Annotated in this window: 51 protein-coding genes, 1 tRNA gene and 1 riboswitch (2 of these 53 only partly in view); of the genes, 25 read left to right on the forward strand and 27 right to left on the reverse strand. The window is 42.3% G+C overall.

The annotated features are described in order from the left end of the window. The 3 genes in view from AC5YCD_RS04775 to AC5YCD_RS04785 are tightly spaced (at most 12 nt apart) and all read left to right on the forward strand, a layout consistent with a single transcriptional unit that may run on beyond the window. On the forward strand, positions 1 to 557 hold the 3' portion of the coding sequence (locus tag AC5YCD_RS04775; protein WP_496128929.1) for a Re/Si-specific NAD(P)(+) transhydrogenase subunit alpha. The gene continues 571 nt to the left of window position 1, outside the view; 557 of the gene's 1,128 nt are visible here — the last part of the coding sequence; its start codon lies beyond the left edge, outside the window; the stop codon is at positions 555 to 557. Between the two features lie 12 nt (positions 558 to 569). Then, positions 570 to 893: a proton-translocating transhydrogenase family protein gene (locus AC5YCD_RS04780; protein WP_496128930.1), complete on the forward strand. Its 324-nt coding sequence runs from the start codon at positions 570 to 572 to the stop codon at positions 891 to 893. Between the two features lie 3 nt (positions 894 to 896). Beyond that, complete coding sequence (locus tag AC5YCD_RS04785) at positions 897 to 2,342, forward strand: NAD(P)(+) transhydrogenase (Re/Si-specific) subunit beta (RefSeq protein ID WP_496128931.1); 1,446 nt, start codon at positions 897 to 899, stop codon at positions 2,340 to 2,342. Positions 2,343 to 2,410: 68 nt separating this feature from the next. Here the strand turns inward: AC5YCD_RS04785 and rsfS are convergent, their stop codons facing one another. The 5 genes from rsfS to AC5YCD_RS04810 form a co-directional block, all read right to left on the reverse strand. Beyond that, positions 2,411 to 2,812 (reverse strand): ribosome silencing factor, encoded by a 402-nt coding sequence (gene rsfS, locus AC5YCD_RS04790; RefSeq protein WP_496128932.1) that lies wholly within the window; start codon positions 2,810 to 2,812, stop codon positions 2,411 to 2,413. Positions 2,813 to 2,896: 84 nt separating this feature from the next. Further along, entirely contained in the window at positions 2,897 to 3,679 is a 783-nt protein-coding gene (locus AC5YCD_RS04795; protein ID WP_496128933.1) for a hydroxypyruvate isomerase family protein, read from the reverse strand. Between the two features lie 3 nt (positions 3,680 to 3,682). Then, positions 3,683 to 4,555: an NAD(P)-dependent oxidoreductase gene (locus AC5YCD_RS04800; protein ID WP_496128934.1), complete on the reverse strand. Its 873-nt coding sequence runs from the start codon at positions 4,553 to 4,555 to the stop codon at positions 3,683 to 3,685. Positions 4,556 to 4,566: 11 nt separating this feature from the next. Continuing rightward, on the reverse strand, positions 4,567 to 5,352 hold the full coding sequence (locus AC5YCD_RS04805) for a crotonase/enoyl-CoA hydratase family protein (RefSeq protein ID WP_496128935.1): 786 nt from the start codon (positions 5,350 to 5,352) through the stop codon (positions 4,567 to 4,569). Positions 5,353 to 5,408: 56 nt separating this feature from the next. Then, on the reverse strand, positions 5,409 to 8,219 hold the full coding sequence (locus AC5YCD_RS04810) for a GacS-like sensor histidine kinase (protein WP_496128936.1): 2,811 nt from the start codon (positions 8,217 to 8,219) through the stop codon (positions 5,409 to 5,411). Positions 8,220 to 8,372: 153 nt separating this feature from the next. On the opposite strand from AC5YCD_RS04810, the gene cysM reads away from it, so the two are divergent. The 5 genes from cysM to AC5YCD_RS04835 are packed head-to-tail and all read left to right on the forward strand — an operon-like array spanning position 8,373 to position 14,545. Continuing rightward, positions 8,373 to 9,287: a cysteine synthase CysM gene (gene cysM, locus AC5YCD_RS04815; protein ID WP_496128937.1), complete on the forward strand. Its 915-nt coding sequence runs from the start codon at positions 8,373 to 8,375 to the stop codon at positions 9,285 to 9,287. 28 nt (positions 9,288 to 9,315) lie between these two features. Then, positions 9,316 to 10,137, forward strand: coding sequence for a 3'-5' exonuclease (locus AC5YCD_RS04820; RefSeq protein ID WP_496128938.1), 822 nt, complete (start codon positions 9,316 to 9,318; stop codon positions 10,135 to 10,137). Positions 10,138 to 10,143: 6 nt separating this feature from the next. Further along, on the forward strand, positions 10,144 to 11,532 hold the full coding sequence (rlmD, locus tag AC5YCD_RS04825) for a 23S rRNA (uracil(1939)-C(5))-methyltransferase RlmD (protein WP_496128939.1): 1,389 nt from the start codon (positions 10,144 to 10,146) through the stop codon (positions 11,530 to 11,532). Between the two features lie 43 nt (positions 11,533 to 11,575). Then, the gene (locus AC5YCD_RS04830; RefSeq protein WP_496128940.1) at positions 11,576 to 13,882 is read left to right on the forward strand and encodes a RelA/SpoT family protein; all 2,307 of its coding nucleotides are present in this window, start codon (positions 11,576 to 11,578) and stop codon (positions 13,880 to 13,882) included. 54 nt (positions 13,883 to 13,936) lie between these two features. Continuing rightward, a complete protein-coding gene (locus AC5YCD_RS04835; protein ID WP_496128941.1) occupies positions 13,937 to 14,545 on the forward strand; it encodes a 4'-phosphopantetheinyl transferase family protein in 609 nt (202 codons plus the stop codon). Between the two features lie 41 nt (positions 14,546 to 14,586). On the opposite strand, the gene secF is transcribed toward AC5YCD_RS04835, so the two are convergent. From secF to queA, 8 genes are all read right to left on the reverse strand, one after another. Continuing rightward, complete coding sequence (gene secF / locus AC5YCD_RS04840) at positions 14,587 to 15,561, reverse strand: protein translocase subunit SecF (RefSeq protein WP_496128942.1); 975 nt, start codon at positions 15,559 to 15,561, stop codon at positions 14,587 to 14,589. A gap of 11 nt (positions 15,562 to 15,572) precedes the next feature. Continuing rightward, the gene (secD, locus tag AC5YCD_RS04845; RefSeq protein ID WP_496128943.1) at positions 15,573 to 17,474 is read right to left on the reverse strand and encodes a protein translocase subunit SecD; all 1,902 of its coding nucleotides are present in this window, start codon (positions 17,472 to 17,474) and stop codon (positions 15,573 to 15,575) included. 53 nt (positions 17,475 to 17,527) lie between these two features. Then, the gene (gene yajC, locus AC5YCD_RS04850; RefSeq protein ID WP_496128944.1) at positions 17,528 to 17,857 is read right to left on the reverse strand and encodes a preprotein translocase subunit YajC; all 330 of its coding nucleotides are present in this window, start codon (positions 17,855 to 17,857) and stop codon (positions 17,528 to 17,530) included. A gap of 83 nt (positions 17,858 to 17,940) precedes the next feature. Further along, positions 17,941 to 19,071 (reverse strand): tRNA guanosine(34) transglycosylase Tgt, encoded by a 1,131-nt coding sequence (tgt, locus tag AC5YCD_RS04855; RefSeq protein ID WP_496128945.1) that lies wholly within the window; start codon positions 19,069 to 19,071, stop codon positions 17,941 to 17,943. 120 nt (positions 19,072 to 19,191) lie between these two features. Continuing rightward, positions 19,192 to 20,016, reverse strand: coding sequence for a hypothetical protein (locus AC5YCD_RS04860; protein WP_496128946.1), 825 nt, complete (start codon positions 20,014 to 20,016; stop codon positions 19,192 to 19,194). Between the two features lie 46 nt (positions 20,017 to 20,062). Beyond that, positions 20,063 to 20,629 (reverse strand): LemA family protein, encoded by a 567-nt coding sequence (locus AC5YCD_RS04865; protein ID WP_496128947.1) that lies wholly within the window; start codon positions 20,627 to 20,629, stop codon positions 20,063 to 20,065. A 10-nt stretch (positions 20,630 to 20,639) separates the two neighbouring features. After that, a complete protein-coding gene (locus tag AC5YCD_RS04870; protein ID WP_496128948.1) occupies positions 20,640 to 21,677 on the reverse strand; it encodes a hypothetical protein in 1,038 nt (345 codons plus the stop codon). 9 nt (positions 21,678 to 21,686) lie between these two features. Further along, on the reverse strand, positions 21,687 to 22,724 hold the full coding sequence (gene queA, locus AC5YCD_RS04875) for a tRNA preQ1(34) S-adenosylmethionine ribosyltransferase-isomerase QueA (RefSeq protein WP_496128949.1): 1,038 nt from the start codon (positions 22,722 to 22,724) through the stop codon (positions 21,687 to 21,689). 174 nt (positions 22,725 to 22,898) lie between these two features. On the opposite strand from queA, the gene AC5YCD_RS04880 reads away from it, so the two are divergent. From AC5YCD_RS04880 to AC5YCD_RS04915, 8 genes are all read left to right on the forward strand, one after another. Then, a tRNA-Leu gene (locus AC5YCD_RS04880) sits at positions 22,899 to 22,985 on the forward strand. A 263-nt stretch (positions 22,986 to 23,248) separates the two neighbouring features. After that, positions 23,249 to 24,508, forward strand: a complete 1,260-nt coding sequence (locus AC5YCD_RS04885; RefSeq protein WP_496128950.1) for a sensor histidine kinase — start codon at positions 23,249 to 23,251, stop codon at positions 24,506 to 24,508. A 69-nt stretch (positions 24,509 to 24,577) separates the two neighbouring features. Beyond that, positions 24,578 to 27,340, forward strand: a complete 2,763-nt coding sequence (gene glnE, locus AC5YCD_RS04890; RefSeq protein ID WP_496128951.1) for a bifunctional [glutamate--ammonia ligase]-adenylyl-L-tyrosine phosphorylase/[glutamate--ammonia-ligase] adenylyltransferase — start codon at positions 24,578 to 24,580, stop codon at positions 27,338 to 27,340. An 18-nt stretch (positions 27,341 to 27,358) separates the two neighbouring features. Then, positions 27,359 to 28,285 carry a branched-chain amino acid transaminase gene (locus AC5YCD_RS04895; protein ID WP_496128952.1) on the forward strand — a complete coding sequence of 309 codons (927 nt, stop codon included), beginning with the start codon at positions 27,359 to 27,361 and terminating at the stop codon, positions 28,283 to 28,285. Between the two features lie 70 nt (positions 28,286 to 28,355). Next, a complete protein-coding gene (locus tag AC5YCD_RS04900; protein WP_496128953.1) occupies positions 28,356 to 29,240 on the forward strand; it encodes a mitochondrial fission ELM1 family protein in 885 nt (294 codons plus the stop codon). Positions 29,241 to 29,305: 65 nt separating this feature from the next. Next, positions 29,306 to 29,968, forward strand: coding sequence for a YrbL family protein (locus AC5YCD_RS04905; RefSeq protein WP_496128954.1), 663 nt, complete (start codon positions 29,306 to 29,308; stop codon positions 29,966 to 29,968). After that, positions 29,965 to 31,011 (forward strand): glycosyltransferase, encoded by a 1,047-nt coding sequence (locus tag AC5YCD_RS04910; RefSeq protein ID WP_496128955.1) that lies wholly within the window; start codon positions 29,965 to 29,967, stop codon positions 31,009 to 31,011. Before AC5YCD_RS04905 ends, AC5YCD_RS04910 begins: the two co-directional genes overlap by 4 nt. Positions 31,012 to 31,023: 12 nt before the next feature. Next, positions 31,024 to 31,698 carry an SGNH/GDSL hydrolase family protein gene (locus AC5YCD_RS04915; protein ID WP_496128956.1) on the forward strand — a complete coding sequence of 225 codons (675 nt, stop codon included), beginning with the start codon at positions 31,024 to 31,026 and terminating at the stop codon, positions 31,696 to 31,698. Positions 31,699 to 31,742: 44 nt separating this feature from the next. Here the strand turns inward: AC5YCD_RS04915 and AC5YCD_RS04920 are convergent, their stop codons facing one another. The 4 genes from AC5YCD_RS04920 to AC5YCD_RS04935 form a co-directional block, all read right to left on the reverse strand. Next, positions 31,743 to 32,609, reverse strand: a complete 867-nt coding sequence (locus AC5YCD_RS04920) for a lysophospholipid acyltransferase family protein (protein ID WP_496128957.1) — start codon at positions 32,607 to 32,609, stop codon at positions 31,743 to 31,745. Positions 32,610 to 32,676: 67 nt separating this feature from the next. Next, positions 32,677 to 32,901, reverse strand: a complete 225-nt coding sequence (locus tag AC5YCD_RS04925; RefSeq protein WP_122899532.1) for a hypothetical protein — start codon at positions 32,899 to 32,901, stop codon at positions 32,677 to 32,679. Between the two features lie 133 nt (positions 32,902 to 33,034). Beyond that, complete coding sequence (aspS, locus tag AC5YCD_RS04930) at positions 33,035 to 34,819, reverse strand: aspartate--tRNA ligase (RefSeq protein ID WP_496128958.1); 1,785 nt, start codon at positions 34,817 to 34,819, stop codon at positions 33,035 to 33,037. Positions 34,820 to 34,974: 155 nt separating this feature from the next. Next, a complete protein-coding gene (locus tag AC5YCD_RS04935; RefSeq protein ID WP_496128959.1) occupies positions 34,975 to 35,739 on the reverse strand; it encodes a DUF4184 family protein in 765 nt (254 codons plus the stop codon). A 132-nt stretch (positions 35,740 to 35,871) separates the two neighbouring features. Here AC5YCD_RS04935 and znuD point away from each other — a divergent pair, with 132 nt between their 5' ends. Together znuD and AC5YCD_RS04945 are read left to right on the forward strand one after the other, a co-directional pair. Further along, positions 35,872 to 37,989 carry a zinc piracy TonB-dependent receptor ZnuD gene (gene znuD, locus AC5YCD_RS04940; RefSeq protein ID WP_496128960.1) on the forward strand — a complete coding sequence of 706 codons (2,118 nt, stop codon included), beginning with the start codon at positions 35,872 to 35,874 and terminating at the stop codon, positions 37,987 to 37,989. A gap of 76 nt (positions 37,990 to 38,065) precedes the next feature. Next, on the forward strand, positions 38,066 to 39,532 hold the full coding sequence (locus tag AC5YCD_RS04945) for a phospholipase D-like domain-containing protein (RefSeq protein WP_496128961.1): 1,467 nt from the start codon (positions 38,066 to 38,068) through the stop codon (positions 39,530 to 39,532). Positions 39,533 to 39,610: 78 nt separating this feature from the next. On the opposite strand, the gene AC5YCD_RS04950 is transcribed toward AC5YCD_RS04945, so the two are convergent. Then, complete coding sequence (locus tag AC5YCD_RS04950; protein ID WP_496128962.1) at positions 39,611 to 40,066, reverse strand: hypothetical protein; 456 nt, start codon at positions 40,064 to 40,066, stop codon at positions 39,611 to 39,613. Positions 40,067 to 40,168: 102 nt separating this feature from the next. Here AC5YCD_RS04950 and AC5YCD_RS04955 point away from each other — a divergent pair, with 102 nt between their 5' ends. Beyond that, the gene (locus AC5YCD_RS04955; RefSeq protein WP_496128963.1) at positions 40,169 to 40,537 is read left to right on the forward strand and encodes an RcnB family protein; all 369 of its coding nucleotides are present in this window, start codon (positions 40,169 to 40,171) and stop codon (positions 40,535 to 40,537) included. On the opposite strand, the gene AC5YCD_RS04960 is transcribed toward AC5YCD_RS04955, so the two are convergent. The 4 genes from AC5YCD_RS04960 to AC5YCD_RS04975 form a co-directional block, all read right to left on the reverse strand. Further along, a complete protein-coding gene (locus AC5YCD_RS04960; protein ID WP_496128964.1) occupies positions 40,534 to 41,019 on the reverse strand; it encodes a phosphate-starvation-inducible protein PsiE in 486 nt (161 codons plus the stop codon). The two genes, AC5YCD_RS04955 and AC5YCD_RS04960, sit on opposite strands and share 4 nt — an antisense overlap. 110 nt (positions 41,020 to 41,129) lie before the next feature. Then, positions 41,130 to 42,911: an acyl-CoA dehydrogenase C-terminal domain-containing protein gene (locus tag AC5YCD_RS04965; protein WP_496128965.1), complete on the reverse strand. Its 1,782-nt coding sequence runs from the start codon at positions 42,909 to 42,911 to the stop codon at positions 41,130 to 41,132. Positions 42,912 to 43,014: 103 nt separating this feature from the next. Continuing rightward, positions 43,015 to 44,799, reverse strand: coding sequence for an acyl-CoA dehydrogenase C-terminal domain-containing protein (locus AC5YCD_RS04970; protein WP_496128966.1), 1,785 nt, complete (start codon positions 44,797 to 44,799; stop codon positions 43,015 to 43,017). A 271-nt stretch (positions 44,800 to 45,070) separates the two neighbouring features. Next, positions 45,071 to 45,610 (reverse strand): hypothetical protein, encoded by a 540-nt coding sequence (locus tag AC5YCD_RS04975; RefSeq protein ID WP_496128967.1) that lies wholly within the window; start codon positions 45,608 to 45,610, stop codon positions 45,071 to 45,073. 124 nt (positions 45,611 to 45,734) lie between these two features. Between AC5YCD_RS04975 and baeS the strand changes: the two genes are divergently transcribed. The 3 genes from baeS (at position 45,735) to AC5YCD_RS04990 (ending at position 49,676) form a co-directional block, all read left to right on the forward strand. Beyond that, the gene (gene baeS / locus AC5YCD_RS04980) at positions 45,735 to 47,369 is read left to right on the forward strand and encodes a sensor histidine kinase efflux regulator BaeS (RefSeq protein WP_496128968.1); all 1,635 of its coding nucleotides are present in this window, start codon (positions 45,735 to 45,737) and stop codon (positions 47,367 to 47,369) included. A gap of 6 nt (positions 47,370 to 47,375) precedes the next feature. Further along, entirely contained in the window at positions 47,376 to 48,062 is a 687-nt protein-coding gene (locus AC5YCD_RS04985; protein ID WP_496128969.1) for a response regulator, read from the forward strand. Positions 48,063 to 48,320: 258 nt separating this feature from the next. Then, positions 48,321 to 49,676 carry an amino acid permease gene (locus AC5YCD_RS04990; protein WP_496128970.1) on the forward strand — a complete coding sequence of 452 codons (1,356 nt, stop codon included), beginning with the start codon at positions 48,321 to 48,323 and terminating at the stop codon, positions 49,674 to 49,676. Positions 49,677 to 49,714: 38 nt separating this feature from the next. On the opposite strand, the gene AC5YCD_RS04995 is transcribed toward AC5YCD_RS04990, so the two are convergent. Together AC5YCD_RS04995 and AC5YCD_RS05000 are read right to left on the reverse strand one after the other, a co-directional pair. Beyond that, a complete protein-coding gene (locus AC5YCD_RS04995; protein ID WP_496128971.1) occupies positions 49,715 to 51,160 on the reverse strand; it encodes a protein adenylyltransferase SelO in 1,446 nt (481 codons plus the stop codon). Between the two features lie 68 nt (positions 51,161 to 51,228). Beyond that, on the reverse strand, positions 51,229 to 52,392 hold the full coding sequence (locus AC5YCD_RS05000; protein ID WP_496128997.1) for an acyl-CoA desaturase: 1,164 nt from the start codon (positions 52,390 to 52,392) through the stop codon (positions 51,229 to 51,231). A 248-nt stretch (positions 52,393 to 52,640) separates the two neighbouring features. On the opposite strand from AC5YCD_RS05000, the gene AC5YCD_RS05005 reads away from it, so the two are divergent. Then, a complete protein-coding gene (locus tag AC5YCD_RS05005) occupies positions 52,641 to 53,072 on the forward strand; it encodes an META domain-containing protein (protein WP_496128972.1) in 432 nt (143 codons plus the stop codon). A 36-nt stretch (positions 53,073 to 53,108) separates the two neighbouring features. Here the strand turns inward: AC5YCD_RS05005 and AC5YCD_RS05010 are convergent, their stop codons facing one another. The 3 genes from AC5YCD_RS05010 to AC5YCD_RS05020 form a co-directional block, all read right to left on the reverse strand. Beyond that, the gene (locus AC5YCD_RS05010) at positions 53,109 to 53,822 is read right to left on the reverse strand and encodes a glycerophosphodiester phosphodiesterase (RefSeq protein WP_496128973.1); all 714 of its coding nucleotides are present in this window, start codon (positions 53,820 to 53,822) and stop codon (positions 53,109 to 53,111) included. A gap of 133 nt (positions 53,823 to 53,955) precedes the next feature. Further along, the gene (locus AC5YCD_RS05015) at positions 53,956 to 54,540 is read right to left on the reverse strand and encodes a cob(I)yrinic acid a,c-diamide adenosyltransferase (RefSeq protein ID WP_496128974.1); all 585 of its coding nucleotides are present in this window, start codon (positions 54,538 to 54,540) and stop codon (positions 53,956 to 53,958) included. Between the two features lie 106 nt (positions 54,541 to 54,646). Then, entirely contained in the window at positions 54,647 to 56,500 is a 1,854-nt protein-coding gene (locus AC5YCD_RS05020) for a TonB-dependent receptor plug domain-containing protein (protein WP_496128975.1), read from the reverse strand. A 35-nt stretch (positions 56,501 to 56,535) separates the two neighbouring features. Further along, positions 56,536 to 56,739, reverse strand: a riboswitch (cobalamin riboswitch). A 128-nt stretch (positions 56,740 to 56,867) separates the two neighbouring features. Between AC5YCD_RS05020 and AC5YCD_RS05025 the strand changes: the two genes are divergently transcribed. Further along, positions 56,868 to 57,509 (forward strand): phosphoribosylanthranilate isomerase, encoded by a 642-nt coding sequence (locus AC5YCD_RS05025; RefSeq protein ID WP_496128998.1) that lies wholly within the window; start codon positions 56,868 to 56,870, stop codon positions 57,507 to 57,509. After that, on the forward strand, positions 57,493 to 57,671 hold the 5' end (the start) of the coding sequence (gene trpB / locus AC5YCD_RS05030) for a tryptophan synthase subunit beta (RefSeq protein ID WP_496128976.1). 1,051 nt of this gene lie beyond the right edge of the window; only the first 179 of its 1,230 coding nucleotides appear in the window; its start codon is at positions 57,493 to 57,495; its stop codon lies beyond the right edge, outside the window. Before AC5YCD_RS05025 ends, trpB begins: the two co-directional genes overlap by 17 nt.

Here is a 57,671-nt window from a genome sequence, read left to right on the forward strand (position 1 = left end):
AAGCCACGGATTTACGTCCGACAGCCAAAGACCAAGTCGAGTCTTTAGGTGGCAAGTGGTTGGATGTGCCCATGTCTGAAGAAGAACAACAGCGTGCTGCAGAAGCGGCCAGAAACGGTTATGGCTGGATGCCAGGCGAACAATACATTAAAGACCAAGCCGCAATTGTCGATAAAGCGGTTGCCAATGCGGATATTGTGATTACCACGGCATTGCTACCAGGTCGCGATGCACCGCGTTTAATCAAAGCAGAAACAGTTGCCAAGATGAAACCAGGTTCAGTCATTTTAGATATGGCTGTGGAAACTGGCGGTAATGTAGAAGGCTCTCAATGTGGTGAAACCGTTATCACTGCCAATGGCGTGAAAATTTTAGGCGTACCCAATATTCCGGCTACGGTTGCCACAGAAGCATCGGCCCTTTATGCCCGTAATGTGTATAACTTTGTTGAAACCTTATTTGATGCAGAAAAGAAACTATTTTTAAATCAAGAAGATGAAATTCAAAGAGCGTTAATGATCGCCCATGGTGGTCAAATCCTACTCAAACGTGGTTAAGGAGCAAACATCATGGTTGAAACAATTACAATTTTTGTCCTTGCCATTTTTGTAGGTTACTACGTGGTGTGGGGCGTAACGCCTGCTTTACATACGCCGCTGATGGCGGTGACCAATGCTTTATCTTCCATCATTATTGTGGGCGCGATGATCCAAACTGTAGGTCTACCTATGATTGGTGTAGAGGGCAGTGTGGATTTTCAAAGCATTAACGTAGTGAGTGTACTCGGTGCAATTGCTGTGTTTTTAGCCAGTATTAATATTTTTGGTGGCTTTGCCGTAACGGCACGTATGCTAGAAATGTTTAAACCAAAACAAAAGAAAAAAGAGGGCTAAGCGATGGAATTTATTCGAGACTATGCGGATTGGTTCTACCTGATTGGCGCGGTTCTTTTTATCTTAACGCTACGTGGTTTATCGGGGCCGAAGACTGCGATTACTGGTAACCGCTATGGTATGCTCGCCATGGCGATTGCGGTACTGACCACCTTCTTTGTGGCCGAAAATCCAGTGGTTTGGATGATTGTAGGCGCTATGGTGGCGGGTGCTATCGTTGGTATTGCGCGTGCGCGTACAGTGCCAATGACGCAAATGCCTGAAACGGTTGCCTTAATGCACTCACTGGTAGGTTTGGCTGCAGTCCTCATTGCCATTGCCGCGATTATTCACAACAATAAGCTGATTGCGGTTGGCCCTGATGTATTGGCAGCCAATGGTGTCAATTTTCATGCCATGAGCAGCGTGCATTTATTTGAACTGTTTGTCGGTTGTTTTGTCGGTGCAATTACCTTTACAGCCTCTGTATTTGCTTATGGCAAATTAGCAGCGAAAAAATGGGCTAAAACCATTAGCGGTGCATGGGTTAAACCTGTACAGGCGTTAATTTTCATTACGATGCTGATTTGTGGCTTTACTTTCTTTAGCACAGGCAGTATGCCAGCATTCTGGGCCATGACCGCTTTAGCTTTAGTATTTGGCTGGGTATGGATTGCACCAGTCGGTGGTGGTGATATGCCAGTGGTGGTCTCATTGCTAAACTCATTCTCGGGTTGGGCAGCAGCAGGGATTGGTTTCACGCTCGAAAACAATATGTTGATTGTGGCGGGTTCACTGGTGGGTTCATCGGGTGCAATTTTATCTTACATCATGTGTAAGGCCATGAACCGTTCTATCATTAACGTATTATTCGGTGGTGCCATGGGCGGTGCAGCTGTGGCCAGTGCCGATGCGGGCGAAAAAGTACAACGTAATTACCGTTCAGGTTCTGCCGATGATGCAGGCTTCTTAATGTCCAATGCCGATAGCGTGGTAATTGTACCGGGTTATGGTATGGCACAGGGGCGTGCGCAAAATGCGGTCAAAGAACTGGCAAATTTGCTCAAAGAACAAGGTGTGACGGTACGTTTTGCCATTCACCCTGTCGCGGGGCGTATGCCGGGGCATATGAACGTATTACTTGCTGAAGCAGATGTACCGTATGAAGATATTTTGGAAATGGATGAAATTAACTCAGACTTTCCAGCCACTGACGTGGTGCTAGTGATTGGTGCCAATGACGTGGTTAACCCTGCGGCAAAAGATGACCCAACCTCACCAATTTACGGTATGCCAATTTTAGAAGCGCATAAAGCACGTACCACGATGGTGATCAAACGCTCTATGGCAACTGGTTATGCCGGTTTAGACAATGACTTGTTCTATAACGACAAAACCATGATGGTATTTGGTGATGCCAAAAAAGTGGTAGAAGATATGACCAAGGCCATTAATGGTACAGGTCACTAAAAATAACCGCCTGAGGGCGGTTTTTTTGAGGCATTAAAAAAGCGACCATTAAGGTCGCTCTTTGCTTTTTAAGCCACAGTTTCTGGCTGAGTGCGCCATAAACTTTCAAGATCGTAAAATTTACGTGCTGTAGGTAGCATTGCATGCACTACCACAAAACCTAGATCAATTAAGATCCATTCAGCATCTTGTTCGCCTTCAATACCAAGAGGGCGGAAGCCTGCTTTACGTGCTTCTTCAGCGACGTTATTGGCAAGCGCCTTTAAATGACGGGTTGATGTGCCGCTAGCAATGACAATAGCATCTGCAACGTTACTGATCGTGCTGACATCTAATGTCACGATATCTTTAGCTTTTACATCTTCTAAAGCTTCGCGTACAACATCTAAGCATGCTTGTACGTCTTTAGTTTGAGAATTCATTGCGAGATCGTGAGAATTAGAAGCGCTGGGCGATGGTTCTAAATTCATAAAGGTTAATATTTCCAGACAATAACTCACCTTCTAATATAGCGAATTTAGCACTAAATTTCAAACCAGCATCCGACAAACTGTTTAACTACTTGGAAAATATTGTGCTTTCCATTCAAAGGAATGCTGTGACTGACTTTGCGGACGATATTCTGCGGCCACATAGCCTGCGTAAGCGCTGGATTGCAAATAGGCAAAAATCGCCTGATAGTCAATGTCACCTGTACAAGGTTGATGACGGCCAGGACAGTCGGCAAATTGAATATGTCCAATCTGTTCAATATTTTCTTGTAAGGTAGTCAGTACATCTTCGCCCATCATGGCCATATGGTAGCAATCATATTGCATCTTTAATTGAGGATGTTGCACTGCTTCTAACATCTCTTGGGCCTGAGCAATATTTTGTAGCAAAAAACGCGGCATATCTGTGCCATTGATCATTTCAAATACGGGCTGAATATTAAGCTGGCTTAGCATTTGACTGGCAACTTTTAAGTTACTGGCCAGAGTGCATAAACATGGCAACAGATCTACATCTAACGGTTGCTTGCCCGCTAAAATATTGACGCTTGGTACATCAAGCGCCGTGGCATATTCAATGGCCTGTTGCACAGCTTGGCGAAACTCAGGCTCCTTGCCTGGGATACCTGCTAATCCATTGCCGCCTTGCATCAAGTCGCCAGCAGGAACATTAATTAAACAGAGGCTTAAGTTATGCGCACGTAGTTGCTGTTGAATTTGGGCAATAGAAAGCTCATAAGGAAATTGAATTTCAACATGCTCAAAGCCATGTTGACGCGCAAGAGCAAAGCGCTCAATCAGCGGCACTTCAGTAAAAATCATCGACAGGTTAACAGCGAGTTTCATGTTTTATTCCTGATTGGCCTCGACTAAATGAATGACGGTAGCTAGGTCTGCTTGACTATAGCCTTGATGTTGATGGCGTTGCAGTTGCGATAAGGCCTGAGTAGCCACAGGAATAGCCAAATCAAAATCTTGTGCCAATTGCACCGCATTATTTAAATCTTTGGCTAGGGTTTGTACTTTCCATTGTACGGGTTCAAAGGTATGGGTCGCCATCCGCGGGCTTAAAATTTGAAAGGGTTTGGAGTCGGCAAAGCCACCTGCCAATGCGGGTGCCAGTAAAGTAGTATCTACGCCTGCTTGAGCTGCCAATGCCACAGCTTCGGCAATTAAGGTGCTGTTGGCAGCGACAATCAATTGATTGCAAATTTTAGTGGCTTGGCCTGTGCCGCTGTCGCCCATACGGGTCACACGTTGTGCCAGCACCTGATAAATCGGTGTTAAATCTGCAATAGTCGCGGCATCACCCCCAGCAAAGACCACCAAACTGCCTTGTTCAGCACCTGCTGTGCCACCGGATACAGGTGAGTCAATCCAAGTGATGTGTTTGGCTTTGGCGGCTTGGGAGAGGCGCTGTGTTGCCGCGACGGATAAACTGGAAAAATCGACAATAATCTGATTGGCTTGTAAGTGAGATTCAATTTGCGCATAGACGCTTTCAGCGGCTAGATCATCTGCCACACATAATAAAATCACTGGATAAGTGCCAATATTGGCTAAATCAAGCGCATGCGCCCCTTGTTCAAGTAGTGGTGTACAGGCACTTGCAGTTCGATTCCAGACCGCAATTTTAAATTTTGCCTCAATTAAGCGCTTTGCCATACGGCTGCCCATTAGGCCTATGCCTAAAAAAGCGATTTTTCCTTGTGCTAATTGCATACTTCCCTCTATTAAAATTGTCGTGGTAAAAATTCAATCTGTGGGTTTTTATCTTTTTGTCGTGCTAAACGACTGTTTTTGCCCAATAATAATTTTAGCTGCCAGATTTTCTCTAATCTTAAGGCCTTATGTGGGGCATGTTGCATGGCATCTAATACCCGTTTAGCAGCATAAATAGCATCTGGCGAGCGGCTGCAGATCTCCTGTGCTAGATGCTTTGCCTGTTGCAAAGGCTGCTCAGCTAAATGGGTCACTAAGCCAATCTCTTTTGCGTAATTGCCATCAAAAATACGTGCAGTTAGCGTCAATTCTTTGGCTAAATCTAAAGGAATTAAACCTGAGAGTGAGCGAGATAGCCCCATATCTGGCACCAAACCCCAACGACTTTCCATAATTGACATTTGTGTATTTGGATGTGCAATACGGATATCAGCGGCTAAAGCCAGTTGCATACCTGCACCAAAGCAATAACCTTCAATCGCGGCAATGACAGGTACAGGCAGCTGTTGCCAAATTAAAAAGGCTTTTTGAAATAAACTTTGTCCGGGTTTAATCAGCTCCCAGGTGGCAAAAGCACGATTTTTACTGTTATTTAAGTCGGCAAGGTCAATGCCGGCACTAAACACCTGTGCTTCGCCAGTTAAAATTACCGCGCGTAACTGCCGATTTTTTTGTAATTGTTCGGCAGTTTTAACCAAGTCTTTAAGTAAAGCAAAGCTCATGGCATTGCGTTTTTCAGGACGGTTTAAACGCACAATCGCAATGCCATCTTGGTATTCGAGTTCGATATGGGCCATATTATTCTCTTGTTATTGCTTTTGAGGTGAGCATAACATGCGCCAACCGCAAAAAATTAGTCTGCTTGGTTTTTTAGCATATGTTGTGCTGCCAGTCGGACTTCATCAATACGATGGGTTAATTCCTCAAAACGGGTTTGGGTTGCTGCAATAAAGGCTTCATCGGCAATGCGTTGTTCCTTACGCAAAATAGAGATGAATTGCTCAAATTCCCCCGTGATCTGTTGCAAACGCGGCGTACCTACATAACGCGTTGCACCATATAGACGATGTAATACATGTTCTAACTGTGGAAAATCTTCTACTTCAATCAGTTCCTGCATTTCACTGAGTTCTTTATCAAAGCTTTCTACTAGCATTTTGAGTAAATCTAAGGCTAAATCTTCTTTATTGGCCGCCAATTGTAAGCTTTGTTGCCAGTTTAAGATCTCAGGGTCAATCATAGGTGGCGTACTGACGCTATCGAGACTCAGATTTTTGGCATTAAAACTTTGTTTGGTCCACTGGGTGAGAATCTGAATAATTTGTTCAATTTGAATGGGCTTAGTGACATAGTCATCCATGCCATTTTGTAACAACTTTTGCTTTTCATCGGCTAAAGCATGTGCGGTTAAAGCAATAATTGGTAAGCGTTTATGGTGCTCAATGGTCGACTCCAGCGAGCGAATAGCGCGTGTGGTATCAATGCCTGACATCACGGGCATTTGAATATCCATAAAAACTAAATCAAATGCCGGCTGCGCGTGTTGCAATTGTTTTTCTAAAATACCCAAAGCTTCTTGACCACTTAAAGCACGCGTCATTTTGACATTGAGTTCGCCTAAAAGTGCTTCTAAAACAATTAAATTGGGTAAATGATCATCGACAGCCAAGACATGTAGGCCTTGGCCATTAAATTGCTCAAACGCTTCTTCAACAAAGATTTCTTGATTGCTGAGTAATTGAATCAAGGCGCTACGGCTTAAAGGTTGATACAGTGGACGCGCTTGATGTTCGTTTAAAAGCTGCGGTTCTAGTTGCATTTGGTAGCCATAAACCGCTAAGTTACCGCGATAACGATGACGAATTTCGCGTAATAACGCTTCACTATCACCACTATGATCAACAATCAACCATGTGTTTTCATTGGCATCAAAACGATTTAAATCACTAAATAATTCTAAAATCGAACCTGATTCGGTGTGTTGTACACCATAGTTTTCTAAATAATGGCGTAATACATTGGCTGTGGCCGGATGTGCCAGATACGACAACACATGGATATGGCTAAAGTCAGGATGTGGCGTGTAATCTTCTTCGTTGACACCAAACATGGCAGTAAACCAAAAAGTTGAGCCTTTTTCGGTAGGTGCACGTTCTTGGTTATCTTCAAAGCCAATATGTCCGTGCATTAAATGCACCAATTGCTTGGAAATGGCTAAACCTAAACCCGTACCACCAAATTGACGTGTCACAGAGGCATCACCTTGAGAAAAGGATTCAAACAGCTTTTTACGATCAGTTCCGCTTAAGCCAATACCACTATCTTGGACGCTAAAGTGCAATAAACATTGCCCAATGTCGTCATGTTCCATACGCACCCGCACAATGATGTCCCCATCTGGGGTAAATTTAATCGCATTTGAAATCAGGTTGGTCAGCACTTGTTTAAAACGTAGTGCATCGCCAATCACATCTTTTGGAATGTTATCGGCATAGTAAAAGGCCATGGCAATATGTTTTTGCGCGGCAAGTGGTGACAGCATATCCATGACGTCAAAAATGGCTTCTTCCAAATCAAAGGGCGCAGTTTCTAGTTCTAATTTGCCCGCATCAATTTTAGAAAAATCTAGTACATCATTAATCAGAGCCAATAAATGAGCTGAGGATTTACGAATGGTTTGTAAATAGAGGTTTTGCTCAGTAGATAAATTGCCTTGTCGCAGCAATAAATGGATAAAGCCATCAATACTATTTAAAGGAGTGCGTAATTCATGGCTAATGTTGGCTAAAAATACCGATTTCGATTGGTTGGCTTGAATTGCCTGATCGCGTGCTTGGCGATAGGTAATATTTTGTACCTCTAGGGTATCTAAGGTACGGCGTAAGTCGTCTTCAGTTTGTTCGGTGTGTTCTTTGAGCTCTAAAAAGCTGTAATGTAAGCGCTTGACGACATTGGCAATATCGCGCTGTAGTAAGCGTAACTCACCGGTACTGTTAATGACGATGTGCTGATCTAAAGTGTCTGCATTTAAGCGTTGTAATTGCATGCGTACTTCATACATCGGTGCAATCCAGCGCCGTGAATAGAAGTTTAAGCATAGAAGTAACAGCAGTAAGGTCAGTAAACCTGTAGCAATTAATACAATCAATACCCGATAACGGGCAATTTGCAGTGGCTGATTATCCAATTCAATCATCAACCACGCCACTTTATTCGGTGCTTGATGAATGGCCATTCCATAAATATGACTATCTTTATGTTCTATAGGGCCTAAAAAACTGGCATTGGCGGCAGCTTTAGGCCATGGATCGCCGGCTTGATCGCCCAAACTCAAACGATTTTGTCCACTGGCATCAATAATTGCCGTTCGGATGACATGTTTATTATTCATCATGGTTTGCATAAAAGTGCGACCATGATCGTAATGCAATGGATAATAATTGAGTAAAGTGATGGCTTGTTCAGCTTGGGTTTGAAAGCGGGTTAAAATCGCAATGGCCATTTGCCGTTGCTGTGCTTTGGCGGCATTGGACGTTTCAATTAAAACTAAAGCTGCGCCCACGCAGGCCAAAATCATAATGGGGACAAAAATGAGCGCAATCAGTTGCCCGTAGGCATGGTTTAAATGTAAGCGCTTAAATAACTTTTTATTGATATTGGGCATGATTAAAAAGGCAGCTTTTGTTTGCCGATGAGTTTAGCATGCTTTTTTTTAATCTGATTAGGCTTTGAGCGAGTTAAAGAAAAAGCCTGCTAAATGGGTGCAGAATCAAGCATTTTTTCATACAATAGGCACACCTCGATAAAGGTGCAAATAATGAGTACGACAACCCCTGATTTTCAAGAAGACGAATTTTTACTGGATCATTATGTGGGCAAAACCCCACTGGTGCGTTTACAGCGTCTGGCAAATCACACTCAAGCAACAGTATTGGCCAAATTGGAAGGCAATAACCCAGCAGGTTCAGTCAAAGATCGTCCTGCCTATAACATGATTATGCAAGCAGAAAAGCGTGGTCAGATCCAACCGGGTGATACGTTAATTGAAGCGACGAGCGGAAATACAGGCATTGCCTTAGCAATGGTTGCAGCGATGCGCGGCTATAACATGAAACTCATCATGCCAGCTAACTCGAGTCAAGAACGTAAAGATGCCATGGCAGCTTATGGTGCTGAGCTCATCGAAGCAGACAACATGGAACAGGCGCGTGATATGGCGCTACAAATGCAAGCTGATGGCGTTGGTTTGGTACTGAACCAATTTGGCAATCCAGATAATGTAGAAGCACATTACCTGACCACGGGGCCAGAAATTTGGCAGCAAACGGGCGGTAAAATTACCCATTTTGTCAGTTCAATGGGCACTACGGGCACCATTATGGGGATCTCAAAATACTTAAAAGAACAAAACCCAAATGTCCAAATTGTCGGTTTGCAACCTGCTGAAGGCTCCAATATTCCCGGGATTCGTCGCTGGCCAACTGAATATCTACCGACCATTTTTGATGCTTCACGCGTCGATCGTATTATGGATATTCCGCAAATTGAAGCGGAAAAAACTGCGCGTCAATTGGCACGTACAGAGGGCATTAGTGCGGGCGTTTCTTCAGGCGGTGCAGTTTGGGCATCGATTAAAATTGCTGAACAACATCCAGATGCAGTGATTGTATGCATTGTCTGCGATCGCGGTGATCGTTATTTATCTACTGGCTTATTCTCAGTCCAAGACTAAGATTGAGCAACGTCTATAGGGTCATATTATGCGTTTACCGGTATTAGTTTTTGATATTGAAACCTTAACCGACAAAAAATCAGGTGCGCATTTATATGACCTTGATTTGCCAGATGCGGATTTAGATGCTGCTTTGGCCAAGTTGCGGCGGCAAGAAGCAGGTACAGACTTTCAGCGTTTACCGCTACATGAAATAGTCTGTATTTCTGGGCTATGGATTAACGAACAAGGTCAGATGAAATTGTTTTCGTTTAGCCAAGAGCATTATACTGAACGCGAAATTTTACAAAAATTTTTATCGATCTTTGATAAGCGCTATCCAACCTTAGTTAGTTGGAATGGTTCACAATTTGATTTGCCAGTGATTTTGTACCGCGCCATGTATCATGGTTTATCTGCGCCAAGTCTTTTCGATCAGGGCGAAATTGATAACCAAAAACGCTATAATAACTATCAGAACCGTTACCATCAGCGTCATGTCGATTTAATGGACGTGCTGGCCATGTTTAACGGACGTAATTTCCAAAAGTTAGATGATATTGCCCATCTGTTAGGTTTTCCGGGTAAACGTGGTTTACCGGGTTATCATATCCCTAAGTACGTGGCCCAAGGGCAGTGGCTAGAATTAACCAGCTATTGCGAAGGCGATGTGCTCAATACTTGGTTGGTGTTTTTACGCTGGGCACTGTTAAAAGGCTTAATTACGGCACAAGACCATCAAACTTGGATTCAACACAGCATCGACTATTTACAGAGTCAGCCGCAACATACCGAATTTTTACAGGTATGGCGCCAAAACTCACAACACACTGCATTTACTGCGATTGATTTCTCCCCAGACAAAAATTAGGTATCCATGAAACACAGAGCTAAACCTCGTCCTATGCCACAACCCAAGTACATTTTTCAGGTTGAATCGCTATCACATGAAGGACGAGGGATAGCGCACTATGGCAATCATCCTGATCATCCGAGTGATAAACACGGTAAAAAAGTCTTTATTGAGGGTGCTTTACCGGGCGAAACGGTACTGGCTCAGATTACCAATGTCGTAAAGCGCCTAGAAGAAGCTGACTGTGTAGAACTGATCAGTGAACCTTCAGTAATACGTGTAGAGGCGGCATGTCCGCATTTTGAGCGTTGTGGTGGCTGCAATATGCAGCATATTGCTAAAGATGAACAAATTCGTCTTAAGCAAGAGGTATTAAAATCGCATCTGACCCATTTTGCAGGTCTAGAACCAGAAAATTGGTTGGCCCCGATTCGCTCACAACGTGAAGATTACCGTCGTAAAGCACGCATTGGGGTACGTTATGTGCCAAGTAAAGATAAGTTAGTGGTCGGCTTTCGTGAAAAGCAGAGCAATAAACTGACTTCAATTGATCGTTGCCTCATTTTGGATCAACAATTTGGCTCAATTACCCGTTTAAAACAACTATTACAAAGTTTGGCTGGCAAAGCAGCTATTGGTCATATCGAACTGGCCATGGGTGACCAAGAGGTGGCCCTCGTGATCCGACATTTACAGCCTTTAATTGCAAATGATGTCAACCAATTGCGCCAATTTGCGTTAGACAAGGGTTGGCAATTGTATTTACAAGGCAATGAAGACCCAGCATTAGTGCGTGTTGATCAGCCTGAAGCAGCGAAACGTTTACACTATAGTTTGCCTGATTTTGCGCTCAACTTTGCTTTCCATCCGCATGATTTTACTCAAGTAAATTCAACAGTTAACCCACAAATGGTGCAGTTGGCATGCCAATTGCTAGAGTTGCAGCCCGGTGAGCGTGTTTTAGACCTGTTTTGTGGTTTAGGTAACTTCTCTTTACCACTGGCACGTTGTGTAGGGGAGACTGGGCAGGTGGTTGCGGTAGAAGGGAGTCAAGAAATGGTCGAGCGTGGCACAGAAAATGCCCAACTTAACCAAATTCAGCAGATTCAGTTTTACTCACAAGATTTAACACAAGATTTTTCGCACCAATCTTGGGCGAAACAAGGTTTTGATGCATTATTAATTGACCCACCTCGTGCTGGCGCCGAGCAAGTGATGCATTATGTGCCCAAGTTTGGTGCAAAACGTTTGGTATATGTCTCGTGTAATCCTGCAACGCTGGCGCGTGATGCAAAAGTGTTAGCAGAACATGGATATCGCTTGATTCAAGCGGGTGTGATGGATATGTTTACACATACTGGCCATGTAGAATCAATTGCTTTATTTAAAAAACACGAAATAGACAATTTATAAATTTATAATATGATACAGCGTAACAGAGAAGTAGGAGACGGGTATGGTCACAGTACGTGAACAGCTTCCAGGGCGATTAAATGAATTGTCTGAGGAAACGACTGTTGAGCATGCCGAACAAGCTCAGCAAGATCTGGCCGAATGGCTAGATCGCGTCCGCGCTATTTTTGATGGTGCTGAACTTAAACAACTCGAAGAAGTTGCCCAGTTGACCTTACAACGTGAGCTTAAAAGTACGGTCAATCATCGATCCAATACCTTCTATACGGGTTTAGAGATGGCCAATATTTTGGCCCATCTGTATGTGGATGAAGATACCTTATCGGCAGCGATGCTCTACCGTGGTGTACGTGAGGGTGTGATTTCGCTTGCAGAAGTACTCGAGCGTTTTGGTGCACAAGTGCATAGCTTAGTGACGGGCACCTTATCTATGGGTAAGCTTTCTGAACTGATTGAAAAGAATAAGCGTCTAGAAGATCACTTTAATAATAACCAGCGTGAACATCTGACCGGCATTTATAAGATGCTGATTTCTGTGACTGAAGATGTTCGAGTCGTATTAATTAAGCTGGCAGAACGTACTTATGCGCTACGTGAATTGGCCAAATCACCCAAAGATCGTCAAGAACGTGTAGCACGTGAGATTCTCACCATTTACTCACCACTGGCGCATCGTTTAGGCATTGCCCAGCTCAAGTGGGAGTTGGAGGATTTAGCTTTCCGTTATTTAGCGCCAGAGCGTTATAAAGAAATTGCCTCACTCCTTAATGAAAAGCGTTTAGAGCGTGAGCAATATATTCAGTTTGTGATTGATAAATTGCGTAATGCTTTACTCGAATATGGCATTGAGGCGGAAATTAATGGTCGAGTGAAACATATCTACTCGATTTACCGCAAAATGAAGAGCAAAGATTTAAGCTTTGATCAGCTGTATGACATTCGTGCTTTACGTGTTTTGGTGAAATCCATTCCTGAGTGTTATCACACGTTAGGTATTGTGCATCAAATGTGGCGGCATATTCCGCATCAGTTTGATGACTATATTACCAACCCTAAAGCCAATGGTTATCGCTCATTACATACTGCGGTGATTGCCGAGAACAAATCTTTAGAAGTGCAAATTCGTACCCTTGCCATGCATAACGAAGCAGAGCTTGGGGTATGTTCACACTTTAACTATAAAGAAGGCTCAAAAACCACGGATCATTCTTTTAATCATCGTTTGCATTCGCTTCGTGCAGTGCTTGAGCATTATCAAGAACGTAATGATGCAAGTGCCCATAAAGAAGATGACACTGAAGAAAACTTTGAGCAAATCCAAGAGTTTGAAGATTTTGAGAAGATTTATGTGTTTAGTCGTGATGGCGACATTAAAGAGTTACCACGTGGCTCTACAGTCTTAGATTTTGCCTATCATGTGCATACGGAAGTGGGCAATAAGTGCTATGCCGCGCGCGTCAATCAGCGTTATGTGCCCCTGACTTATACCTTAAAAACGGGTGAACAAGTTGAGATCTTAACCAAAAAAGATCGTGAACCGAACCGTGACTGGTTGGTGAACTCACTTGGCTATATCAAAACTGCCCGTGCACGGGATAAATTGCGCCATTGGTTCCGTCAGCAGGATCGTAGTAAAAACTTAGAAGCGGGGCGTGAGATTCTTAATAAAGAGTTATCTCGTTTAGCCATTCATCCAAAAAGCATTGATTTGGCAGATTACTGTAATCATTTCAATGTCAAAACGGGTGATGATATTTTAATTGCCTTGGTTAATGGTGATGTCAGCCTGCATGCTCTGATTAATCAGGTCAACCGTCATATGCATCTGGATCAGGATGAACCTGAACTGGTGTTAAAACCAACCTTAAATCCACGTGCTAGTCATACCTTGTCGGCACACGGCATTTTAATTGATGGTTTAGACAATGTTGAGCTGCATATCGCGCAGTGCTGTCAGCCTGTCCATGGTGAATCAATTGCCGGTTATATTACCTTAAACCGTGGCGTCAGCATCCATAAAGTGGCTTGCCCTGATTATCTGCGTATGATTCAAAATGAACCAGAACGTGCGGTGGAAGCCGATTGGGAAATGCAGCCGACTCGGGGTCAAAGCGTGCAAATTGTGGTGGAAGCCTATGACCGCCGTGGTTTACTCAAAGACTTAACCCAAGTGATTTTCTCGGACCAAATTAACATTCGTCAGGTGAATACCATTTCAGAAGCGGATGGTATTGCCAATATGAAACTTTTAATTGAAGTCAAAGGCTTGGCGCAGTTATCGCGCTTATTGGCGCGTTTGGAGCAACAACCGGGTATTATTAGCGCTCGCCGTTTAGTTCAAGGTAACTAAACCAAGTGCAAGAAACCAGCAATTTCGGTTGCTGGTTTTTTTATGGAAAAAATCATGCAAATTTATTTAGATTGTCAACCTATTCAACAGCTTGTAAAGCTTGATCCAGCTTTAAGCCGCCGAGATTTTGTCGCAGCGCAAAAGCAGGCGTTACATGCGTATCGCCTAGAAAAATTAAGTCAAAGTTTAGGCCGTGACGTGCAAGCAGCAGAATTATGCAAAACTGAATATGGTAAGCCATATTTACCAGATCTCGCCTTTAATCATAGTCATAGTCAGCAACATTATGCTTTAGTGATGAGTGCTGATGTAGATGACATTGGCGTAGACATTGAAGATTTAAATCGCAGTATTCGTTTTGAGGCTTTGGCTCAGCATGCTTTTACGCAGAATGAATTACAGCAATGGCAGCGAAGTGGAAAAAATAAAAACTATTGGTTTCAAGTGTGGACAGCCAAAGAAGCGCTTGTCAAAGCAGCGGGTCTAGGTATTCGTTTAAGCTTAAATACTTTAGAAACCAACGTCGTATTTGGGCAGATGCAGGGCAGTATGCAGCATCCACAATTGGGCGAGTTGAGTTATCAGCAACTACAATTACATGAGGCCATGCTAACAATTGCTTGGCGTAGCACAGCGCAGATGCCAACCATTCAACAGATCTAAAAAAAGCCCATCAAGTGATGGGCTTTTTTTAGCGTGGGCAATTAACGCGGAGGTAATTGCTCATCGCCATGTTCTTCAAATTCAGGTTTGACCTGCACAATAAAGTCTTGACGATTTAAACCACGCCATAAGGCAAAGGCTGTACCAATGTAAATCGATGAGTAAGTACCCACAAACACACCTACAAACATGGCAACTGAAAACCACTTCAGACCATCACCGCCCATAAACATCATGGCAACCACTACAAGTAATAGGGTCATAGAGGTATGAATGGTACGACGTAAGGTTTCAGTTAAGGCAATATTCACCACTTCAAGCGGTGTCGCGCCACGAATCTTACGGAAGTTTTCCCGAATACGATCCGATACCACAATGTTATCATTCAGTGAGAAACCAATAATTGCCAGTAAAGCTGCAAGTACGGTTAAGTCAAATGGCCATTGCATCAAAGCAAAGAAACCTAAAGTCACAATAATGTCGTGGAATAAAGACAGCACTGCACCCATAGCAAGCTTAAATTCAAAGCGAATGGTGACATACACTAGCATCAGCAGTAAGGCTAGGCCGACTGCGCCTGCAGAACGGACATATAGCTCATTCCCGACTTGACCACCGACTACATCGACTTTAGGGACTTCGGCGGCGTTGTTTGGTAACTGTACCGCAGTGGTAATCGCTTTGGTTAAATCTTCTGCTTCAATGTCTTCTTGCACGGGCATACGCACCATCAGGTCACGTTCAGAACCTAGGGTTTGTACCACAGCATCACTAAAACCAGCTTGGCTTAACGCTTGTGTGACTTGCTCAGGTTTGACTGGATTGGTGTAGTTTAATTCAGCAGCGACACCGCCAGTAAAGTCTAAGCCTAAATTCAAGCCCTTCGTGGCAATAAAGAAAATACTGGCCACCGTTAAGAAGATCGATAGCAATGCTGCAGGCAATGCGATCTTCATAAACGGGATAACACGTTCTTCTTCTGGGCGACCGTATTGCGGTTGAGAATTTTCAGTCATCAATGATCTCCTTAAATGCTCAACTTTTTCAGGTCGCGCTTTTTGCCATAGATAATTTGTACAATCGCACGCGTCACTGTAATCGCAGTAAACATCGAGCAGACAATACCAATCATGAGGGTCACCGCGAAGCCTTTAATCGGGCCGGTACCAATCGCAAATAGAATAAATGCCACCAAGAATGTGGTTAAGTTCGAGTCAAAAATGGTGTTATAAGCACGGTCATAACCGGCCACAATGGCCTGTTTAGGCGAAGCGCCCCATTTTATTTCCTCTCGAATTCGTTCACAAATCAGTACGTTGGCATCGACTGCCATACCAATGGTAATCACGATCCCAGCAATACCCGGTAGGGTCAGCGAAGCACCAATCCAAGACATGACGGTTAAAATCATGGCTAAGTTAAACACCAAAGCAAAATTGGCAATCACACCAAATAGACGGAAAAACACCACCATCCAAATCGCAACCAGTAAGAAACCAATTTGCGTAGACAGTACGCCTTTGTCGATGTTTTCTTGACCTAAACTTGGCCCAATCACACGCTCTTCAACAAAGTACATAGGTGCAGCTAAAGCACCCGCACGTAGCATAAGTGCCAGCTCTGAGGCTTCTTGTGGTGAATCTAGACCAGTAATACGGAACTGTGATCCCAAGACAGCTTGAATCGTTGCTGCGTTAATGACCACAGATTCGGTATAAGGAGTACGTACTTCAGTTTGTGTACCTGTTTCAGGATCTTCGACATAGCTAATTTTTTGTTTGTTCTCAATGAACAATACCGCCATGCGTTTACCCACTGCGTTACGCGTGGCATCCGCCATGAGCTTACCGCCAGCAGAGTCGAGGGTAATGTTGACCTCGGCACCACCCGTATCTTGGCTAAAACCAGATGAAGCATTTTGTACACGCTCACCCGTTAAGATACGATTACGATTTAACAGTAACTCACGACCGCTGTCTAAAGATTCAAATGCAAATAGCTCAGTGCCTGGAGGAACAGGTTGACCATTTGATTTGCCCAAATAAGGGTCAATGTATTGATCATTTAAATCAGACACTAAACGGAATTCTAAGTTCGCTGTACGACCTAAAACACGTTTTGCTTCGGCAGTATCTTGTACGCCTGGTAATTCAACCACAATACGGTTGCTACCTTGGGTTTGTACCAATGCCTCAGCTACACCTAACTCATTAATACGGTTACGTAAAGTGGTTAAGTTTTGATTGACTGCGTAGCTTTGAATTTCTTGACGACGCGTATCTGTGTAGGTTAAGCGTAAAGTTGCACCTGCATCTGTCGCGAGCGCTTGTTGATTAAACTCATTGCCATTACGACGTAAGAAGTCCATGGCCGCGCTACGCGCATCATTATCGGCAAATTGAACCGTAATGGTGTTGTTCGCTAAGCTTAAACTATTAAATTTAAGGTTGTTTTCACGCAGTTGACGACGCAAATCAGTTGCGGATGTTTCCATACGCTGGCTAATGGCTTTGTCCATGTCCACTTCAAGTAAGAAGTGTACACCACCACGTAAATCCAGACCGAGCTTCATTGGTTTGGCACCAATTTTTTGTAGCCACTCTGGTGTAGTAGGCGCTAAGTTTAACGCCACAACATAATCATCACCCAAACCTTGACGCAAGGCATCTTTGGCTTTGAGCTGGGCTTCAGAGGAATCTAGACGCAGCAAAGCTGCATTATTACTAAAGCTGCTGTCATGACTACTGAGATTTTCGCTTTTGAGGATTTGCTCTGCTTTTTGTACGATGCTTGCGTCAATTTGAGTACCAGCTTTGGCACCCGAAATTTGCACGGCAGGTTCATCTGGATACAAACTTGGCAGGGCATATAAAGTACTGATCACCAAAACAACGAGGATCAGTAGATATTTCCATGCAGGGTAACGCATTTATTTTCTTCTTAAAATAAAAAGTCGTGCAACTTGCACGACTTACATTGTGATTAGAGGTTATTCAAAGTGCCTTCAGGTAGAACCGAAATCACACTCGCACGTTGAATTTTCACTTCTACGCCACGATTCAATTCTACCACTGCAAAATCACCTTCAATTTTGGTGATACGACCCATAAGACCGCCAGCAAAAACCACTTCGCTACCTACACCTAAGCTTTGTACAAGATTACGGTGTTCTTTGGCGCGTTTTGCTTGAGGACGCCAAATCAAGAAGTAGAAGATTGCAACAAATACCGCAATCATCAAGAGGTTGGCCATCAGGCTAGGTTGTTGTGCAGCTTCACCTGCTGCATGAGCGGTTGAAATAAAAAGGCTCATCTATAATTTCCTAAATACTAAGTAAAAAATGTCTTGAACAGCAATTTACCTTGTCTTTTTCTTTAGCGCAAATAGCAAAAAGATTAATCAACAGGGCAAGGTGGTACTTCTAGGCCGCGACGTGCATAAAAGTCTGCAACAAATTCGTCAAATGTACCGTTATCCAAGGCATCACGCATCATTTCAGTTAAACGTAGGTAATAACGTAAATTGTGAATCGTGCCGAGCATCGAACCTAACATTTCACCGCATTTTTCTAAATGGAATAAATACGAACGAGTAAAGTTGGTACAGGTGTAACAATCACAATGTGGATCGAGTGGACCTTGGTCATGGCGATATTGGCTGTTACGAATACGCACTAAACCATCGGTTACAAAATAATGACCATTACGTGCGTTACGCGTTGGCATAACACAGTCAAACATATCCACACCGCGACGTACCGCTTCGACGATATCTTCAGGCTTACCCACGCCCATTAAATAACGTGGTTTATCTTCTGGCATTTTGGCAGGCAGATAATCCAAAACCTTGATCATTTCTTCTTTTGGTTCACCTACAGATAAACCACCAATGGCATAACCATCAAAGTCAATCTCAAGTAGACCTTTTAAAGATTCATCACGTAGGTCTTCGTACATACCACCTTGAATGATACCAAACAAAGCATTACGGTTTTTTAACACCTCGTGATGTTGTGTCTTACAGCGTTTTGCCCAACGTAATGACAGCTGTAAAGATTTTTGCGCTTCTTCATGTGTAGCAGGATAAGGTGTACATTCATCAAAAATCATCACAATGTCAGAATTCAAGGTATGTTGAATATCCATTGAGATTTCAGGTGATAGAAATACTTTAGAACCATCAATTGGCGAACGGAAGGTCACGCCTTCTTCTTTAATCTTACGCATTGCGCCCAGACTAAACACTTGGAAGCCGCCTGAATCAGTTAAAATTGGATTGTTCCATTTCATAAACTGATGTAAACCGCCGTGTTCACGGATCACATCTAAACCTGGACGCAGGTACAAATGGAAGGTATTACCCAAAATCACTTGAGATTTAATCTCTTTAATATCGCGTGGTAATACCCCTTTGACCGTACCGTAAGTACCTACAGGCATAAACATTGGTGTTTCAACCACACCATGTTCTAGGGTTAAGCGACCACGACGAGCACGGCCCGACTGCGCTAATTTTTCAAACTTCATACACGTTCCAACTCAAGGCGAAAAAACAGTTCGCTGATGGCTAAAAATAAAGGGAGCTATTTTCCTTGATTCTGCGCCCAAACGCTAGTATTTACCGAGTTGCTGTGTATTTTTGTGTAATCAACGCTGTTGAATCACCTTGCTATAGAACTGATCGATGCGCTCTAAAATTTCCTCACGGGTCAGGGCAAATTGTGGATCAGTATCCATTGCAGCAATGGTTTGCACCAAATTTTGGATATAAGGGTTGATATCTGCAAAAGTAGCATCGAGCGTTAAAATATAGGCTTGATTGGCAATTTGCATATAATCAAAAGGATCAAGCCGTACCAATTGCGCAATATCAACCAACATGTCTTTGTCTGCTTGGGTGAGCTTTTTTAAACGAGCTGGATCATGTGCTACGTGATTATGCTGTTTTAGTTGCATAAATTCTTGCAGTAATTGGCTCGACGCATTTAAGAAGACTGCTGAACTGGTTTCAAGATTGGGCTGGGTTGGAACATGTACAAAAAACAGAATTTGATCGACATCTAAACCATAGGACTCAACCAAATCTTCTTTGGCTTGTTTGTAGGCATTGAGTAGTAGATCTAAATTATTCAGTTCGGTTAAATTTTGCTGTTGTAGCGGCGTACCAAAAAAATGCCGACGCTGAAAATAGTCCGCTAGCAAAGTTTTAAACTCATTCAGACGGTTATGATGAGGACTAGAGCGAAAGCGCCATTTATTGACATTCCATTTGTCATCATGACTTAAAAACTGTGCATAATCTTCAACATCAGAAAACAAGCTACGTTTGGTGGCAATGGTTAGATAGTCGAGCATCATATACTCGTTAAACACCAAGGCACAGCCATAAATTTCGTCTTCATAATAACGATCGTAAAGCTGATAAAATTCATGGATTAACGCATCTTTTAAGACAGGTAGATGTTCTAACATGAGATCCTTGGTTATTGTAATGCCCTAGCGTGAGCGGTCATTATATTTAAAAATTTGGTCGATAATCAAAGTTTTGCGCAGTGGAGACGTCACGAAAGACTCGAATCGGCTTTTTGCCCGTTGTTGCAGTATTAATCAAGTTATTTGGAAAGATTTGGATATAATTGTTAAAAACTTCTACATTGCGGTTAAAAATCGTAATTGCTGCACCTACATTCTCATTTTGTTCTTCAATTTCTTGCATCATTTTTAAATAGATTTGATCGGCTTTAAGCTCAGGATAGTTTTCCACTATCACATTTAAGCTCTGCATCAATTGCTTAGATAAGGCTTCAATCTGCTGTAGGCGACTAATATCGGTGCTATCGGTCTTGAGCTGCACAATATTTTGACGTAATTCAGTCACTTGTGCCAAAGTACCTTGCTCAAATTGTGCATATTGCTCAACCAGTGGAGCAAGTCCTTCTAAAATTTTAACTTTTTGACGTTCAAAACTGGCGACATCCGCCCAGGCTCGAATGCTGGCGTTATGGTGACGAATAATATTGTTACGAATCATAATGACAGCAACGATGATTAGCATCACCAGCCCAAGAAAAATCAGGAGTTGCATGCCATGTTCCTCATTGTAATAAAGTCAGTAGATCGTTTTTTAAACACTCTAGTAAGGGTAATTTAAAAGTGCGTAAGTGTCCACGTAATGCCGAAATATCTTGAATTTTTTTATGATTATGGCTTGTAATTTTCATTAAATCATCTTGGCCTAAATAACACAGCATATTTTGATTTTCATTAATATAAAGCTCACCTTGACGTTGGCTAAAAAATTGACCTAATTTTAAGGTCAAGGCAGGCCCTATTTTTTTTGCCATGTCTAAAGGGTTTTCTCCGCCGATATATAAACGCTTGCGAATTTGAATGTCGCTGCTGTGCCAAGGCAAATGATAGGGGTAAGGCATTTTTTTATGTTGGGTACTAGCTGCAAAGGTAGGTAAGTCATGATCAAGATCAAAGATAAACACGCCCCATAAATCTTGATGCACTTCCTTAACGCTCAGGCGTTCACCTTGCTGATTACGCACTTGTAATTGATTAACAAAATGATATTGGAATAGCAAAATCTGATGCTTTTTTCCATTTTGTTCTTGCCAAATGGTGCTGGCAAAAAATGGAATTTCGTTAACAATGCTGCCACGATTAAAAATAGGGAATTGTTGTTTTAATTGTGCAATGAATAAGGTGGGATTTAAAGGACGAGCTAAGGCTTCAGGTTGTTTATGGTAATGCAGCTGATATCGGGTCTGAATCATGCGCTGTTCTAAATATGCAATCACTTCTGTAATTGGACGTTCGGATGCGTAGAGCAAATAACTTAAACCTAAGAGGCAAACAGCAGCAAAAGCGCTCAGTTGCGCAAGCCTAGCATAGGGGTCTAAAAGTAACGGTAAAATAAAAACAGCGCCGACTAAGGCAGTCAAAATTGCTAAAGCATTATCAAATTTTAAATGCTTGGGCGCACTCCATGGATGCAGCTGATTCAGTAGATCTTCAGCTGAATGGCTATTGCGCCCAATTTGCCATAACCGAGCCAGATTATGTTCCACCTCAGCATTCTTTTGACTACGTAAAGCTAAAATGCGTTGACTGGTCTCGATCGGCATAGGATTGGATTATTTTACGGCGTGATCAATCAGCATAGCATCGCCATAGCTAAAGAAGCGGTAGCGATTTGCAACAGCATGTTGATAAGCAGTTAAGATATTGTCACGATTTGACAGTGCTGATACCAACATCAATAAAGTAGATTCAGGTAAGTGGAAGTTGGTAATTAAACGATCTACCACCTTAAACTCATAACCTGGATAGATAAAAATTTGTGTATCGCCAGTCCACGCTTTAAGTTCGCCACCATTGGCTTGCGCTGCACTTTCAGTGGCACGCGTTGCTGTGGTGCCCACTGCAATCACTTGATTACCACGCGCTTTGGTGTCACGAATCTTTTGCATGGCTTCATCAGAAACTTGGCACCATTCACTGTGCATAATGTGATTTTCAATATCGTTAGTACGTACCGGTAAGAACGTTCCTGCTCCGACATGTAGCGTCACAAAAGTGGTTTGAATGCCTTTTTCAGCTAATTTTTGCAGTAATTCTTCATCAAAATGTAAGCTTGCAGTGGGTGCTGCCACACTGGCAATTTTGGTTGGATCATTAAAAACAGTTTGATAACGTTCGGTATCAATATCCTCTGCTTCACGGTTAAAGTAAGGCGGAATAGGCAGAGCGCCATATTGATCCAATACATCTAAAATAGGCTGTGAAAACTCAACAACAAATAAATTTTCATGGCGACCTTGTACGGTCACTTTAACTTGGTCGGGTCCAATAAACAGTTCCGCACCTGCCTTTGGCGAGTTACTGGCTTTAATGTGACAGTGCGCAATAAACTGATCTTGCATGCGCTCGACTAACACCTCGACTGCACCACCAGACGCACGTTTACCTTTGAGACGGGCTTTCATGACTTTAGTGTCATTTAACACCAATAAGTCACCTGGATGAAGCAGCTCTAAAATATCGGTAAAGTGATAATCATGATGCTGACCATGTTTATCTAAATGTAATAAACGCGATGCGCTACGTGTTTCGAGAGGATAACGAGCAATCAATTCGTCAGGGAGATCAAAATTAAAGTCAGACAGTTGCATGTTGAACATAAGGCTTAAAAAAACTGGCCTTAGTATATGCCTTTTTGTTTAAAATGGCAGAAATTGCCGATTTTAACGGCAAAAAAAAGCCATCTGCCTTAATTTTGAGCAAAAACAAAGATAAAGCGTTGACAGCTTAAAAAATAAGTTTATTATAGTCCTCACAACATCTCTCCCGAGGTGGTGAAATTGGTAGACGCGGCGGATTCAAAATCCGCTGTCAGAGATGACGTGTCGGTTCGAGTCCGACCCTCGGGACCATATTTAAAAACCCCAAACTGGCATTAAAGGTTTGGGGTTTTTTTATGCCTGTTTTTTTATATTAATAAAATTCATAAAAAAACCTTATAACTTTTTGATTAAATTTGGTTTATACCACTTGGTAAAAAACTAGTTATATATTATGTTAAGGTTTGAACGTCTTTTGTATTTTTTGTTGTTGTCATTTTAATCAATAGCGTGCTAAATAATGGAGATACGAAGTCAATTTTTTCTAATTGAGAAAAAATGATGAGGCTGAGAATATGGAACTCAAATTATTAGAAATAGGCTCAGAAACTGAGCAGCTCAGTGCCTGCAAACTCTCATTATTGCTTGGTGTATTTGGTGCAGACAATCGTATTAGCGATTTTTTAAAGTTTGCCCGCAGTATGCTCCAAACAGATCATGCGATTTTAGCATTTAAAGATGAACCCTATATTTGGTTCTCATCTGATGAGGGGTGCCGTCCGTTTTTATCTGAAGCAGATGCTACAGTCAATGAGTTTTTTGCAGAGACTGATTTAATCACCCCGAATCACCCGATTTATGCCAAAGCATCCGCGTATATGCAAAATCTAGGCATGCATCATCGTCGTATGTTGGCGGTTGATTTGTGTGACAGTGAAGATTCTGTGGGTCATGTATACTTATTTGACCAAAACGACACGCCTTTTGATGAAAAAAGCATTGTGATTGTGCGCGAGTTTATTCAAAGCTTAATGGGGATTATTCGTTTACGTTTAGAAAATGCTGAACTGAAAGAAGAATTTGAGCAACAAGCGGCGCTCAATTTTAGTAAAACCAAATTCTTCCAAATTATTGCTCATGACTTACGTGCCCCTTTTCATGGTTTGTTGGGCTTTTCTGAAATCCTCGCCAAGGAACGTGACACGCTTGATGAAAAAGGTATTCAAGATATTAGTGATTACGTCTTTGATACAGCGCAGTCCACCTACAATTTATTAGAAAGTTTACTCAATTGGGCCATGGCAGAAGGTGGACGTTTTGTCTATCACCCGATTAATTTTGCTTTATCACAATCGACTAAAATTGTTACAGATGTCTTGGGGAGTTTGGCGGTTAAAAAGAATATTCAACTCATTAACCAAGTTGAGGAAAATATTAAGGTTTATGCCGATATTAATATGATTACCTCGGTGATTCAGAACTTAGTGTCTAATGCGTTAAAATTTACCCACAATGATGGCAGTGGTCGGGTGATTTTACGTGCCGAAACTGCACAGCAGCAGGTACATATTTATATTCAAGATACAGGTTTAGGGATGACCAAAGCGCAGATTGAAACCTTATTTGAACCTAAGATTACCTATAGCCGCCAAGGTACCTTAGGTGAAAAAGGCACTGGATTGGGTTTGGTGCTGTGCAAACGCTTTATTGACTTAAATCAAGGTCAGATTAGTGTGCACTCGAAAGAAGGTGAGGGCACTATTTTTAAAGTTACTTTACCTGCAGCCAATCATACTCACCAAGCACTTGAACAACGTCAAAGCCAAGCTTGCTGATAAAATACTTTTCTAAAGCTCAAGCTTACTGTTATAACAGGTAAAAAACAGGGCTTGAGAAAGAAAGCAATGAATACAGCACAGTTACAAAAGACCTTACGCGCCAGTCAATATGCGGAGCAAGTGCTTAGCATACATGCTGAGTTACTCAAAGAGGATTATGCGGCAGATGCGTTTTTAAGCTCTTTAAGCAGTGCGCAAATTTATCATTGTGTCCATCAAGCCCTACAGGATGTCACAGATGAAAGCAGTTGGATGCGCCACATGCGGATCTTGCGTGCACGGCTTATGTTTCGTTGGATTTGGCAAGATGCCAATCAACTCACCGATGTCTTAACCTTAACGCGAGAACTGTCTGACTTTGCTGATGCGGCCATCTGTGCTGCTAAAGATTTTGCCTTAGCTCCGTTGGTGGCTAAATATGGTCAACCCATCGGGTATAACGGCAAAGTGCAAGATTTAATTGTCATTGCCATGGGGAAATTGGGCGCGCAAGAACTCAATTTATCCAGTGATATTGACCTGATCTTTGCCTTTGATGAACAGGGTGAAACCGAAGGTGGGCGTAAGTCGATTGATGTGCAGCAGTTTTGTATCTTATGGGGCCAAAAACTAATTTATCTGCTTGATCACATTACTGCTGATGGTTTTGTTTTCCGTGTGGATATGCGCTTACGTCCTTGGGGAGATGGTTCTGCTCTAGCGATCAGTCATATCGCCTTAGAGAAATATTTAAGCCAACATGGTCGTGAATGGGAACGTTATGCATGGATTAAAGCACGTATTGTGAATCCAAGCCCTGAGGGTGATGAGCTTTTAGAAATGACACGACCGTTCGTGTTCCGTAAATATGTCGATTACACTGCATTTGAAGCGATGCGTGAAATGAAAGCCATGATCGAGCGTGAAGTGGCACGGCGTAATATTGAAGATGACATTAAATTGGGCGCAGGTGGGATTCGCGAAGTTGAATTTATTGTGCAAGTCTTTCAGCTGATTTATGGTGGCTACCGCTTAGAGCTGCAAGATCGTCAATGTTTGGTTAGCTTAAGTCATTTAGATGATGCAGAGTTGTTAGATGAACAAGCGGTCATTGATTTAGAAGATGCCTATTTGTTCTTACGCCGTGTTGAACATGCCATTCAAGCCTTAAATGATCAACAAACCCAATCTTTACCGACAGAACCCGATTTACGTGCACGTATTTTTGAAACTTTAGGCTTTGAGAGTTGGCAGGCATTTTTACAGTGCTTAAATGCCAAACGCAGCAAGGTCATGTATCAATTTGAGCATTTAATTAAAGAAAAAGACTTAGATAGTTCAGTTGAAAACATGAGTCAGCTTGAGCAGCGGTTACATGAGGTTTTAGATGATAACGCCAAGAATCTGGTGCACGAATTTTGGCATGGACACGCCTTAAAAAAACTACCGGCCAAAGCCATTCAACGTCTCAAAAGCTTTTGGCCGCATTTACTTGAAGCTGTGTTGCAATCTGATCATCCACAAATGGCCTTAGTGCGTCTTATGCCATTGCTGGAATCGGTCATGCGCCGTACCGTATATTTGGTCATGCTGATTGAAAGCAAAGGTGCGCTGCAACGCTTAGTGAAAATGGCCACTGTTAGCCCATGGATTTGTGAAGAACTCACGCATTATCCGGTATTATTAGATGAATTTTTATCCATGGATTTTGAGCTGCCAAAGCGTCAAGATTTAGAAGATTCATTACGTCAGCAACTGCTACGCATTGAGATTGATCAAGTTGAAGATCAAATGCGCGTGTTACGTCTATTTAAAAAATCCAATGTCTTAACTGTGGCAGCCAGTGATGTTTTGGCTGAAAGTCCACTGATGAAAGTCTCTGATGCCTTAACCGATATTGCGGAAGTCTCAGTCAAAGCCATACTGCATTTGGCTTATCAAATTGTGGCTAAAAAACACGGCTATCCACTTGATTTAGAAGGTCAACGTTGTTCGCTCGATCATATTGCTTTTAGTGTGATTGGTTATGGCAAAGTCGGTGGCATTGAACTCGGCTATGGCTCAGATTTAGATTTAGTCTTTATTCATGCCATGGATGAACAAGCCGATACCGACGGTAAAAAAGCCATTAGCGGTTTTGAGTTTGCTATGCGGGTGGCGCAAAAATTTATGTCACTGATGACCACGCAAACCTTAGATGGTCGTGTCTATGAAATTGACACCCGTTTGCGCCCATCGGGTGAGGCGGGTTTACTGGTGACCAGCTTTAAAGCCTTTGAACAATATCAATTTAAAAGTGCATGGGTATGGGAACATCAAGCTTTAGTGCGGGCCCGCTCAATTGCAGGCGAGGCTAGCCTTTGCCAAAAATTTGAGGAGTTACGTTGCCTTATTTTGACTCAGCCACGCGATGAAGCCAATGTTCGTACCGAAGTGCTGAAAATGCGCCAAAAAATGAAAGAACATTTAGGTTCCTCAAAAGAGCAACAAAAAGATGGAATTTTTCATTTAAAACAGGATGCAGGTGGTATCGTTGATATCGAATTTATGGCACAGTATGCGGTATTAGCATGGAGTGGGTCGAATCCCGATCTCGCCCATTACTCTGACAACGTACGAATCCTTGAGGATGCCGCAAGAACGGAATGCTTATCCAGCGCCGACGCGACAGCATTGATTCAAGCTTATCTTCGTGAACGAGCCGAGAGCCATCGTCTAGCACTTGCAAATCAATCCATGCAAGTTTTGGCAGATGATTGGCACGCTACCCGAGAGGTCGTTTGCAAGTTATGGCAAAGATTAATTGATCCAAGTGCAGTGTTTGCCTTGGATAAAAATGACTGTGTATAACAATTTGGAGTGTGTGTCATGAATTTGGCTGATCGTGATGGTTTTATTTGGCAAGATGGACAATTAGTTGATTGGCGTGAGGCGAAAACTCACGTACTTACACATACCTTGCATTATAGTATGGGTGTGTTTGAAGGTGTCCGTGCCTATGAAACCCCGAATGGAACGGCTATTTTCCGTTTAAAAGAACACACTAAGCGTCTGTTAAATTCTGCAAAAATCTATCAAATGAAAGTTCCATTTGATCAAGCAGCATTAGAGAAAGCTCAAATTGATGTGGTTCGTGAAAATAAATTAGCATCTTGCTACTTACGTCCAATTATCTTTATTGGTTCAGAAAAATTAGGTATTGCTGCAACAGACAATACCATTCATGCAGTGGTTGCGGCATGGAGCTGGGGTGCTTACCTTGGTGAAGAAGCGATGGCGAAAGGCATTCGCGTAAAAACTTCATCATTTACGCATCATCATCCAAACGTGACCATGTGTAAAGCCAAAGCATCGGGTAACTACACCTTATCCATTCTTGCGCATCAAGAAGTGGCTCACTCAGGTTATGACGAAGCTATGTTACTTGATCCACAAGGTTATGTATGCCAAGGTTCAGGCGAAAACGTATTCTTGGTTCGTGATGGCGTGATTCATACCCCTGATATCGCAGGCGGTGCGCTTGACGGTATTACTCGTCAAACCATCATCACCATTGCTAAAGACTTAGGTTATGACGTGATTGAACGTCGTATTACCCGCGATGAATTCTACATTGCTGATGAAGCATTCTTCACAGGTACAGCAGCAGAAGTGACGCCAATTCGTGAATACGATGATCGTCAAATTGGTGAAGGTGTACGTGGTCCAATCACAACGCAAATCCAAAAAGCATACTTTGATGCAGTTCAGGGTAAAGATCCTAAATATGCGCACTGGTTAACTTACGTAAAATAAGTCAATCGGGTAGTATGAGAGGCGAAACGAAAGTTTCGCCTTTTTTATTGTGTTTTAAATAGGTTGATACATGCATATTGTTTATGTAACAGATGGAAAAGCAGGGCATCGCTCACAGGCTTTGGGTTTATATAAAGCCATGCAGCGTTTAAGCACGCAGCAAGTGACCTTTGAAGAAGTGGCTGCTGAATCTCTATCTGCGTTTAACTTATTTTTAGCGCGTGGCAATCAAAAGCATCCCAAAATTCAACAGATACCTGATTATATTTTCAGTGTCGGCAGTCAAACTCAGCTTAAAGTCCTGCTGTTAGGGCAAGTGTTTCCCAAAGCCAAAACAGTGGTGTTAATGAAGCCTAAATTTCCGCTGCATTGGTTTAATTATGTGGTGGTGCCTAAACATGATGGGATTAACGCAGAAAACAATGTGATTGTGACCGAAGGCGCTTTAAATCCAATTGTCAATGAAAAGCGCCATCAACCTAAACGCATTTTAATTGCGCTAGGGGGTGACTCTAAACGTCATAAGTGGAACGAAGCCAAGGTTTTAGAAACCATTGAGAAAATTGTACAAGATAATAAAAAATCTGACATTATTTTAACCACATCACGCCGTACCCCAAAAGAGTTTTTAAGCCAACTCAATACACACAGCTTTGCAGCAAAATTACAGATTTTCCCAGTAGAAGATACGATACAAGGTTGGATTTTTGAACAAATGCAATTGGCTGAAGCAGTATGGGTCACAGAAGATAGTGTCTCTATGATTTATGAAGCTTTAACAGCAGGCTGTAAAGTGGGTGTTATTGCTATAGAGCGTTTAAAGCAAGATCGCATTACTGCATCGGTTGATTTGTTGTTACAACAAAAACGAGCCAGTTTGGCTACGTCTATTCTGCATCTGCCCAAAGCCAGTACATTACAAGAGGCGGATCGGGTTGCTTCTGTACTGGTATAAAAATACATTTTTCTAAGGCTGCATTGTCTTATAATGCGCAATTCGTGTAATAGTTAGGTTGGATAATGGCAGAGCAACAAGTGCAGTGGTCAGCTGCAGATGTGATTGGTAAAGGTGCAAACCGTATTTGTGTACGTGATGTACAAGACCCTGCCATATGCCTCAAAATTGATTTACCTAAGCATCAGCGCAGTGTGAAAAATTTTCGCCAGCGTATTCGTCGTGAACTGAGTGATCGCTTGAGTATCTTTAATGAAAATTATATTGAGTGGCAAGCCTATCAAAGTCTAGTACAGCGTTTAGGTCACACAGTCCTTGATACTTATATGGCGCGTTGTATTAGTGTAGATGCCAGTGCCCAAGGTTTAATCCTACGCTGTGAGTTGGTACAAAGTGCCGATGGGCAAATTGCAAAAAGCTTATTTCATTATATGCAGCATCCAAGCAACATTGATACAAAGCAACTGCTTGCTGCATTAGATGAGTTTCAAACTTGGTTGCTCAAATATAATATTCCATTGTTTGATTTAAATGCAGGTAATTTGGTGGTACAGCGCGATGGGCAACAGCTTCAACTGAAATGTATTGATGTAAAGTCGGTGCTGCGTGGTAAAGAGATTATTCCCGTCTCGTATTGGTTTAAATCTTTGATGCATAAAAAAATTAAGCGTCGTATTGCACGCTTAAAAGTTTTGGTTCAACAAAATATTCAGAAGACAACTGCATGAAAATTGTACAGATTATGGCAACCAGTGGTGGTGGCTTAGGCGGTTTGGAACAACATACCTTTAACTTGGTGAATACTTTATCTGAGCAGCATGAGGTACATTTAATTGCCTTAGAGGCGTATGCCCAGCATCTTCATCCACGGGTACATTTTCATGGCTTTAACTTTGCGCGTAGCCGTTTAAATCCGCTGTTATGGTGGCAACTCGCGCGACTGATTCAGCAGATTCAACCTGACATTGTACACGCACAAGCGGGGAAAGCCGCTGAGTTAGTCAAACTTATTCGTAGCTGTTTACCTAAATCAGCCAAAGTGGTCACGACAGTACACGGCACCAAAAAAAATAAAGCCATTTATGCGCATGCTGATGCAGTGATTGCTGTAAGTGCAGCATTAAAAGCAGGCATTCCCGAACATAAAGCGCATGTGATTTATAACGGTGTACATCAACAGCCTGCATTAAGCCCAGCAGAAGCAAAAAAACTACAACATGAGATTTTTGCTCAGCATCCACAGCTGAACCCTCAGCAAAAAAATGTGCTATGTATTGGACGTTTAGAACCGGTAAAAAATATTGCTTTACTGATTCAAGCCATGCAAGGCATTCAAGCCAATTTGTGGATTGTCGGTGATGGCTCTTTACGCGCCGATTTAGAAGCACAAGTAAAAGCCTTAGATATGACTGAACACGTCGCATTTTTAGGTTTTCGCCGTGATGCACGGGACATATTACAATTGGCTGATGTGGTTGCATTATCTTCAGAGCGTGAAGGTTTTCCGCTGGTGATGGTTGAAGCCTTACAGGCGGAAAAAATTATGGTGTCTACCAAAGTGAATGGGGTTGTGGAGTGGTTGCCGCCTGAGGCTTTAGCAGAGTTAAATGATATACAAGGCTTACGTCAGGCTTTGCAGCAAGCATTAAGTGTAGAATCAAAACAACAGCAAGATTGGCAAGGCTTATTTCAACGTGCCCAGCAGGAATTAACGGTCAGCAGTATGGCTGAGCAAACGGCTAAGCTTTACCAACAATTATTGGCTCATTAAGGCAGACTCAACATGCAAAATTCAAAACTTCGTTATGTTGCGCTTGGCGATTGCGTAACTTTAGGTGCACCGCTGCAGCAAAATCATGCCTATCCTGAACGTGTAGCCGCGGCAATGGGTTGGCAAGTGACCAACTACGGACATACCATGTCAAGCACCCGTGAAGGCTTACAATATTTTAAAAAAGAGGATGTGCAAAGTGCAGACATTTTGTCGATTCAATATGGCATTGTAGATTCGTGGCAAACCTTTAATGGTGCGCCCTTTGTATTGTATTACCCAGATACCAAATGGCGTAAATTTTTGCGTAAGATCGTGAAAAAAATTAAAAAGTATGGTCGAAAATTTAATTTTCATGCTCTGTTTGGTACACGCAATGTAGTACCCGTTGAAGAATATATTGCTAATATTCAATACATGATTCAGCATAGCCAAGCTAAATATATTTTATTGCCAGAAATTTATCCAAATCAGGACTTAAGCCGTGAACCACGTATTTTGGCCTATAACCAAGCTTTAGCTAAATTGCACGATGGCCAGCGTGTGTTTGTGATCAAGCATTTTGATCTGTTAAAAGCCCATTTAAACAGTGATTATTATGATGATCCAACTCATTTGTCGGGCAAGGGACACCAAGCCGTGGCGGACAATATATTGGCTCAGTTAAAACAGCATGTGATGACTTAATAAGAAAACCTACAGAAATAAAGGTTTTTTCAGCACTCAGCGGGCTAGCAGCGTTTATATAAATGTGGATCGCTTGGCATACGTCGAAAACGCTTATACGACCAAATATATTGTTCTGGGGCTTGGTTAATCATGGCTTGCATTTCATGATTTAAGCATTCTACCGAGCGTTGTAAATCTTTCCCACCAATGTCATGGTGCATGGGTTGGCAAATGACTTTAAAGCCCGATTTTACCCGTAAGCAGCTTAAACCTAATATATTACATTGGGTTTTTTGTGCCAGTTTAGACACCAACGTGGTACATAATACTTCTTGGGCAAAAAAATTGGCATAAATACCGCCTGAGGGTTTGGGCAAATGGTCTGGCAAAATCACAGTTAGACCACCTTGCTTTAAGTGTTTGAAAATCGCACTGACGCCAGTTTTATCGGTGGCCACCAACGTTGCATTAAAGTTTTGCCGTGCTTGTAAAACAAACCGATCTACACTTTTGTTTTTATTGGGTTTATACATAATTACTGGGGCGGTATATTGGCTCAGCCACGCATTTAGCAGCTCCCAACAGCCAAAATGGGTTACCACCATAATCACGCCTTTGTGATTGGCCAGTGCATCTTCAAGCAATTGAGCACCTTGTACATTTTGTACTAAATCGATGCTGTAGGCCTTGGGCATCCCCCAACATTTAATTGACTCGACATAGGTATAGCATTGGCTCTTTAAGCTGCTTTTGAGTAAGGCTGTCTGGGCTTGAGAGGACAGGCTTGGATAGACCAAATTCAGGTTGGTTTGACTAATCTTTTTAAATGAAGAAGGGAGTAAATACAGTAAATAAGCAAAACAATGGGCGAGTGTATATAACCAAGTCAAGGGCAAACGCGCGATGACTTTTAAAAAATAATAAAGCATAAAGATAAGGATAGAAAAAAAGAAGAGAGAAAATTAAAGCCTTTAAAATTAAAGGCTTTAAAATAAATTAATTCTTATATTTGTCTGGGTTGCCCATCAAGACCATATAAATTAAGGCAATAAAAATAACAAATGCACCAGCAATACTGCTTACGCAGAAATATAAAATTCGCTCATTGGTATCTAAGCTAAATAAATTATTGGCTAAGATATAACGCATAAATAACCATTGCACCACTGAAAATACAATCAGCATAATGCCTTTATTACGAACCGCAGGACGCATAGCCATCGCTTGCTTACCCTAAAACTAAACTGAGGCTATTATGCCACCGTTATGCTTTTGGCTCAATCACACAAAAAGCCCTGCTATTGCAGGGCTTTTTTATTTCTCCTCAAGGGAGAAAAAAGAAGACGCTAAAAAATTATTTTGCTTCTTCAGCTTTTGGTTTTTCGCGTAAACGAATACCCAAATCACGTAACTGAGTCGATTCAACTGGCGCAGGCGCTTGAGTTAACGGACATTCAGCAGTTTTAGTTTTAGGGAAGGCAATCACGTCACGAATAGAAGATGCACCTGTCATCAACATAACTAAACGGTCAAGACCGAATGCCAAACCACCATGCGGAGGTGCACCGAATTTCAACGCATTTAACAAGAAGCTGAATTTCTCTTCTGCTTCTTCTTCAGAAATCCCTAAAGCTTCAAAGATGGCTTTTTGCATTTCTAGGTTAAAGATACGTAGTGAACCACCACCGATTTCAGTACCGTTTAGGACCATATCGTAAGCAACAGACAATGCCGCACCTGGATTATTCTTCACTTCTTCAACGCTTGATTTTGGTAGCGTGAATGGGTGATGTACAGAGGTCCATTTGCCATCATCTGTTTCTTCGAACATTGGGAAGTCAACCACCCAAAGCGGTGCCCACTCACATGTCGCCATGTTCATGTCATGACCCACTTTAATACGTAAAGCACCCATAGCATCATTTACAACTTTGGCTTTATCTGCACCAAAGAATACGATGTCGCCGTTTTCAGCACCCACGCGTTTTAATAGATCAAGTACGATTGGCTCGATAAATTTAACGATTGGAGATTGTAGACCTTCAATGCCTTTTTCAAGATCGTTGACTTTAATGTAAGCCAAGCCTTTTGCACCGTAGATACCCACGAATTTAGTATATTCGTCGATTTGGCTACGTGGTAAAGCACCCGCACCCGGTACACGTAACGCAACAATACGACCTTTAGGATCTTTAGCAGGGCCTGCGAATACTTTGAACTCAACGTCTTGCATCATGTCTGCAACGTCAACAAGTTTCAAAGGAATACGTAAGTCAGGCTTATCTGATGCATAGTCACGCATTGCATCTGCATAGGTCATACGTGGGAATTTATCAAACTCAACATTAAGAAGTTCTTTGAACATCTTAATGGTTAAAGTTTCCATTAAATCCATGATGTCATCGTCACTCATGAACGATGTTTCAACGTCGATTTGGGTGAATTCAGGCTGACGATCCGCACGTAAGTCTTCATCACGGAAACATTTCGCGATTTGGTAGTAACGATCAATACCACCGACCATCAACAACTGTTTAAATAGCTGAGGTGATTGTGGCAATGCGTAGAAGCTACCGTTTGATACACGGCTTGGCACTAAATAGTCACGTGCACCTTCTGGTGTTGCACGCGTTAGAATCGGTGTTTCAACGTCTAAGAAACCATTTTCTTCGAAATAGTTACGAATCAGGTTAGTTAATTTAGAACGGAAACGTAAACGATCTAACATTTCTTGACGACGGATGTCTAAGAAACGGTACTTTAAACGTACTTCTTCAGAAATGTTGGTATTTTCGTCATTTAATGGGAATGGCGGCGTTTCTGATGCAGCAAGAACTTCGATTTCTTTACCAAGCACTTCGATTTGACCGCTAGTAATATTTGCGTTTTCAGTGCCTTCGTAACGACGACGTACGCGGCCTGTAATTTTTAATACAAATTCTGAACGTGCTTTATCCGCAGTTGCGAATGCTTCTGGCGTATCTGGATCGATAACCACTTGCACAAGACCGTCACGGTCACGCATGTCAAGGAAAATGACACCACCGTGGTCACGGCGACGGTGTACCCAACCGCATAATGTTACGGTTTGGTCAATTTGAGCTTCGGTTAAAGAACCGCAGTAATGAGTTCGCATCATGGCGTATAAAATCCAACTATATGGGTTACAAAAAAGCTACTACGTAAACAGCGTATGCTTTTATTCAAAGTCTAGGATTATGCCTCTTTGGGACAGCCCTCACAAGAACTACAACAAAAAACAGCATTAAATTAAGGCAAAGGCCAGTGATTGCTTTATTTATCGCGAAAAAATTGTTGCCAAATACTTAAAATGCTTAAGACAAAGGCTGAAACGAATAAGAAAATCTGACTAAATTCATTAAATGTACGCCCAATAAAGTAATAAGCGTTGCCTTGTAACGTATTAAATGAGAACTGGCTTAAATAGGCCCAACTCCAAAAAATGGCCATGACAGTTGCTAGGAGAAAAGCAGTCGCAATCGCAAACCGTAGACGCTGTGTGGCCAAATTTGGGCTGTGGTGGCGTTGACAATAACGTATGATCCAATACACTAAAACTGGCAAGGCCAAAGCAGAACTCAGAATTTGCAAGATAAAGTGCAGCGGATACTCAACACCTAATACCGCAATGTTTTGACTTAAGAAATCATGCAGGATTAGAGTGCGAAAATCTACATGGGTCAGACCATCCCAGAGGATATGCGTAGCATTGCCAAGAAGGAGTGCAATCAGCATACAAAAAATAAATTTTAATGCGCCTAAAACTCCTTTAATTTGAATCGGGTCGGATAAATTAAATAACTGATAAAGCATGGGCCGGTACAGGGCATACCATAGCCCACAAAAGCCCAAACCAATGACTAAGTTGGGATAAATTTGCCCCGACCAACGATGCGAAATACGTCCTGCATCAGTGACAAATAAACGATATAAATCAGGTAACATACAGCCAATTGCCAAGGCGGCAAGTGGTAAGGTATGTTGACTTGCGCGGGCGAGTACAGGTGCAAGCACTGCATGCGATAAGGTAAAAGGCATTGCGACACAGTAAATCAACAGATTGCCTTAAGCTTAACTGAACTTGCCAAACACGGCTGTTTTTTATTGCAAAAATAATGAAATGTTATATTATAACATCATTCTGATTTTACCGACTTTGAGCCTTAAGTCATGTCCCTACATAAGAACCTGATTACACTTGCAATTTTTGCCTCAGTGGCGCCACTGAGTCTTGCTGATGAAGCAACTGCAACTTTAGATACCATTCAATTGACCGCACATCCATTGGTGCAAACAGCGGCTGATTTTGCCGTGGCAGACAATGTGCTGGATCAGAAAAAATTATCAACAGGGGCAGCAACGATTGGTGATGCCTTAGCAGGTGAGCTAGGGGTTTACTCGAACCAATATGGCACAGGCTCAAGCCGTCCCGTGATTCGTGGTCAAGATGGTCCACGTGTCAAAGTTCTTCAACATGCCTCTGAAACCGCCGATGTTTCAACCCTATCACCCGATCATAATGTGACTGTTGATCCATTGCTTGCAAAACAAGTTGAAGTGATTCGTGGTCCATCAACACTTCTGTATGCAGCAGGGACAGTCGGTGGTTTGGTCAATGTCACTGACCAAAAGATTCCAACCCAAATGCCAAACGATGGCGTAGAAAGCACAGTGGGTGTGCGCTATAACTCAGGCAATGATGAGAAGTTAGCCAGTGCAGGTGTGACAGCGGGGATTGGTGAAAACTTTGCATTACGTGTCGAAGGTTCAAAACGTAAAGCGAATGACTATATTGCGCCAAATTATTTTGATGTTCATATCCATAAAGAAGAGCACATCGAAGAAAATGGCGATATTCACATTCATGAGCATGAACATGCTGTAAAAAAACGCCGTGTAGACAATACTTTCTCTGAGGGTGAAACCATCAATATTGGTGGTTCATGGATTCATGATCGTGGTTTTGTCGGTGCATCTTATAGCAATCGCCAAGATCAGTATGGTTTGCCGGGGCATGAGCATGGTGATGAACATGCAGGTCATGAACATGCTGAAGAAGCAGGAGCTTGGATTGATTTAAAATCTGAACGTTATGATGTACGTGCTGAATTATTTGATCCAATGCCAGGATTTAACAAATTACGAGCACATGTAAGCTTTACCGACTACGAACATGATGAGCTAGAAGGCAGTGAGGCACTCAGCAACTTTAAGAGTAAGGCTTATGATGGTCGTTTAGAGTTGGTGCATGTTCCTGTTGCAGGTTGGGAAGGTGTGATTGGGGCGCAGTTTAGCCAGCAAAGAATTAACCTAGCAAGTATTGGTGGTCATGGTCATGACGAAGATATTATTGTTTCAGAAGTAGAAGATGATGAAGATCATTCGGATCATAGTCATGATGTACTCATGCCAAATACCAAAACTCAAAAATACAGTTTATTTGCTTTAGAACATAAGCAAATAGGCGATGTGCATGTTGAATTTGGCGCGCGAGTTGATCATCAAAAAGTTAAAGTAGATTCAGAAGCTAAAGACTATTCTGGTACAGGTGTTTCAGGTTCTGTAGCAGCCAATTGGGAATTTGCACCAAGTTATAAACTCTCTGTGGTGGGTTCTCATCAACAACGTTTGCCAATTGCTCAAGAGTTGTATGCACAAGGCAAACACTATGCGACCAAAACACTTGAGCATGGTAATGCTGATCTTGATGCTGAAAAATCAAATAACCTAGAAGTGGGATTCCACTTTGAAGGTGAAAAAATTGATTATCACCTGCATGTTTACCATAATTGGTTTGATAACTATATTTACGGTCAATCACATGGTTATGTAGATGATTTCTTAGACCTTGAATACACCCAAGACAAAGCACGTTTCTACGGTACTGAAGCTGAAGTGTCTTACCATATCAATGACACTTACACGGTTGGCTTATTTGGTGACTATGTGCGTGGCAAAATTGATGGCGATAATGCACCGCGTGTACCAGCGGGTCGTTTAGGCACCAAAGTCAATGCGCAATTTGATGATCAGTGGTCGGGTAGTGCTGAGTATTATCATGTGTTTAAACAAGACAAGTTTGCTGACTTTGAACAACAAACCCAAAGCTACAATATGGTCAATGTCGGCTTAAATTACACGGGTCGTTATGCTAATGATCAAGACTACCGCGTGTATTTAAAAGCCAACAATTTATTAGATGATCAAGTCTATTCTCATGCCTCTTTCCTATCGAATATTCCACAGGTGGGACGTAACTTTACTGTGGGCCTAGAGTTTGACTTCTAAGCCAAATACACAGAAAAGCCCTTGAAAATTCATACAATAAAACCTAGTCTGAGCGCATTGGACTAGGTTTTTTGTTATGCGTATCTTCCAGAGAATTCACACCAAGTTAAATTGGTCACTTCGTCGTTATATTGCTGTGGTGATTGCGATTTTATTGCTCAGCCTTGTGGCATCAGGTACTTATCATATGTATAAACCCTTACCTGAAGGCCTAAACTACACGGGTAAATTACGGCATGCCGAAGTAGAGTTCTTAAGTGATCAAACTTATGTTGATCAACATGGTAAGTCACACACGCAGCAGATGATTTTTGATCGCATGCTCAAGATGATTGATGAAGCCCAAAGCTTGATTGTGCTGGATATGTTTTTATTGAATGCGGAAACAGGCGAGTCAAAGCTTGAGCATCGCCCATTAACACAACAGCTCAGCCAAGCCTTAATTCAAAAGCGTTACTTCAATCCAAATATCGACATTAAAGTCATTACTGATCCAATTAACTCAGTTTATGGCGGTGTGCAGCCTGAGCATTATCGTCAAATGCGCCAAGCTGGCATTGATGTGATTGAAACCGATTTAACCCCATTACGTGCCTCTAATCCAATATGGTCAAGTTTTTGGTATTTATGCTGTCAAGGTATTCAAAATAATCCGCAAGGCGGTTGGTTACCCAATCCTGTCGGTGCGGGCAAAGTGACTTTACGCAGCTATTTAAATCTTGCCAACTTTAAAGCTAATCATCGTAAAGTTTTGGTGGTGGATTCGGCAACTGGTTGGCAAACTTTGGTGACTTCCATGAATACCCATGATGGTAGCTCACGCCATTCCAATGTCGCGTTATGGGTCAAAGGGCATACAGCAATTGATGTGCTGAATACTGAACACAGTGTGGGGCAGATGTCCAAAGCCAATATGCCGATGCTGATTGTGGGTGATTTTGAAGCCGAGAAAACCCAGCCGCAAGTGCAATTACTGACTGAAAAAGCCATTTATGATGCGGTTTTACAGAGTATTATTAGTAGCAAGAAAGCCGATGTAGAACTAGATTTAGCGATGTTTTATCTATCTGAACGTCGTGTGATTGAAGAGCTGATTGCGGCACATCAGCGTGGTGTAAAAGTACGCGTACTCCTTGATCCCAATAAAGATGCGTTTGGTCGCACTAAAAATGGTATTCCAAATCGCCCTGTCGCAGCAGAATTACATCAAGCAGGGATTGATGTGCGTTGGTGTAATACCCAAGGTGAACAATGTCATAGCAAAATGCTAATTAAACGCGATGTGGACAATACAGAGATCATTTTAGGTTCAGCCAATTACACCGCACGTAATTTAAAAAATTATAATTTAGAAAGTAATTTACGTGTAATTGGCAGTCGCGATGCACAGGTGTTTCAAGATGCAGAGCAGTATTTTAACACTGCATGGTCAAATTTAGACGGCAAGCAAATCAGTGTCGACTATGCCAAATATGCCGATGCGTCTAAATTAAAATATGCGCTCTATCGCTTGATGGAATGGAGTGGCATCGGGACGTTTTAGTGCTTTACCTCTCCCTAAGCCTCTCCTAAAAGGAGAGGGAATTCCTCCCTTTTTTAAAGGGAGGTTAGGAGGGATTCTTTAAGGCTGTGGATTTGGTGGTACCATTTGATCAAGTTCTTTATCGCTTAATTGATCAAGCTCTTCAATCTTGGTTTTAATTTTCCATTTCTCTGCATCATTTACAGGATTTGGTAAACGTGCTTCTAGCCAATCACACACCACATCTGGTGGAAAATCGGCATGGTTACATTGAATCACCCACGATAAAAAGTCTTTGGCTTCACCGTTCATATAAGGTGGTGGTGAGACAGGTAAGAATTGGGTCGGTAAGCGTTCATTTTTTGAAATATAATTTAAAACATGACCCAGTTCTTGTACCGTTTGCCATGCCAATGGATGCTCAACATTAATTTGGAATTTAAACCACCATGCATGCTGACCATCGGTGCCATAGCTTTCGATTAACGCCTTACGCACACTCGGTACTTTGCAGAAATACTCATAGAGACGGTCGAAACTTAATTGTTCAGCCACAATACTTCACTCAGCCAGAAAAAAAGCTATCTTAACATAAACTTGGTTTTGCTTTAAAAGCCAACTTGTTATGCTAGTTAAAAGTCAATCAGGATAAAAAACATGCGTCAATTTTTGGCTTATACGCTGTTAGTTGCTTTGCTAAGTCCGCAAGTCTGGGCAGAGAGTCCGTGGGCAGGCTATCGTGGAGTAGAGAAAAAAATCCAGCGCCCGATGCGCCCTAAACCACCACATCCAGCGCAGTGGCCACGTCCACAGCCGCATGTTTCTATTCAATATCAAGGCCCAACGACGGTGGTACAAAACACTCAAAGTTATAGTTTTGTCAATGGTCAGCCAGCCACGTCTTATATTCAAAGCTCCAACTATGTTTTTATTTCCGATTGGCAGCGTTTAGGTTTGCCTGCACCGCCAAGGGGTATGTATTGGATTTATGAAAATGGGCGTTATGCTTTAGTGCCGCAGCGTTAAGCCAATTCGTCATCTTGTGGGCGGGGCGTTTTGTCTTGCGGTAAAGCTTGTTCTTGTTCTTTATTGCGAATCACCGATGGGTAATGCCATGAAGCAAAGCGTACCACCAAAATGGCTGCAGCTAAAATTAAAATAGAACCTGTAATAATGACTAAATCCATGTCTGCTTTATGATCATGTTGAATGTCAGAAATGAGTAAGCGAGTTAAAGCAGTGATGGCGATATAAATTAAAAAACGTACGGGCATGTGGTTGGTTTTAAAGTAAATCCCTACCATGGCACCCAGTTCTAAATAAATGAATAACAGTAAAATATCATCAATTGCTGCATATTGTTTAACAGTTAAAATATCCCAAACTGTATGACCTGCGGACCAAATCACCATACAGCCAATAATAAACAAAGCACTATAATGAAAACCCTCAACAATCCGATTGCCAAATTGATCTAAATAGCGCTCTAGTGGATGTGATTTGGCCATGATGTTATCTCGCTGTTTTGAATATATTTACAAGAAAAATCATGCAATTTTTATGCACATTTCAGCAAAAAAATACCCGCATACAGCAGGTATTTTCTTAAGAGTGGTTTTTAAGCCTGACGAGTAAAGTATTCAGGGCTAAAGCTCATAATGACATCGGCACCTGATTTGATTTTACTGATGCGCATTGGGAGTTCAGGTAAAATGCGTTGCACAAAATAAATGGCAAGGGTGAGTTTGTCTTGGTAGAAATCGCCAGCTTTGCCCTGTGCTGCATGGGCAATACGTGCCAGCATATAACTAAAGCTGAGTAATCCAACAGCATGTAAATAATCCACTCCCACTGCATTGGCAAAGTTTGGATTTTCCTGAGCAGCTTCTAAAATAAATTGCGTCACCGATTCGAGTTCTGTTGCGGCATCTAAGGTGGCATCTTTAATAAAATTCAGCTCTGCATCGAGTTGATTAGCAAAATCACGAATTTCATCAATATAGTCAGTTAAGAATGCACCTTGGCATTTAATGGTTTTACGGCCAATTAAATCTTGGGATTGAATGCCATTGGTACCTTCATAAATTTGTGCAATACGTAAATCACGTACACATTGTTCCATACCCCATTCACGAATGTAACCATGCCCGCCAAAGCACATTTGTGCATCTAACACGGCTTGAAAAGCGGTATCGGTCAGATAGGCTTTGGCAATAGGAGTAAGTAGCGCAACACGCTCGTTGGCGGCTTTGACTGCTTCTGGGTTGTTAGAAAATTTAGTGATATCGAGTTGCTGCGCTACGTACACTGCAAAAGCGCGTGAAGCTTCGTTATTGACGCGTGCGTTGAGCAACATACGACGTACATCGGCATGTACTAAAATTGAATCAGCTGGTTTTCCAGGAGATTGAACTCCTTCGGCACTGCGCCCTTGCAAGCGATCTGTAGCATATTGTGCAGCATTTTGGTAGGCAAATTCAGAAGCGCCTAAACCTTGAATGCCCATTGATAAACGTTCGTAATTCATCATTACAAACATGGCGGCTAAGCCTTCATGTTCTTGACCGACAATAAAACCTTTGGAGCCGTCAAAATTCATCACACAAGTCGCGGAGCCTTTAATCCCCATTTTATGTTCGATGGAACCTGCTGCGACATGATTGCGTTCACCTAATGAACCATCGGCATTCACTAAAATTTTAGGTACAATAAACAAGGAGATACCACGTGAACCGGCAGGTGCATCTGGGGTCTTGGCCAAGACCAGATGAATAATATTTTCAGTTAAATCATGGTCGCCACCAGTAATAAAGATTTTAGTGCCAGTAATATTGTAAGAGCCGTCTGGATTTTTCTCGGCTTTGGTTTTAATGATACCTAAATCTGTACCAGCATGTGGCTCTGTTAAGCACATGGTCCCTGCCCATTCACCACTATACATTTTAGGTAAATAGGTTTGTTTTTGTTGTTGCGAGGCATAACTGTCTAAGGCTAAACCTGCGCCTACAGATAGAAGCGAATACAAGGTAAAAGCGGGATTGGTGGCAAACAGCATTTCATCGCTGAGCACAGTCAGCATTTTTGGCATGCCTTGACCGCCCCATTCTTCATCGGCACCTAAACCTAACCAGCCGCCTTGGGCATATTGTTCAAAGGCGGCTTTAAAGCCCTCAGGTGTCGTCACCACACCATCTTTAATTTGTGCACCTTGTTCATCACCTGTACGGTTTAAAGGTAATGTCACGTTTTGGCTAAATTTCGCCATTTCTTCTAAAATAGCTTCTGCGGTTGCCGTATCAATATGCGCAAGTTTTGGGTTGGCTTGCCAAAATGAAGCAGCATGAAAAACGTCATTGAGAATAAATTTCATATCTGCAAGTGGTGCATTATAAATTGGCATTATTGACTCACCTCGTTGTTGTATTTAATTGGTTTTGTACTTTTTATAAACAAAAGGGACGCCCATTGCAATGAGTGTCCCACTAAGTGTTAAGAAAAATCAGTTAGAAAGCAAAATGTTCAGCATCTAACTGCATTAATGATTCAGCACCGGTTTCAATTACGGCTATATGAGCGCGTACGCGTGGTAGCAATTTATTAAAGTAGAACTGCGCCGTGCTGATTTTTGCTTGATAAAAGGCAGTTTCTGTTGTGCCAGCAGCGAGTGCTTGCTGTGCAGTATACGCCATACGGGCCCAGTAATAGGCAAGTGTTACATAGCCAGCGAAGTGTAAATAGTCCACTGCCGCAGCACCGACTTCTTCAGGATTTTGCTGCGCACGCTCGGCAATTTCTTGCGTGACTTGAGTTAGATTTTGTGCCCATTTGGCAAGAGGGGTAATAAATTGTTGCATGCTTGAGTCATTTTGATGGGCTTGAATAAAGCTTTCAATGATGCTTGCAAAGTCTTCTAACAATTTACCTTTGGAACCCAAAACTTTACGCCCAATTAAGTCAATCGCTTGAATTTCAGTTGTGCCTTCGTATAGGCAGGCAATTCGGGTATCACGGACAATTTGTTCCATACCATGTTCAGCAATAAAGCCATGACCCCCAAATACTTGCACGCCTTTATTGGCAGCTTCATAGCCTGTTTCAGTTAAAAAGGCTTTGGCAATTGGAGTCAGTAGCGACAAAATATTGTCTGCTTTTTCACGTGTAGCAGCATCTTGTGCTTTTTCGACTACATCTGCATATTGGGCTAAATCATAAATTAAAGCACGACCACCTTCTGCAAAAGCCTTTTGGGTGAGCAACATATTACGCACCGCAGGATGCACAATAATAGGATCAGCGTCTTTTTCTGGTTCTTTAACCCCAGACAGTGAACGCATGGCTAAACGGTCTTTGGCATAGGCCAGCGCCCCTTGGAAGGAGCTTTCTGCAGCAGATAAGCCTTGTACTGCCGTACCAATACGTGCGGTATTCATAAAGGTAAACATGCAATTGAGACCACGATTTTCCGGTCCAATTAAGTAACCTTTGGCATGATCAAAATTGATCACACAAGTGGCATTACCATGAATGCCCATCTTATGTTCAATCGAACCACAACGAACGCCGTTGGCTTGACCATCAATCAGTTTAGGCACAATAAACAGCGAAATACCTTTAGTGCCTTTGGGTGCGCCGGGTAAACGTGCCAAGACAATATGGATAATATTCTCTGACATGTCATGCTCACCCGCAGAGATAAAGATTTTCTCACCGCTAATTGCATAACTGCCATCTGCATTGGGTTCAGCTTTGCTACGAATAATACCCAAATCAGAACCCGCATGTGCTTCGGTTAAACACATAGTCCCAGTCCACTCACCAGAAACCAATTTAGGTAAATAGGTGGCTTTTTGCTCATCTGAACCATGATGCTCTAGGGTACGTACAGCGCCATGTGACAAACCAGGATACATACCCCAAGCCCAGTTGGCGGTGCCCACCATTTCAGATACGGTAATGCCTAAGGAATTTGGTAAACCTTGGCCACCAAATTCAGGGTCGGCAGACAAAGAGGGAAAACCCAGTTCAATGTATTTTTGATAGGCTGCTTTAAAGCCCGTTGGTGTGGTCACAACACCATCGTTCCAGCGGCAGCCTTCTTGATCGCCTACTTGGTTTAAAGGCGATAATTCATGTTCACAGAAATCTGCAGCAGCTTGTAAATATTGGTCAATGAGCTCACGACTCACTGTATCCTGAAAGGCAGGCAAAGCAGCATAATGTTGCTCGGCATTTAATACTTCATGCAGTACAAATTGCATATCACGTAACGGCGCTTTGTATTGTGGCATCTGATTATTCTCCCTTGGTCAGGACCATCACTGGTGCTGATTGATATACTTTTAGATCTATAAATTTTGATTCTTTTATATACTGAGATTAAAAAATAGGGCTAGATGAAAGCATGACTCAAAAGTCAAAGAAAAAAATTGCAGCAGAGCTAAGTGACTTAATTTATAAAAATTTTAAGCTAAAAAAAGATCAGGTATAGTCAATTTAAGTGGCAGTTATGTAAAACAAAAAAAAGACGCTATTCAAGCGTCTTTTAAATTTAGCCTCGCTTTAAGCCACTTTGGTTTGCAGCTGCGGCTTAAATTTCAATTGGCATTGACCATTGATGGTCTGATCAGCAAATGTAATGTGTACGGCCTTACCTGCGCTTTGACCTTGGCAAGCAGTTTGGATCGCTTTTTGCTGCGCTTGGCGCTGTGCTAAACGTAAATCAAATTGTTTGACCATTTCAGCACGCTCGGCATCAGTCAGCACGCTGTTACGTGATTTTGGCTGAGACGCCTGCATTTTATAATGTGACTTTAAGGCTTTTTGACCACGTTCTGGCATAAACACCATCTCGCAACTGCCATTTAGCTGACGTTGACCAAGGGTTAAATTCACTGGGTCACCGACCTTTTTGCCTACACAGGCGTGTTGAGTCGCTTTATGCATACTGCGCATATGCTGATGCTTTGCCATACGACCATCTTGATGCTGTTTGAGCATACGTTCATGTTTTGGTTGTTGGACTTGCGTATTGGATTGACACGCGCTGAGTAGTAATGTTGCACAGACTGCGCTGCTTGCAATTGCGATTTTTTTCATCATTGTATTGTCCCTAAAACCCAGATTTTTGTGGGTTAAAGATTAAATAATAAAGATGAAGAAACAATGGAGAGTTTTTTAGTATGCTGTTGGGTACAATAGCTTTCTCCTGTTTAGAGAGCAGCCTGTGAACATTCGTCGCGTTCCCATTGCCTTACGCTTATTTCTCACCGTGTTACTTACGTCCTTACTGATTACGACAGTCAGTCTTGGGGTATTGCATTGGACTATGCAAAAAAACTTTGCCAAGTACGTAGCTGATGTGGAAATGCAAAAGCTTGATTTGTTGGTAAATAATTTAAGCGGTGTTTACAGTATGCATCATGATTGGGGCAATGCAATTCAAGCGCAAATTTTGCAAATTGAAGGCGAAGCTGGGCCTGAAGATTACGACCGTTTATCGCGCTGGTGGTTGCGTCGTCAGTATGATATTGCCCAGCAGCAACGTTATTTTGAAGAACATACTTTAATGAATGTAGCCGCAGCTGTGAATGGTACTGTAGCCAGTGAAAGTGTCATTGACCCTGAAGAGTTGCGCCGTATTGAGCTGAATTTACCCTCAGAATATGTGCCGTTTGAAGGTTTGAGTTTTCCACTCAATATCAGTAGTTTCCGTGGCGATCAAAAACAAAATAACGATGGTAAAAAGCAATTTATTTCTATGCCTGACCGTTTGGGTTTAGGCACGCGCTTAGGTTTATATGATGCTAAAAAGCAATTTATTGTCGGTGAGCCATCGCCTGCACAAACCTCATGGCGTCCAATAGTCGTTGATGAAAAAGTGGTGGGCTATTTAGCGCTCAAACCTGTTTTAGAGCAAGATGATGCCTTAAGTATTAACTTCTTTAGCAATCAAAAACGCTATTTATTTTTGATTTATGGCTTAAGTTTCTTGGCCAGTTTAATTGTGGCATTACTGCTTGCCACCTATTTTAAAACCCCAATTCAAAGGTTATTGCAGGGTACACGCGAGTTAACCAAAGGCAATTATCAACATCAAGTGATGGTCAATCGTAATGATGAACTAGGTGATTTATCCAAGCAACTCAATCAATTGGCTTCGATTTTAGATCAACATGAAACCTCACGCCGTCAGTGGGTTGCCGATACATCACATGAACTAAAAACACCTTTAGCTGTTTTACAGGCACAAATTGAAGCCATGCAAGATGGCATTCGTAAAGCAACGCCTGAACATTTAGACGCCATGCTACGTCAAGTGACCAGCTTAAAAAAACTCACCAAAGATTTAGCTGATTTAGCCCAAGCCGATGCGCAGCAGCTCAGTTGTTACTTTACCCAAGTTAATCCTTGGCAAGTGATTGAGCAAGAAGTAGAAAACTTTAAACCAAGTTTTGCTCAAGCCAATATTGACATCCATGCCGTTGGACAAGATGCCAGTTTACAATTAGACCCTGATCGTTTTAAACAAATTATGGTCAATTTAATTGGTAATAGCTTACGTTATACCGATGCAGGCGGTGAAGTGCAGATTCATAGCCATGACAGCCCAACCGAATGGACGGTTTACGTGGATGACAGTCCTTTGGGTCTGAGTGATGAGCAATTGGCGCGTCTAGGTGAACGCTTCTACCGAGTCGATGATTCACGCACTCGCGCCACCGGTGGTACAGGCTTAGGCTTGGCATTATCGCGCCAAATTGCACAGGCTTTAGGTGGTAGATTAACGTTTGAACATTCTCCTTTAGGTGGTTTGCGCTGCAAACTGACCTTTCCAAAAACATTGCACAATCAAGGATAACGCAACATGAAACATATTATGCTGGTGGAAGATGAGGTCGAACTCGCACAGTTGGTACGTGACTATTTAGAAGCAGCAGGCTTAGAAGTCAGTATGTTTCATGATGGTCAAGAAGCCTACGACAGCTTTTTACAACGTAAACCGCATTTAATGGTTTTAGATTTAATGGTGCCACGTATGGATGGTTTAACCATTTGTCGTAAAGTACGTGAACAATCAGATTTACCCATCATTATGACCACGGCACGTACTGAAGAAATTGACCGCGTGTTAGGTTTAAATATGGGTGCAGATGATTATGTATGTAAACCATTTAGCCCAAAAGAATTGGTGGCGCGGGTGCAAGCGGTGTTGCGCCGTTTAGACCGTAAAGCGGAGCCTGAACAAAATAGTTTATTCCGTATGGATAAAGGTCAACAGCGTATTTGGTATCAACAAAAACCACTGAACCTCACGCCAACAGAATTTCGTTTATTGGAACTATTTTTAGAGCATGTGGGACAAGTGTATTCGCGTGCACAATTGCTAGATCATATTAATCCAGACAGTTTTGATGTGGCCGATCGTGTCATTGACAGTCATATTAAAAACTTACGCCGTAAAATTTCTGATGCTGCGGAAACCGGTAATCGTCATGAATGGATTCAAGCAGTGTATGGGGTAGGCTACCGTTTTGAATATCCTGAAGATTAATTGATTCAGATTGAGCAGCATAAAAAGCGAATAGCCGAGCCTATTCGCTTTTTTATTATTTCACAACAAAATGTCATCACCCTCTGCCAGAGTTAAGGTTGTGTAAAGCACAACCTTGAATATACAGAATAAAAAATGCCAGATCTCAAGCGCTAAGAGAATCCTGAGTTTTAATCACTCAGTCTCTGATCAGTTCAGACTAGGTGAATGCAAATTCAGCCTATACAATTTAGTTTTGCTTGATATTGAGAGGGTGTTTTGCACCACGAAACGCCAAAACTACAGCGCCGTTTAAAGAATCGTCATATTCAACTCATCGCCATGGGCGGTGCGATTGGTACGGGACTTTTTTTAGGTTCTGCACATATTATCCAATCGGCAGGCCCATCGATTATTTTGGGCTATCTGATTGGCGGGTTGATTGCGTTTTTAATTATGCGCCAATTGGGCGAAATGATCGTGCACGAACCCGTCACAGGTTCGTTTAGTTATTTTGCTTTTAAATATTGGGGTAAGTTTTCAGGCTTTTTAACGGGTTGGAACTACTGGATTTTATATATTTTAGTGGCCATGACGGAACTGACTGCCATTGGTAAATATATTAATTATTGGTGGCCAGAGATTCCCGCGTGGGCATCAGTTTTATTTTTCTTTGTGTTGGTCACTGTCATGAATTTGGCCAATGTCAAGATTTATGGCGAGTCTGAGTTTTGGCTCTCTCTCATCAAAGTCCTCGCCATTCTTATGATGATTTTGTTTGGTGTGTATTTGCTATTCACTGCCGATGTCAACTCAGCAGCATCAATCAGCAATCTATGGGCACATGGTGGCTTTTTCCCCAATGGTTTTGAAGGGCTATTTTATATGTTGGCCTTTATGATGTTTGCTTTTGGTGGCATTGAGCTCATTAGTATGGCGGCAGCAGAAACCGAAAACCCAGATCACAATATTCCTAAAGCCGTCAATCAAACCGTGATTCGGGTGTTTTTATTTTATATTTGTTCGTTAGCCATTTTACTGTCTTTAGTACCGTGGAATCAGCTCAGTTTAGGCGATTTAGAGCACAGTCCTTTTGTGATGATTTTTAATTTAATCGGGATTGATTGGGCAGCACATTTACTCAACTTTATTATTTTAACCGCGTCACTTTCGGTCTGTAATAGTGGCATGTATGCCAATAGCCGTATGTTGTTAGGTCTTGCAGAGCAGGGCAATGCACCTCAAGTCTTTAAACGTGTAAATGACAAAGGTATTCCAGTTGCAGCGGTATTATTTTCTGCATTGCTGATTTTTGGCTGCGTATTGCTGAATTATTTTGTGCCTGAAAAAGCCTTGAGTTATTTAATTTATATTGTGGTCGCAGCGGCAGTGCTCAATTGGGTGATGATTAGCTTAATCCACTTAAAGTTTAGAAAGTCCATGCAACAACAAGGCATTCAATCTAAATTTCCCGCACTCTTTGCACCCTTAACCAACTATTTGGTTTTGGCCTTTATGGCGGTGATTTTATATGTGATGTGGATGCAAGGCTTTATGCTTTCGGTACTGATGTTACCGGTATGGATCGCTTTACTGTTTATCTTATTTAAAGTGTTTTATAAACAAAAAACTTAAATCAAAATGGACTCAATTGAGTCCATTTTTAATGATTTTTAACTTGAGCAACTCACTACCAATTCGGGTTGGTCACTTGGTAGAGGTGCTAAATCTTCAGCATGTTCTAAATCAGGCTGCTTGATAAACGGTGTGCTGAGTAAATCAAACAAACGCTCCACTTCTGAAAAATCATTGCCCTCAGCCAATTCAATCGCCTTTTGCGCCATGTGGTTGCGCAAAATATACTGTGGATTAACTTCAGTCATACGTTGATTTAACGCTGCAATATCTTGATGTTCACGAATACTTTGATATTGGCTTAAGAAACTTTCAAATTGACGACGATCCAAACAATCATCTAATAGCGCGGTGTAGTCTTGATTTTGCAGGCGAATAAAGCTTTGCGTGTAATCTAGTTGTTCACTTTGTAAAATGCGTAAAAATGCCATGGCACAGTCAAAACTGTCTTTATGGAAACTTGGTAAGCCCATTTTTTCCGCTAAACCCAACTTATAATGTTCTAAAAAGGTCGGTTCAAAGTGTTCTAAACAGGCAGCTAAATCGTGTTTCCATTGTGCTTTATCATAGTGATTTGGACATAAAGGCACTAAATTATTCAGCCATTGCCATAAATTCCAATGTCCCATGCTGGGTTGATTTTGGTAACTATAACGCCCTTGATGATCGGAATGATTGTTAATCCAGTGGGGGCGGAAACGCTCCATAAAACCAAATGGGCCAAAATCTAAGGTACTGCCAGTGATATTTAAGTTATCGGTATTCATCACGCCATGTGCAAAACCGACCAATTGCCAGTGACTGATCATCACCGCAGTACGCTGAATCACACGGGTGGCAAAGGCGAGGATGGGTTGCTCTGCATCAAGGCATTCAGGGTAATGCCATTCGATACATTTTTGTGTAAATTCAGGCAGTAAATCACCTTGATATTGATTAATCCATTCGAAATGCCCTAAACGAATATGACAATCTGAGGTGCGTAATAACATCGCACCACGTTCTAGTTTTTCGCGTTGCACCCCTTGATCTGAAGAAGTAAAACCTACCGCATTACTGGCAGCAATACCTAAACTGTTGAGTGCATGACCTGCTAAATATTCACGAATTGTCGAGCGTAGTACAGCACGGCCATCGCCCATACGTGAATACGGGGTCAAACCTGCACCTTTTAAATGTAGATCAACGGTTTTACCAGCTTGATCTAGGATTTGTGCAATGAGTAGCCCACGTCCATCACCTAGTTGTCCTGCCCATTGTCCAAATTGATGACCTGCATAGACCATGGCGAGCGGTTGAAACTCGCGAAAGGTTTTTTGCCCGCTACAAATCTCAACCCAATCAGCCTGTTCTTGTTCAGACCATTGTAATTGCTTGGCAAGGGCTGCATTAAAATGTCCAGCTTTGGCCCCATTTAAAGGCGCAGGCATTTGCTCATGATAGAGCTTAGAGGGAAGACTTGGATAACGGGAATTAAATTGCATAAACCAAAATACTCGTAGCTTGAACAGTCACTATAACAAACAAAGCCCCGAAATCGGGGCTTGTTGTATTAAGCAGCGCTATTCTTTTTAATGCTGCGCATAACGTGATTGAGTGCTTCACGATGCTGGGAGAGGCGTTGTTCGACCTGATGGAACTCAGCTTTAAGCTTGTCATCCATTTGGTGGATTTTTTCTGCCACAGCGGCTTTTTTATGTTGAATTTCTTGCTCTTTAAGCTTAGCCCAATCATTTAAAGTTTGGCTAAAGGCTTCGTATTCTTGCGAAATACGTTGTTTGGCCTGTGCCATATCTTCAGTCATGTTATGACCATAGACGGCTAGGTCTTGCTCTGCATATTTAAACTTCATCGCTAATTCTGCTTTTTTAATATTAAAGCTTGGAATACGACGTAAGTTTTTGGCTAAGCCCAATTTAGAGCAGCTCCAAATGAGCCATTTAGTTGGGTCATATTGCCACCATTTCACCCCGTTACGGTAGTCGTATTGGAAAATATGGTGATAGTTATGATAACCCTCGCCCCATGTGGCGACAGCTAAGAAGAAATTATCGCGCGCGGTGTTTTCGTCGGTATAAGGACGCGAACCCCACATATGGCACAGTGAGTTAATAAAGAAAGTCACATGATGGCTTAAAATTAAACGTACTAAACCACCTAACAGGACGACACCCCAAACATCACCTACCGCCCAACCGAGCGGCAGTAAAATCGCAGCATGTACCGCAATTACTAAAGGTACATAATATTTATGCTGGAACATCACGATTTTATCGTTCTGTAAATCAGGGGCATTTTTATAGTTAGGTTCTGCCGCAGGATAATCACGTAACATCCAACCCAAATGCGCATACCAAAAGCCGTTATTAATCGAATACGGATCTTTTTCCACATCATCTACATGACGGTGATGGGTACGATGGCCTGACCCCCAATACAAAATACTATTTTGTACCGCAAAGGTTCCCATTAACATTAAAATAATCTTTAATGGGGTGGTTGCCTCATAAGCACGGTGTGCCCATAAACGGTGGTAACCTGCCGTAATGCCTAAACTGCTGACGCCTAATAGCACGACCATACTGATCCATGCCGCAAGGCTAAAATCATGGTTGATGGCATATAAAGGAATGGCAATAACGGCAACAATTGGCAAAAAGACTAAAGCAAAAACGGCAACCCAGTTAATCGGGGCTTGGGGTAGGGGAGGATTCATCTCCAACAACGCTCCTAGGACCAGCGGCTCACCTAAATCGGTGCAGATGACAAGCATATTAGCATGAGCAAATAGGCAGACTCTAGTATTATTATACGTTTGTATTGTAGGAAACCGTAACAGAATATCAGCCCTGACTTATACTGAAAAAGCGACAGGGTGAAAGGCGTAGCTAAAAAAAGGATGATTATAAAATGTTGCAGTCTAAGTTTTTAAAAATAAATAGTTTTTTGTGTATTGGCTTGTTTTTGGTAGCGTGTCAAACTACGCCATCTGGCACAAAACCCCCCCCCACATCTAAAGGCAGTCAGGAGCGCCCCCTTAAAGTAACTCGTAGTAGTGATGGCTTACAGGATATTACATGGCAAATTAAACAGATCCATGGCAAAGCTGCGCGCTTTTATGGGCAAATACCAAGTTTGAAACTCAACTCACAGTTGGGAGTGATTCAAGGTCATACAGGATGTAACGCGATTCACGGACGTTATGTACTGCAGGCGGCGCAAAAGCGCTTAGCATTAGATGCCAAAGCAGGCCATTACAGTTGCGATCAAGCATTGGCACAAGAAGCAGAACTTGCTGATGCTTTAGCCAGTGTGCGCCGTTATCAACTGAGTGGCCAGCAATTGCTATTGGTGGATGAGCGCGGGCGTAGTGTGATTGTGGCGCAAAAACCTTAACTCTATAGCCCTATTCAATAGGGCTTTTTTACAAGCTTAGAGTTGCTCTAACATCAATTTTGGATAGTCAGTAATCAGGCCTTGAACACCTAGATCACGCAGCTGTTTAGCGCGTTCAATCTCATTAACTGTCCACACACTGACGTTAAGATTGGCATGTTGTGTCGCTTGAATCAGTTCAGTCGTGGCTAATTCATTCATCCAGCCAATTTGGCAGCAACCTAAGCTTAATGCATCTTCAATGGCCTTTTCACCACGCGTATCTTCAATGAGTAAACCCCGTTTAAAGGTTGAGTTTTGCTGCTGCAAGGCGTGATGAATTTTATGGTCAAAACTGGTAATAATGGCGCTGTGTTCAAACCCTTGTAATTGTTGTTGTAAGGTTTGAGTGAGGTGCATAGCATGTTGTGCTGAGGCCACCGCTTTGACTTCTACTTCGATATGATCAAAGTTATAAATTACATTTAAGGTTTGTTGCAGCAGTGGAGTAGGTTCAAATTGATTCCAAGTTGACCAAGCCACTGCATGATTATACTGGGCTAAATCCGCAGCACTACACTCATAAAGATGTTTATCTTGTCCTGTAGTTCTGAGCATTTGATCGTCATGCATGACAATTAAGGCATGGTCTTTGAGTTGACGTACATCAAACTCTACGCCAAGAATGCCTAAATCTTGGATATATTGAAAGCCGCCGAGCGTATTTTCAGGTGCTTCACCACGCGCACCGCGATGACCAATTATGCGCATGTAAAACCTATCAAAATCTGTAGAAAGGACATGATAAACAAGAGACGTGACAAAAATGTGACGCTATTTTGCTCCGATCATTCTCAATTGCAAGAATGATCGGATGAAAGATCATCTATTTTTAAAGGTCAATTTAGATGCTTTCATTAATATTTTTTTGCCATAACACTTCGTGGCCACCAGTTTGTAACTGTAGGGTGCGTGATGCCACAAATAACCAATCAGAGAGACGATTGAGCAATTGCAAAGATGGTGCTTGAATATTTTGGTCGCGGTTATGTACGGCCATTAAGCGTCGTTCGGCACGGCGGCAAACGCTACGTGCTTGATGAGCATAACTACACACCAAGCTCCCCGCGGGTAAAATAAAGTCTTTGAGCATAGGGAGTGATTCATTCATGGCATCGATATCATGTTCTAGATATTCGATGGCAACAGGCTGTACTAAATTAAAGTTTGGAATACAGACTTCGCCGCCTAAATCAAATAACCAATGCTGAATTAAGCTGAGCGATTTATCCCATTTGGCCTTCTGCTCTTCAGTTAAATCACTCATGCCAATGTGTGAGCGCAGTACGCCAATACTTGAGTTAAGCTCATCGACATCCCCTAAGGCTTCAATACGCAAATCATCTTTGGCAACGCGTGAGCCATCGCCCAATCCTGTGGTGCCTGAATCGCCTGTACGGGTATAAATTTTACTTAAACGGTGACCCATGAGAGTTCCTTTATTTTTGAATGTTGAATTCAAGCATAATGCCATCGTACTGACATGATGCAAAATAGACTGCAATGCTGACTGAATATTGAAGCCAGTATTTAAATTAGTATTTAAACGTCACACCCATCGAGGCGACTCGTCCACCGCTGAGGTAGTAGTGACCATCATAGTTGCCTGGAGAAGCCGTTTTATAGTTGGCATCGCCTGCATTTTGGACGTTAAAGAACAATTTGGTATATGGATTGGCATGGTAGTAGCCATGTAAATCAATTTGCATATGACCTGGAATCATATCTTCATCATACGCACTACTGTCGGAACGGCTATTGGCGGTGAGTGTTGCCGAGAGTCCATAGACTTCATCAGCCAAACCTAACGATAAAGCCAGCTTTTGCCGTGGGCGACGGCTTAAGTCTTCACCAGAGGCATCATTGGTGGCTTTGTTATAGCTATAACTGGTTTTGGCAAACCATTGATCTTGATGAAAATGCAGATAAACTTCTGCGCCATCAATGGTTACTGCATCAATGTTGGCCAGTTTCCAATCATTGGCTGGGTCGCTGTCAATTAAGTGATCAATTTCGGTACGGTAGACCGATAAGCCACTGCGCCAAGCTGTATTGATTTGCCAATCTGCCCCGAGTTCATAAGACAGGCTTTCTTCGGGCTTGAGTTCTGGGTTGGCATAATATCCATAATACAAGTCATTCATGGTTGGCGCTTTAAATGCCGAACCAATATTACTGTAGACACTGATATGGGGCTGGAAGAAGTAACGTACAGCCGCTTGTCCTACGGTATGTGTGCCATATTTTTGATTGTCTTCAACACGGACGCCAACTTGGGTTTTGAGCTTGTCCGTTTGCAATTGGTGCTGGACATAATAGCCTGTGCTGTCCAATTTTTCTTGGAACGAATCTGTTGGTTTACGGGTTTCGGTGTCTAAAGCCTTATGGTTCACACCTAATGTAAGGTTTTGATGTGAAGTCAGCTCTTGACGAAGACTGAGGTCATATTCATCAGACTCAAACCTGGTTTCTTCCGCCACATTGATTTGTGTTAACACATCTTTAAAATGCGATACACGAGCTTTAAGTTCAGTGTTGTCACTGGCTTGATAACGGGTGCTTAAGGTTGTGACTTGGTTTAAAAAGTTATGTGCACGTGGGCTATAAGTATAAGTGCTCCAACTATAGTCTTCGTACTGTGCACGACCTTCATTTTCAGAATGTTCAAGCGTGATATCGAAAGCATCACTGGCATATCCGAACTTGCCGGAAAAACCTTTTTGATCATAGCTGGCAGGTTCTGCACCTACATAATCAAAAATTTTGGTGCCGTCAGTTTCAAGGCGTTGACCACGCAGTTGCGCATAAAAACCATTGTTTACCGCATCAAGACCTAAAATGGTTTTATAAGTGCTATTTTCACCCACTTCAGCAGATACGAAAGCCGAATTTTTGGTTGGGGTTTTGGTGATCATTTGCACCACACCACCAATGGCATTGGTGCCATAGAGTACTGATGCTGGGCCTTTTAAAATCTCAATCTGTTTGATTTCAGTGGTATCAATAAAGCTATTTGAGGCAAGACCGCTGGCATCATTATTTAAACGCACACCATCACGCAGCACCAATGTATGGTCAGATTCCGTACCCCGCATAAATAAAGAGGCAATTTGACCATAACCACCAGATTGCACCATATTGATAGATGCATCGGTCATCATCAGTTGTGGAAAGGAGGCAATGGGTGATTGCTCAATCTCATCTACACCAATCACATTGATGCGTGCAGGCACGTCTTCAATCTGTTCTGCAGAACGTGTTGCGGTCACCACAATAGTATTAAGTTTGGCTTGCGCTGTTGGCGAAGTGTTGGCAAAACTTGAAGAAGAAAAACCCAACGCAAGTGCGATCGCACCAACTAAAGCGGTTGGCTGAAAATGAATAGACATGAGTGTTGCTCCATACATTCACCCCTCGTGAATGATTGAGTTACGGGGCATAGGTTTGGTATCCGGACTTAAATGTGCATTTGCTACATACCCACCTTCCCACATCTCATGCAGTGGTGTAAATCTGGTTGATTTATAAAGGTATGCTTTTCATTTTACCGTTGCGGGGGCAGTGTTGGTTTTGCACCAACTTCCCAAAACCCTATGCAATTGCGGCAGAGTATACGCACTGGACAAAGTCTAAACAATGTGGCTAGATAATTATCTGGATGAACTTTACGCAACATCGCAAAATTGCTTTACAATGCGGATTGTTAGAATTTATAGATTGGCTATAAATCAGGATGAGTTAAAGCCAGAACAAGATATGCGAACGCGTGCCAAAATCTGTGGAATCACCAGAAGCCAAGACATTCAAGCCGTTGTTGATAGCGGTGCTGATGCCATTGGTTTAGTGTTTTATCCACCGAGTCCTCGAAGTGTCACTATTGAGCAAGCTGCTGAATTGGCGACACATATTCCCGCCTATGTACAATTGGTTGGACTGTTTGTGAATGCCACGCTTGAAGAGATTCAAGCCACTTTACAACAGGTTCCACTCGACGTATTACAGTTTCATGGTGACGAAACGCCCGAGCAATGCCAAGCGATTGCAAAAGCAACAGGGCGACGTTGGTATAAAGCCATTCAGGTGAAGCCCGATATGGATCTAGAGACTCTGCTGGGCAGCTACCATGCGGTAGGGGCGAGTGCCATGTTATTAGATGCATGGCATCCAACTTTAAAAGGTGGCACAGGACAGGCATTTGACTGGTCAACTTTTCCAAAACTTGACCTTGCTTTAATCTTGGCAGGGGGCTTAAGCCCTGACAATGTTGCACACGCCATTGAAATCACCCGTGCTTATGCGGTGGATGTCAGCGGAGGCGTAGAATCCGCAAAAGGTATTAAAGACCGACAACTCATTGAACACTTTATGCAAGGAGTCCAACGTGGATCAGCAAAATAATGTGATTGACTATACCCAATTCCCCGACGCACGTGGGCATTTCGGTATCCATGGCGGACGTTTTGTGTCAGAAACTCTCATGGCTGCATTACAGGATTTAGAGCAACTCTATTTCCGTATGAAAGATGATGCGCAGTTTTTGGCAGAATTCGACCGTGATCT

It is taken from the genome of Acinetobacter sp. CY05, from assembly GCF_059515805.1.

Bases quoted from the DNA above. Each gene is read 5' to 3' on its own strand.
- AC5YCD_RS04780 (WP_496128930.1), top strand. From the start codon at position 570: ATGGTTGAAACAATTACAATTTTTGTCCTTGCCATTTTTGTAGGTTAC.
- AC5YCD_RS04785 (WP_496128931.1), top strand. From the start codon at position 897: ATGGAATTTATTCGAGACTATGCGGATTGGTTCTACCTGATTGGCGCG.
- rsfS (WP_496128932.1), bottom strand. From the start codon at position 2,812: ATGAATTTAGAACCATCGCCCAGCGCTTCTAATTCTCACGATCTCGCA.
- AC5YCD_RS04795 (WP_496128933.1), bottom strand. From the start codon at position 3,679: ATGAAACTCGCTGTTAACCTGTCGATGATTTTTACTGAAGTGCCGCTG.
- AC5YCD_RS04800 (WP_496128934.1), bottom strand. From the start codon at position 4,555: ATGCAATTAGCACAAGGAAAAATCGCTTTTTTAGGCATAGGCCTAATG.
- AC5YCD_RS04805 (WP_496128935.1), bottom strand. From the start codon at position 5,352: ATGGCCCATATCGAACTCGAATACCAAGATGGCATTGCGATTGTGCGT.
- AC5YCD_RS04810 (WP_496128936.1), bottom strand. From the start codon at position 8,219: ATGCCCAATATCAATAAAAAGTTATTTAAGCGCTTACATTTAAACCAT.
- cysM (WP_496128937.1), top strand. From the start codon at position 8,373: ATGAGTACGACAACCCCTGATTTTCAAGAAGACGAATTTTTACTGGAT.
- AC5YCD_RS04820 (WP_496128938.1), top strand. From the start codon at position 9,316: ATGCGTTTACCGGTATTAGTTTTTGATATTGAAACCTTAACCGACAAA.
- rlmD (WP_496128939.1), top strand. From the start codon at position 10,144: ATGAAACACAGAGCTAAACCTCGTCCTATGCCACAACCCAAGTACATT.
- AC5YCD_RS04830 (WP_496128940.1), top strand. From the start codon at position 11,576: ATGGTCACAGTACGTGAACAGCTTCCAGGGCGATTAAATGAATTGTCT.
- AC5YCD_RS04835 (WP_496128941.1), top strand. From the start codon at position 13,937: ATGCAAATTTATTTAGATTGTCAACCTATTCAACAGCTTGTAAAGCTT.
- secF (WP_496128942.1), bottom strand. From the start codon at position 15,561: ATGACTGAAAATTCTCAACCGCAATACGGTCGCCCAGAAGAAGAACGT.
- secD (WP_496128943.1), bottom strand. From the start codon at position 17,474: ATGCGTTACCCTGCATGGAAATATCTACTGATCCTCGTTGTTTTGGTG.
- yajC (WP_496128944.1), bottom strand. From the start codon at position 17,857: ATGAGCCTTTTTATTTCAACCGCTCATGCAGCAGGTGAAGCTGCACAA.
- tgt (WP_496128945.1), bottom strand. From the start codon at position 19,071: ATGAAGTTTGAAAAATTAGCGCAGTCGGGCCGTGCTCGTCGTGGTCGC.
- AC5YCD_RS04860 (WP_496128946.1), bottom strand. From the start codon at position 20,016: ATGTTAGAACATCTACCTGTCTTAAAAGATGCGTTAATCCATGAATTT.
- AC5YCD_RS04865 (WP_496128947.1), bottom strand. From the start codon at position 20,629: ATGCAACTCCTGATTTTTCTTGGGCTGGTGATGCTAATCATCGTTGCT.
- AC5YCD_RS04870 (WP_496128948.1), bottom strand. From the start codon at position 21,677: ATGCCGATCGAGACCAGTCAACGCATTTTAGCTTTACGTAGTCAAAAG.
- queA (WP_496128949.1), bottom strand. From the start codon at position 22,724: ATGCAACTGTCTGACTTTAATTTTGATCTCCCTGACGAATTGATTGCT.
- AC5YCD_RS04885 (WP_496128950.1), top strand. From the start codon at position 23,249: ATGGAACTCAAATTATTAGAAATAGGCTCAGAAACTGAGCAGCTCAGT.
- glnE (WP_496128951.1), top strand. From the start codon at position 24,578: ATGAATACAGCACAGTTACAAAAGACCTTACGCGCCAGTCAATATGCG.
- AC5YCD_RS04895 (WP_496128952.1), top strand. From the start codon at position 27,359: ATGAATTTGGCTGATCGTGATGGTTTTATTTGGCAAGATGGACAATTA.
- AC5YCD_RS04900 (WP_496128953.1), top strand. From the start codon at position 28,356: ATGCATATTGTTTATGTAACAGATGGAAAAGCAGGGCATCGCTCACAG.
- AC5YCD_RS04905 (WP_496128954.1), top strand. From the start codon at position 29,306: ATGGCAGAGCAACAAGTGCAGTGGTCAGCTGCAGATGTGATTGGTAAA.
- AC5YCD_RS04910 (WP_496128955.1), top strand. From the start codon at position 29,965: ATGAAAATTGTACAGATTATGGCAACCAGTGGTGGTGGCTTAGGCGGT.
- AC5YCD_RS04915 (WP_496128956.1), top strand. From the start codon at position 31,024: ATGCAAAATTCAAAACTTCGTTATGTTGCGCTTGGCGATTGCGTAACT.
- AC5YCD_RS04920 (WP_496128957.1), bottom strand. From the start codon at position 32,609: ATGCTTTATTATTTTTTAAAAGTCATCGCGCGTTTGCCCTTGACTTGG.
- AC5YCD_RS04925 (WP_122899532.1), bottom strand. From the start codon at position 32,901: ATGGCTATGCGTCCTGCGGTTCGTAATAAAGGCATTATGCTGATTGTA.
- aspS (WP_496128958.1), bottom strand. From the start codon at position 34,819: ATGATGCGAACTCATTACTGCGGTTCTTTAACCGAAGCTCAAATTGAC.
- AC5YCD_RS04935 (WP_496128959.1), bottom strand. From the start codon at position 35,739: ATGCCTTTTACCTTATCGCATGCAGTGCTTGCACCTGTACTCGCCCGC.
- znuD (WP_496128960.1), top strand. From the start codon at position 35,872: ATGTCCCTACATAAGAACCTGATTACACTTGCAATTTTTGCCTCAGTG.
- AC5YCD_RS04945 (WP_496128961.1), top strand. From the start codon at position 38,066: ATGCGTATCTTCCAGAGAATTCACACCAAGTTAAATTGGTCACTTCGT.
- AC5YCD_RS04955 (WP_496128963.1), top strand. From the start codon at position 40,169: ATGCGTCAATTTTTGGCTTATACGCTGTTAGTTGCTTTGCTAAGTCCG.
- AC5YCD_RS04960 (WP_496128964.1), bottom strand. From the start codon at position 41,019: ATGGCCAAATCACATCCACTAGAGCGCTATTTAGATCAATTTGGCAAT.
- AC5YCD_RS04965 (WP_496128965.1), bottom strand. From the start codon at position 42,911: ATGCCAATTTATAATGCACCACTTGCAGATATGAAATTTATTCTCAAT.
- AC5YCD_RS04970 (WP_496128966.1), bottom strand. From the start codon at position 44,799: ATGCCACAATACAAAGCGCCGTTACGTGATATGCAATTTGTACTGCAT.
- AC5YCD_RS04975 (WP_496128967.1), bottom strand. From the start codon at position 45,610: ATGATGAAAAAAATCGCAATTGCAAGCAGCGCAGTCTGTGCAACATTA.
- AC5YCD_RS04985 (WP_496128969.1), top strand. From the start codon at position 47,376: ATGAAACATATTATGCTGGTGGAAGATGAGGTCGAACTCGCACAGTTG.
- AC5YCD_RS04995 (WP_496128971.1), bottom strand. From the start codon at position 51,160: ATGCAATTTAATTCCCGTTATCCAAGTCTTCCCTCTAAGCTCTATCAT.
- AC5YCD_RS05000 (WP_496128997.1), bottom strand. From the start codon at position 52,392: ATGAATCCTCCCCTACCCCAAGCCCCGATTAACTGGGTTGCCGTTTTT.
- AC5YCD_RS05010 (WP_496128973.1), bottom strand. From the start codon at position 53,822: ATGCGCATAATTGGTCATCGCGGTGCGCGTGGTGAAGCACCTGAAAAT.
- AC5YCD_RS05015 (WP_496128974.1), bottom strand. From the start codon at position 54,540: ATGGGTCACCGTTTAAGTAAAATTTATACCCGTACAGGCGATTCAGGC.
- AC5YCD_RS05020 (WP_496128975.1), bottom strand. From the start codon at position 56,500: ATGTCTATTCATTTTCAGCCAACCGCTTTAGTTGGTGCGATCGCACTT.
- AC5YCD_RS05025 (WP_496128998.1), top strand. From the start codon at position 56,868: ATGCGAACGCGTGCCAAAATCTGTGGAATCACCAGAAGCCAAGACATT.